Source organism: Mucilaginibacter gracilis, assembly GCF_003633615.1.
In the GTDB taxonomy this organism is placed as follows: domain Bacteria; phylum Bacteroidota; class Bacteroidia; order Sphingobacteriales; family Sphingobacteriaceae; genus Mucilaginibacter; species Mucilaginibacter gracilis.
This window is the reverse complement of the sequence record NZ_RBKU01000001.1, coordinates 6515123-6572793: the sequence shown is the minus strand read 5'-3', so window position 1 is coordinate 6572793 and position 57671 is coordinate 6515123. Positions and strand designations below refer to the sequence as shown.

Here is a 57671-nt window from a genome sequence, read left to right as displayed (position 1 = left end):
TTGTTCCCCCCAATTTTGTCTAACAGATCTTTAATGGTATCTATCAGTTTATCGTTATGCCAGGGCTTTACAATAAAATCTGCCGCGCCCTCTTTTAATGATCGTACTGCAAGGTCAATATCACCATAGGCCGTTATCATAATTACGCAGGCATCGGGCATCCACTCCTTTATTTTGCGTAGCCAGTATAAACCTTCGTTGCCGGTGTTAATGGCGCTGGTAAAGTTCATATCGAGCAATATTAAATCGGGCGGACTTTTTTTGAGCAGCCAATTTATATTTTCTGGATTTTTTTCGGTAGTAACTTCCTGTGCCTCAGTTTTCAATAAAAGCTTAACTGCGGTTAGCACATCGGTATCATCATCAACAATTAAAATACTTGCTTTTTTTAGTAACATGCCAAATATTGGTATTTGATAGGGTTGCCGGGTTGGGTAGTAAATATGTTATGCATTTAAATATATAAAATTTGTGCTAATGTACTGGTATCAGTCAAAAATCCTTCCAATAGGGTAAAATGCTGTTAATGTGGTTTTAAATACAATTTGGCAAAAATAAGTGTATCATAAGCGTACACCTGCTGTTGCAAAAGCGAACGCCGTTTTTAAAAAATATTTTGTATGTAGCTGATAAACAGCATTTTATTTTATGGCATGTGTTTTTGTATATTGGTACAAATTAAAATATATAAATACAAGGTGGATAGAGTTATACAGAAAAAGAAATGGAACAGCAAACGCATACTTACCATTGGTGGTATTGCAGGTTTGGTACTTTTAATTGGAGGCAGCTTTTATTTTACATCGGGCAAAAGCAAGTTGAATGTTGACACCGAACGCATTACCATAAGTAGCATTACCAAGGGCCCCTTCCAGGTAACTATCCCGGTTAACGGCATTGTTTTACCTATAACTACCATTTACCTGGATGCTGTTGAAGGTGGCCGCGTAGAGCAACTTTATGTTGAAGATGGCACCACCATGAAAAAAGGCGACCCCATACTTAAACTAAGCAATACCGACCTTGAATTGAGTTTGGCTACGCAAGAAACTTCGGTTTTTAACCTGCTAACTCAAATGCAAATATCGCGCAATGCGGCCCAGCAAAACACCATATCTAAACTAAACCAAATGGCCGATGTAGATAATGCTTACAACGAAGCCGAAAGGGTTTATAAGTTAGACAAGCACCTTTTTGAACAAAAAGCTATAGGCATGCAGGAGTTTAAACAGGCGCAAATTGCATACGACTACCAGCTTAAACGAAAAAAACTAACCTCACAGATATTAAAGCAAGATTCGGCCTCAACGCGCGAGGAGCTGGAGCAGGCAAAGCAATCGTTTGCGCGTACTCAAAATGCTTTGGCTGTAATGCGCAAAAAGGTGGGCGACCTGGTGGTACGCGCCCCGGTTGACGGGCAACTTACATCAATGGATGCCGAGGTTGGCCAAAATAAAAATAAGGGCGAACACCTGGGGCAACTGGATGTACTATCGGGCTATAAGGTTAGGGTTGATGTGGACGAGCATTACATATCGCAAATATATACCGGCCTAACAGGCACTTTTGCTTTGGGCGATAAAAACTATACTTTAAAAATTAAAAAAGTTTATACCCAGGTAACGGGCGGCAAGTTTCAGGTTGATATGCAATTTGTGGGACAGGTGCCAACGGGTATGCGCAAGGGGCAAACACTGCAAATATTACTTGCTTTAAGCGATGAGAGCCAACAGGTTTTGTTACCAAAAGGTGGTTTTTACCAGCAAACCGGTGGTAACTGGATATTTAAATTGGGAGAAGACGGTAAAACAGCTTACAAGGTTGATATACAGCTTGGCCGCCAAAATACCGACTACTACGAAGTATTGCAAGGCTTAAAACCGGGCGATAAGGTAGTAACATCAAGCTACGAAACGTATGGCGATATGCAGGAGTTGGTGCTGAAGAAGTAACAGCCTCACCCTGCCCTCTCCAAAGGAGAGGGTTCTTGATTAGCATATTTTTAAAATCCTCTCCTTTGGAGAGGATTTAGGTGAGGTAAAGAGATAAAAAACATAAAATAAACAAACCATAAAAAATCAAAAAACTTCCCCTGTGGGGGAGGATTTTAGGAGGGCTCATGATAAAAATTACAAACCTGGAAAAATTTTACCGCACCGAAGAGGTGGAAACCATTGCTTTAAACAAGCTATCGATTGATATTAAGGAAGGCGAATTTGTGGCTATTATGGGCCCTTCGGGCTGTGGCAAATCAACCTTGCTTAATATTTTGGGTTTGCTTGACGACCCTGATGGCGGCAGTTACATGTTTAATAACATTGAGGTAGCGCATTTTAATGAGCGTAAACGTGCCGATTTGCGTAAGCATAACATCGGTTTCGTTTTCCAGAGTTTTAACCTGATTGATGAGCTAACCGTTTTTGAAAACGTTGAGCTTCCGCTGATCTACACCAATGTTCCGGCGGCGGAACGTGTGGGCAGGGTTGAAAAAGTGTTGGATAAAATGCAGATCATGCATCGCCGCAACCACTATCCGCAACAGCTTTCGGGCGGCCAGCAGCAGCGTGTTGCTGTAGCGCGCGCCGTTGTTAACAACCCTAAACTGATACTGGCCGATGAGCCTACCGGTAACCTGGATAGCAGCAACGGTAACGAGGTAATGGAGCTGTTAACCGACCTGAACGAACAGGGTACAACCATTATTATGGTAACCCACTCCGAGCACGATGCCCGCTATAGCCACCGCATTATCCGCCTGCTGGATGGGCAAACGGTGATGGAAAATATTATGATATAAGTTACAAGCTATATGCCGAAAGCCTTTGAAAAGAGTAAGGCAATAAATAGTTAATTAAATATACGTCTTAAACCTTTTGCTGGCTTTAAAGCAGAAGAGGGTTAAGATGATAAACCCAAGATTGTATAATGTTTAGCAATTACCTTAAAACAACCTTTCGGAACCTTTGGAAGCACAGAGGTTACAGTTTTTTAAACATATTTGGCTTGAGCGTGGGGATAGCCTGCGCCTCGCTTATTTTTTTATGGATTGAAGACGAAGTAACTTACAACGACTATTTTACCAACCAAAGTACTATTTATAAGGTTAAGGACAAGCAAACTTATAACGGCAATACTTTTGTTTTTGATGCCACTCCGGGCCCACTTGCGCAGGGCATGAAACTGGAGATACCCGGCATAAAAACAACTGCCCGTAGCACTTGGACTAACGATGTTTTATTTGCACTAAAAGATAAAACTATATACCAGGCCGGCAATTACGTCGACCCCGGCTTTTTATCTATTTTTCATTTACAGTTTATAAAGGGTAATGCCGCAACAGCATTTTCGCAGTTAAATACATTGGTGATAACCGAGAAAATGGCCAACACCTTTTTTAACAGTACCGATGTTGTTGGCAAAACACTTAAAGTTGACAATAACAAGGATTACGTTATTACCGGTGTTATAAAGGATTTGCCTAAAAACGTCTCGTTTAAATTTCAATGGTTGGCCCCTTTCGCGGTTTTTGAAAATGAAAATACCTGGCTAAAACAATGGGGCAGCAATAGTGTAATAACCTATGCCGAAATTGAAGCCAATGCCGATATAGAACACATTAATAAACAGCTTTATAATTTTGTAGGTAATAAAGTAAAAGGTATAAGTGCAAAAATGATGCTTTACCCTATGAAACGCTGGAGGCTTTATGATAATTTTGATAAAAGCGGCAACGAAATAAAGGGCAAACTTAAATATGTAAACCTGTTTAGCTTAATTGCCTGGGTAGTTTTAATTATTGCCTGTATCAACTTCATGAACCTTTCTACCGCCCGGTCAGAGCAGCGCGCGCGAGAGGTAGGCGTGCGTAAGGTATTGGGAGCCGCCAGGTATAAACTAATCTGCCAGTTCATTGGCGAATCATTATTTATGTCGCTGGTTTCGGCACTATTTGCTTTATTTATTGTGTTTGTTGTTTTGCCATGGTTTAATACGCTGGTTCATAAACAACTATCGCTAAATATTTTTTACCCTGTACATTGGGGTGGTTTAATACTTATCGCCGTTATATGCGGCATTATTGCAGGCAGTTACCCAGCTTTCTATTTATCATCTTTTAACCCGGTATCGGTGTTAAAAGGGTTAAAGCTAAAAACCTCGGGCGGAGCGGTTTTTGTACGAAAAGGACTGGTTGTATTGCAATTTACCATTTCGGTTATATTAATTATCTGTACGGTAATTATTTACCTGCAAATCCAACATACCAAAAACAGAGATTTGGGTTATAACAAGCAGGGCCTTATTTATATGCAGATGCAAGGCAAAATGGCCGAAAATTTTGCCGCTATTAAAAACGACCTGCTGCAAACGGGTGTAGTAGAAAATGCAAGTATAAGTTCGCAAAGTGTTTTACAAATAGGCAGCAACACCGGCGATTTTGACTGGCCCGGTAAAGACCCGGGTAAGCAGTTACTGGTTACAGTAGATCAGGCAAGTCCGGAATTTATTTCCACAATGGGCGCGCATATTAAAGCCGGAAGAGATTTTTATGCCAATGCCAGTGTTGATAGTAATAACGTAATTGTTAACAGTGCTTTTGCCAAAACCATTAACGCCAAAAATATTATAGGTACAGTTATAACCCGCAGTAATGTTAAACTTACCATCATAGGAGTTATTACAGACTTTATTTACAATGATATTTATACCTCGGCAGCACCGCTAATTATATTTTGCTCACCAAAGTATACCAGTGTTTTAAATATACGCTTTAAGGCCGGTGCAGATATTAAAACAGCCCTGCCACAGGTTGAAAATGTAATCAAGAAAAACAACCCAGGCTACCCTACCAGCTTTAGGTTTGTTGATGCCGAGTTTGAACAGTTTTTTACTGAAGAAACTTTAATAGGCAACCTGGCCAGCATATTTGCAACATTGGCCATCATTATATCGTGCCTTGGCTTATTTGGCTTAGCCGCCTATACGGCAGAGAGACGGACGAAAGAAATTGGCATACGGAAAGTATTGGGTGCAACATCGCAAGGGTTAGCCGCACTTTTATCAAAAGACTTTATAGTGTTGGTTATACTGGCCTGTTTTGTTGCATTTCCTATTTCATGGTATACCATGCAGCTATGGTTAAGTAACTATGAGTATAGGGTTTCTATCAGCATTTGGGTATTTATTTTGGCGGGGCTGCTTGCTATAGTTATTGCTTTGGCAACGGTAAGTTTCCAGGCAGTAAAAACCTCAATAGCTAACCCCGCAAAAAGTTTACGCAGCGAATAGTTGGGTTAGGAGAATCATCAATCAAGAAAATTATAAAAATCATGATTAAAAACTATATTAAAACGGCTTGGCGCAGTTTGCTTAAAAACAAATTTTATAGCCTTATCAATATTGCCGGGCTAACCGTTGGGCTGGCTATCGGTATCATGATTTTGCTATGGGCGCAGGATGAATTGAGTTACGATAGCTTTCATAAGTTGGGGGCCAATATTTATAAGGTTGAAATTTGGGGAGGAACCGGTTCGAGCAGACAGATATGGACAGCCAGCGTGGCCCCGATTGGGCAACTTGCAAAACAACAATTGCCGGATGTTAAAGATGCCGTACGCACAACCGGGAACGACGATTTCTCGGTATACAAATACCAGGATAAATCCTTCAGCGATCAAAGAGTTATATATACCGATCAGTCTTTCTTTTCAGTATTTGATTTTCCGCTCATTCAAGGCAATTCCGCTAAACCTTTTGGCACCGATAACTCAATTATAATTACTAAACAAACGGCCCTAAAATACTTTGGTACAGAAAATGCCATAGGCAAAATTATAATTGCCGATAATAACAAAGAGAATTTTACGGTAAGTGGTGTGATTGGTGATTTTCCGAAAAACTCCAGCATCAGGTGTGATATGATGATGCCGATGAGCTATCATATTAAAAAGCTAAAGACAATTAACAGCGATTTTAATAACGATTTTATTAATTTTAGCTATAGCACTTATTTACTAACCAGGCCCGGCATTGATCTTAAAAAACTAAATGCCGACTTACTCAAAATACACTTGAGCCATAAGCCAGATGACACTGATGTGGAATACCTGTTGCTACCATTAGCAAAATTACGATTATACAATGCTGATGGCACCGCTAACGGTATACAAACGGTACGCATGTTTATCATTATCGCTTTATTGATATTAACAATAGCATGTATCAACTACGTAAACCTTTCCACAGCCAGGTCCATGTTACGCTCCAAAGAGATCAGCATGCGGAAAATTATCGGAGCAAACAGGAGCCATCTCTTTTTACAGTTCATAGTTGAAACGGGTTTGCTATTCGCGTTAGCCGCAATCTTAGCTTTAGGGCTTATTTTTTTACTGGTACCTGTATTCAATCAGCTATCAGGCAAATACCTGCAATTCAGTTTAAATAACTACAGTGTTTGGCTTATTATGCTGGCTACGGTATTGTGCACGCTGGCAGCATCAAGTATTTATCCAGCTTTGCTACTATCATCATTTGAGCCCCTTAAAGCGTTAAAAGGCAAAATATCTTTAGGTATTGGTGCTGTTTTGTTCCGCAAAATATTGGTGGTAACACAGTTTGTGTTCTCTATGGTACTCATTATCGGTACTATGGTAATTACAAGCCAGCTTAAATATATCCGATCAAAGGATTTAGGTTATGATAAAACTCATGTGTTTGGTTTAGAGATGCGTGATATTGGCCCACATTACGACGCCGTTAAAGCCGAATTATTAAAACAGCCCGGCATAATAGCGGTGACCCGTTCAAACCAAAACATTGTAGAAATAGGTGGATTGACCGGCGATACGGGCTGGGACGGAAAACAACCCGGACAAACCTTTATTGTTCATCCCATGGCGATAGATAAAGATTTTCTATCATTTTTCAAGATCGATTTGTTACGTGGCAAATCCTTTACCGGTGCAGTTAGCGATAGCACACATTATATTCTAAACCAAACCGCCGCAGATCAGTTGGGTATGAAAAACCCGATAGGTAAAAACTTTAGGATGGGGAAAGTTAATGGTACCATTATCGGTGTTGTTAAAGATTTTCACTTTGCATCCTTTAAACAAAAAATAGCACCTGCAATATTCTATTACAATACTCAAAATTTTGGAACACTTTACATCAAAACAACGGGTAACGATGCTCCAAAAGCAATAGCAGCGGCAAGCGAACAATTTAAGCAATATAACGGGCAATTCCCTTTTAGCTATTTGTTTTTGGATGATATATTCGACAGCCTTTACCGCGGCGAACAACGCGAAGGAACCCTGTTCAATTACTTTGCGGGTATAGCCATATTTATTTCGTGCCTTGGTTTGTTAGGTTTGGCGGCCTTTACTGCCCAGGTACGCACCCGCGAAATTGGTGTACGTAAAGTGCTGGGCGCAACCTCATCGCTAATCATCGCACTGTTAGCTAAAGACTTTATCAAGCTGGTTTTAATCGCTATTGTAATAGCTGTACCTGTGGCCTGGCTTGCTATGGATAAATGGCTGCAAGGGTTTGCTTACAGAATAAATATCAGTTTGTGGACCTTCGTTTTCTCTGGTATGGCAGTTGTAGTTATCGCTTTGTTAACCATCAGTTTCCAATCGGCAAAAGCTGCATTGGCTAACCCGGTAAATAGTTTAAAGAACGAGTAGCAGGGAGACAAAAGTTAAGAATCATCAATCAAGAAAGTTATAAAAATCATGATTAAAAACTATATCAAAACGGCATGGCGCAGTTTGTGGAAACACAAATCGTTTGCATTTATTAATATCGTTGGTATGGCCGTTGCTTTTGGAGCCGTTATATTACTGGCACTTACCGCTTTTTATGAATTATCGTTTGATGGCTTCCATCAAAACAAAAATCATATTTACCAGGTTTACCGCGAAGAACATATATCAACGGGTACCGAAAACTCATCCAGTTTGCCTATCCCGCTAACACCGGCGTTAAAGGCCGACTTTCCGGACATTGTTCACGTCTCGCGCTTTGGCGATAATGGCGGAAGCGTGATCCGCTATAAAGGCAAAGACTACAACTACAGCATTCGCACAGTTGACCAGGACTTTTTAAAGATGTTTACCTTCCCGGTAATAAGCGGTAATAGCAGTGAGCCCTTAAAAGCCCAAAACGATTTGGTATTGTCGGCAAATACTGCCAAAAGCATTTTTGGCAAAGAAGAGGCCGTTGGTAAAGTGGTTGAGTTAAATACCGGTAGCGAATGGAAACCATTTACCATTACGGCGGTAGCTGCCAACACCCCGCAAAACTCAAGTTTAAACTTTGATGCTTTAGCGCGCTTTGAACAGTTTCCGGGTTATAATCAAGACAAGGATAACTGGGATGTTAGCAACCATGTGGTGTACCTACAACTGCCCGAAAGTGTTGATGAGGTACATTTTGAGCAACGTTTAAAGTTATTTGTACATAAATACTACGGTGGTAACATCAAACAGCTTAAAATTGACGGTGCCCAACCTGATAACGAAGGCGAGTACATGCGCATGCGCCTGATACCTTTAACCCAAATCCACTTTAACAAAATTAGTGGTGAAGCAAGCGGCATTAACCGGTTTTATCCTATTCTGCTATTGCTCATCAGTGTGTTTATCTTATTCATAGCTACGGTAAACTTTATTAACCTTTCGCTGGGCAGGGCTTTTACACGTGCCAAAGAAATAGGTGTACGCAAAGTAATGGGTGCCAGGCTTGGGCAAATATTGATGCAATTTTGCTGCGAATCGCTCATGATCTGTATCTTCTCGCTCGCCGTGGGGGTGTTGCTGGTGGTGTGGTTAATGCCAGCCTATAAGCAAATATTCCGCCAACCGCTTTCGTTAGCTGTTTTAGATTGGGGCAAGGTAATATGTTATTTCGTTACGGGTTTTGTAAGCATCGTGTTGCTTTCGGGTGCTTATCCTGCCTGGTTAATGGCATCCTACAAAACGGCACAATCTGTAAAAGGCAAAATTAGTATGGGGCGTAATAACAAACTGCGTAACAGCTTAATGATTGTGCAATTTGTACTATCGTGCCTGCTTATTATTTGCACCACCATAGCCTGGCAGCAGCTTAACTTTTTACGCAGCAAGCCTTTGGGCTTTAATAAAAACCAGGTGATAAGCATCCCTATTGGCAACAACATCGATCGCGAAAAAGCGCTCTATTTAATGCGTAACCAACTAGCCAATAGCCCTAACGTTTTAAGCGTTACCGGTACCGATATGAATATGGGTAAGGGCCGTGATAACAGTGCCTCAACCTCAATAATGGGATTGGTATATAACGGCAAAACCTTGAAAAGCCACTGGCGACGCATAGACTATGATTACGTTAAAACCCTGGGCTTAACACTTACTTCGGGACGGGAGTTTTCAAAAGCTTATGGTACCGATACTACCGCCATTGTAATTAACCAAACTATGGCGCAGCAACTGGGTGCTAAAAACCCTGTTGGCATATCACTACCGGTTGACGGTAAACAACTCCGCGTTATTGGCGTGATTAAAGATTTTAACTTTCAACCCCTGCAAAAAAAGATTGAACCTTTAACCATGTTAATACAGCCGCAATGGCAATTAAGCTACATTTTTGTGCGGGTTAAACCCGATGATATGCCGGCTTCTATGGCGGCCATTACTAAAATTTGGAAACAGATAAACCCTAAAGCAGAGGCCGCCGCTTCGTTTTTAGATGAAAATGTTGACCGCCAGTATAAAAAGGAAGAAAGGCTTTCTAAAATATTTGTAAGTGGAGCTTTGTTAACCATCATTATATCGTGCATGGGTTTGTTTGCTATTGCTGTATTGGTAATAACCCAACGAACCAAAGAACTCGGCATCCGGAAGGTTTTGGGAGCAAGCATCCCTACTATTGTAGGTTTAATCTCTAAAGATTTTGTTACCCTTATTCTTATCTCGTCGGTTATAGCCTCACCAATTGCCTGGCTAGTGATGAATAACTGGCTGCAAGATTTTGCCTACCGCATTACCATTAGTTGGTGGGTGTTTGTATTTGCAGCGGCAACGGCGGTTTTTATAGCGATAGTTACAGTAAGTTTCCAATCGGTAAAGGCGGCATTGGCCAACCCGGTAAAGAGTTTAAGAAGCGAATAATTGAGTTGGTAGAAACAGAATTAAGAAACAAAAAAACGAGAAAATTATGATTAAGAACTATATCAAAATTGCCTGGCGCAATCTTATACGCAATAAATTTTCGTCGCTTATTAACATCGTTGGCCTCGCTGTGGGCATGGCGGTAGCTATACTTATCGGCTTATGGATATGGGATGAATTATCCTATAATAAATACTATAAAAACTACAACCGTATTGTGATGGTAATGCAGCACCAAACACTTAACGGCAACGTATTAACGCAAACCTCGGTGCCTATGCCGTTGGGCTATACGCTTAAAAAAGATTACCAAAGTGATTTTAAGTACGTTGTGCTTATAACACCTAATAACGAACATATTCTATCATACGGTGATAAAAAGCTAACGCAGTTGGGCAGCTATATGCAGCCAGAAGCACCCGAACTGTTTACCTTAAATATGCTTAGGGGCAACAGGCAGGGCTTAACAGATCAATCGTCTATTATGCTTTCGGACCGAACCGCAAAAGCCATTTTTGGCAACGCCAACCCAATGGGCAAAGTGTTAAAAATAGATAACAAATGGGTTGTTAAGGTTACCGGTGTTTACGAGGATATGCCTAAAAACACCACTTTTAACGATGTTGCTTTTATTGCTCCGTGGGACTTGTATTTAACTACCGCTCCATGGTTAAAAACCGCCCAAACCAAATGGGGAAATAACTCGTGGGCAGTTTTGTGTGTGTTAAACCCTAATGCTGATATTGACAAGGTAAGCACCAAAATAAAAGATATCAAATTAAAAAACCTTCAATCGATAAATGATAAAGTGGGTGCTTCGTTTAAATCGGCCTTGTTTTTATATCCTATAAGCAGGTGGCATTTGTTTTTTGAGTTTAAAAACGGCGTAAATACAGGCGGTGCCATTCAGTTTGTGTGGATGTTTGCCATTGTGGGTGTGTTTGTGTTGCTTTTAGCCTGTATCAATTTTATGAACATGAGTACGGCCAAGTCCGAAAAACGGGCGAAAGAAGTTGGCATTCGCAAAACCGTTGGTTCATTAAGGGGCCAGTTAATATGGCAGTTCTTTAGCGAATCGTTATTGGTTACCGTTTTCGGCCTCATCCTATCGCTGGTATTGGTTCAGGTTACCCTACCCTGGTTTAACCAGGTTGCCGATAAAGAAACGAGCATCCTATGGGGGAGCCCGGTTTTCTGGCTTCTTTGCATCGGCTTTAGCTTAGTAACGGGGCTCATAGCAGGTAGCTACCCGGCACTGTACCTTTCATCTTTTAATCCGGTTAAGGTATTAAAGGGTACATTTAAAGTTGGCCGCTTTGCAGCTTTGCCACGTAAGGTATTGGTGGTATTGCAATTTACGGTTTCAATTGCCTTAATTATTGGTACCATTATTGTTTTTAGGCAGGTGCAATACACCAAAAACCGCCCGGTGGGGTACAACCGTAACGGCCTTGTACAAATAAAAATGAAAACCCCGGTTATTCACGATCATTTTATGGCTGTGCGGAACGACCTGTTACAAACGGGTGCCATAAGTGAACTGGCCGAATCGGGCAGCCCGCTAACCAATGTATGGTCAAACTATAGCGGCTTTGAATGGCGCGGAAAGGACCCTAATACGCAAGACGATTTTGCCTGGATACCCATAAGTCCCGAATTTGGCAAGGCATCTGGCTGGAAAATAAAAGAGGGACGTAATTTTTCGAGAGTAATGCTAACCGATTCGGCGGCAATTATTTTAAACGAGTCTGCCGTAAATTTTATGGGGCTTAAACACCCCGTAGGTGAAATAGTAACATCCGGAAAAGACGCCTTACACGTTGTTGGAGTAATTAAAGATATGGTAATGGCATCGCCATACGAGCCCGTTAAACCAACTATTTTTGCCTTAGTTACCCAACCCGAGGGTGTAATGAACATTAGAGTTAACCCCAACGTGAGCATACACGAAGCACTTGAAAAAGCCGCGGCTGTATTTAAAAAATACGACCCGGACAGCCCCTTCGATTACAGCTTTACCGATAATGAGTACGCCAAAAAATTTGGCGACGAAGAGCGTATTGGCACCTTGTCGGCATTTTTTACTGCACTGGCAATTTTTATTAGTTGTATGGGCTTGTTTGGAATGGCATCTTTTATGGCCGAGCAGCGCACCAAAGAAATTGGGGTACGCAAAGTATTGGGCGCATCGGTATTTAACCTGTGGCGCTTACTATCCAAAGATTTTGTGATACTGGTTATCATCTCGTTGCTGATAGCCACGCCAATAGCCTATTACTTTATGCACGGCTGGCTTCAAAACTATAAATACCGGGCCGAAATGTCGTGGTGGATATTTGCTGTAACGGGTGTGGGCGCTATTATTATCACATTATGTACGGTAAGCTTTCAGAGTATTAAAGCTGCGTTAGCAAACCCCGTAAAGAGCTTACGAAGCGAATAGCCGGGAGAAAAAAAGAACCGTAATCCGCAATCAAGAAAGTTATAAAATCATGCTCAAAAACTACATCAAAACCGCATGGCGCAGTTTGGCCCGGCACAAAATTTTTGCACTTATCAATATTTCGGGTTTAGCTATTGGCATTAGCGCGGCATTGGTAATTTACCTTATTGTGTATTACGATTTTAGCTTCGATCATTTTGAAAAAGATAACGACAGGATATACCGTGTGGTAACCAATTTTAATATGTCGGGCGTCACATACCATAACCGGGGTGTAATTGCGCCAATGGCGGGGGCTGTAAGCAAAGAGGCTACGGGAGTAAGCGAGGTATCGGCCTTTCATCAATATAACGAGGTTAAGGTAAACATTACAGCAGATAACAACATTCGCCCCTTAATGCTTAAAAAGCAACGCAATGTTATTTTTGCCGATGCGGCTTATTTTAAATTGGTAACGGCATACCAATGGCTGGCCGGTTCGCCCGATGTGGCGTTGCATGAGCCGAATAAAGTGGTTATTACCTCAAAAAGTGCGCAACTGTATTTCCCCGGCGTAAAATATCATGACGTTATTGGCAAGCAAATAATTTACAATGATAGCGTACGCACAACGGTAACCGGCGTGGTTAACGAACTGCCACAGCACAGCGATTTTATTTTTCAGGATTTTATCTCGTTGGCCACTATACCCACAAGCGGGTTAAAAACCAACTTCAGTTATGACAACTGGACCATGACCAATGGCAGTTCGCAATTGTATATTAAACTGGTACCGGGCACAACCGTACCACAGGTAGAAAAACAGCTGGCATCATTATATAAAAAATACAGTCCGCCGCCCCGGGCAAATGGCAGTAAGTACAGCATAGTACATACGCTGCAACCTTTAAGCGATGTACACTTTAATGCCGATTATGGCGCCTATGACGAGCATACCGCGCACAAGCCTACCTTGTATTACCTTTTATTGGTGGCCGCATTTTTATTGGCCCTGGCCTGTATTAACTTTATTAACTTATCAACTGCGCAGGCATCGCAAAGGGCCAAAGAAATCGGCATTCGCAAAACTATGGGCAGCTCAAGGGCACAACTTATAGTGCAATTTTTGGGCGAAACCCTGTTGCTTACCTTAATAGCCGCCGCAGCATCCTTATTATTAATACCCGTACTGCTAAAAGCCTTCAGTGGTTTTATACCGGCCGGCGTTAGCTTTAATTTGTTACACCAGCCGCACCTTGTTGTGTTTTTATTGTTGCTTATAGTTTCGGTTAGTTTGTTATCCGGGTTTTATCCATCGTGGATATTGTCTAACTATAACCCGGCATTGGTTTTAAAAAACCAGGCTTATGCCAATACAGGCAAAACACGTAAAACGTGGATACGCAAAACCTTAACCGTATTCCAGTTTTTGGTTGCTCAACTATTTATTATGGGTACCATCATCGTATCCAAACAAATACATTACACGCTTAATAAAGATATGGGCTTTAAAAAAGATGCCATACTTTCGGTTTATACTCAATTCTACAGCAAGCAACCTAACCTGCGCTATGTGCTAATGGATAAGCTAAAAACCATTCCCGAAATTGAGATGCTGAGTTTAGCGGGCAGCACACCTGCAACAGACGGCACATCATCCGGACAGGTTAATTATAAAGACGGGAAAAAGGATATACAAACCGATGTGCACTTTAAATTTGGCGACGTTAATTATTTAAAACTTTACCATATCCCACTGCTTGCGGGTAGCAATGTACACCCCAGCGATACCGTTAAGGAAGCCATTATTAACGAAACCTACGCGCATATACTGGGCTTTAAAAATGTTAACGATGCTGTAGGCAAAACGTTGTTGTGGAGTGGCACTCAAAAGCTGCCTATTGTTGGCGTTATGGGCGATTTTAATCAGCAATCGTTACATCAGGCTATCAAACCCTTGTTATTTTCGGCGGCAGCCAGCAATAGTTATACCATACATATTGCCTTAAAACCGCAAAATGCCGATGGAACGGCCTGGAAAAACGCGTTGAGCAAAATACAAATGGAATTTAAAGCCGTTTACCCGGAAACCGATTTTGAATATGACTTTTATGATGAAAGCATAGCCAGATTTTACCAGAGCGATATGCATGTATCGAGCCTGTTGCAATGGGCCACGGGCTTGTCTGTCTTTATCAGTTGTCTGGGTTTATTAGGGCTCGTAATTTATACCACCAATTTACGCACTAAAGAGATCGGCATCCGCAAGGTGCTGGGCGCATCGGTGGCGCATATCGTATCCATCCTGTCGGCAGATTTTGTTAAGCTGGTAGTGGTGGCATTTATTATTGCATCGCCAATTGCATGGTGGGCAACCAGTAAATGGCTTCAAAACTTTGCCTACCACACCAATATTAACTGGTGGATATTTTTAATGAGCGGTATGTTAATGGTAGTAATTGCATTGCTCACCTTAAGCTTTCAAACCGTTAAGGCCGCGATAGCAAACCCTGTTAACAGTTTACGAAGCGAATAGCCGGGAGAAAGAAAGAACTATAATCCGCAATCAAGAAAGTTATAAAATTATGCTCAAAAACTACATTAAAATTGCCTGGCGAAACCTCAGTAAAAACAAGGTTATTTCGATTATCAATATCTTGGGATTAGCAGTGGGCATAGCTTTTACATTATTAATAGGCGCATATGTTTGGGGCGAACTTCGGGTAAATCACGAACTGAAAAACACCAACAATCAATACATCATACTCAGCATATGGAAAGATGCTAATATGGGTGGTGAAATTACCGGCATTGCGGAGCTACCTAAAGCTCTGGCGGATAACTATCCTAACCTGGTGCGTAATTATTATCATTCAGACCTGACGACTACTATTGTAAACAAGGGGGAAAAGCACTATCGTGAAAGCATACAGATTGGAGACAGCACCCTATTGAATATGTATGGCTTCACCCTGTTATATGGTGATAATCAAACAGCACTTCGCGATCCATTTTCGGTTGTGATAACGCAAAAAATGGCATTAAAATATTTTGGAAAGGATGACGTTACAGGCCAAACGTTAAGTTTTGAAAGCACGCACGGTGATAAGCACGAGTTTATAATTTCAGGTGTTTTGGCAAAGGTGCCAAAAAATTCTGTAACCAATCTAAACGCCAACAATAACTCAAATTTTTTCTTTTCTGCCGAAGCGGCTAAATATTTTAAACGTCAGTTAAGCGGCTGGGCTAATACCGGAACTGTCAACTATGTGGAATTACAAAAGGATGCCGATCCTAAAATGGTAGATAAGGCCATGCTTGATCTCATCAAAAAACTGGAACCTGATGACGTGATCCGATCAGGCCTAACACCCTACCTGGTAAGCCTGAAAACCTATAATCTTGTTGCCGAAGGTGGTTTAATAAAAAAAATGACTTGGGCACTTTCGTGCATTGCACTGTTCATTTTATTGATGGCTATCGTCAATTTCGTTAATATCTGTATTGGTCGTTCGGCGGGGCGCATGCGTGAAATAGGTATACGTAAACTATTGGGCGGTTTGCGCAAACAACTTATTTGGCAATTTTTAATCGAGTCTGTTTTAACAGTGATGCTTGCCACGCTTTTAGCGCTACTAATCTATATAACCGGCAGGCAATATTTTAGTGATGTTTTGGGTGCTGATATATTAAGTATCTTTAATTTTCCGGTATCCATCATTTTAATTCTTTTGGTATTTGTTTTAGTAATAGGTGTTATCGCCGGAATATACCCCGCACTCGTATTATCTTCATTGAGGTCGGTAGATTCGTTAAAAGGCAAATTGACTTCTGTAAAAGAAAGTGTATTGCTCCGTAAAACATTGGTGGTTTTTCAATTTACAACCGCCGCCGTTGTGTTTATTGGTGCAATTATAATTTCGCAGCAAATTAGTTTGTTTTTTAATGGAAACTTAGGTTATGATAAGGATTACATAGTATACGCGCAATTACCGCGTGATTGGACAACAAAAGGGGTTCAAAATATGCTGTATATACGTAACCAACTGGCGCAAATGCCACAAGTGCAAACTGTATCATTATCTTTCGAAATTCCAGACGGCCATAACGGTGGAAATTATTTGAGCTATAAACAAGGCGCAGATCCCAAACAGGCCATCAGCTCAGAAGGTATGGTTGCTGATAATCAGTTTGCTGCCGCATACCATATTCCATTAAAAGCCGGTACATTTTTTAAACCGATATACCATACAGCAGATAGTTCTCAAATAGTAATCAACGAAACGCAGGCAAAAGCGTTGGGTTGGAATAACGCAGAACAGGCTATAGGACAATATATCTTTATCCCGGCCTACAATGACAAAGTCCCGTTTACGGTTTGCGGCGTAACTGCCGACTTCCATTTTGGATCGATGCACCAAAAAATAATGCCCGAGATATTTATGAATGTTAATTATGCTCCCGTTTACCGGTACTTTAACATCAGGTTGAAACCCGGCAATATACAAAGTAGTATTTTGGCCCTGCAAACCAAATGGACATCGCTATTGCCCGGAACACCCTTTGAATATCATTTTATGGACGACGCACTTACAAGGCTTTATGCCAGCGAGCTACAACTAAAGAAAGCGGTTGGTATAGCAACTTTTTTAGCCGTTGTTATTGTGTTATTGGGGGTATTAGGGCTTGTATCATTGAGTGTGCAAAAGCGTACTAAAGAAATAGGAATTCGTAAAGTGCTGGGGTCTTCGGTTGCAGGCATAATCACCCTGTTTTTAAAGGATTTTTCAAATGTGGTAATCGTATCATTTTTTATAGCGTGCCCTATTGCTTACTATACAATGCAAACGTGGTTGAATGACTACGCCTACAAGATCAGCATATCAATTTACCCTTTTTTATTTTCTATTACCTTACTAACGTCTGTAACGGTATTGCTCATTGTTGTCCAAACCATTAGGGCCGCCATAGCAAACCCGGTTAACAGTTTACGAAGCGAATAAGCGAAACAAAGTATTTAACAAATTAATAAAGCATGATATGATAAGCAATTATATTAAAATAGCCATCCGCAATTTATTGCGGAACAAGGTGTATTCAATTATTAATATAGCAGGACTTGCCGTAAGTATTGCAGCCTGTTTACTGTTGTACATTATTATTAGTTACGAAATGGGTTATGATACCACACAACCCAATTATAACCGTATTGCACGGATAGTAACAACCGATAAGTTTTCGGACGGTATAAGCTATAGCCCTGGTATTCCGTTCCCGTTTACGGATGCTTTCCGCAATGACTTTCCGCAGATTAAATGCGGTGCCTTGTATTGCGCATTTGGCAGCCAGGTAAGTGTATTAAAAGGTGATGGTAAGGCCAACCAGAACTTTATGGAAAATGGTGTATTTTACATGGAACCGCAATTTTTTGAGGTATTTACATACAAATGGTTAGCCGGTTCGGCAAATGTTTTAGCCGAGCCCAACACAGCGGTATTAACAAAAAACATGGCCGATAAGTATTTTGGCAATTGGAAAACAGCAGTAGGCAAATTTTTGAAATTTGATAATTCCACAACAGTTAGAGTAGCCGGTATATTAGATGATCCGTCGGTACATTCCGATCTGCCGTTACAGATCATGGTTTCGCTGATAACCCGCAAAAATAATAACAAAGCACAATGGGCAGATTGGCATGGTTTGGATGGTAGCTACCAAATGTACTTATTACTACCCGCCGGTGTTGATGCCACGAGCGTAAACAAACAACTGGTTACGTTTAACAACAAGTATCTGCATACTAGTTTTCTTTCAACACGCACCAATTTTTTACAGCCCTTACAGGATGTGCATTTTAACACACTTTTTAGCAATTTTGGCGGGCATACCACCAGCCGTTCAAAGTTAACCATACTTGGTTTGATAGGCTTCCTCATCATTATTATGGCTATCATCAACTTTGTAAATTTATCTACCGCCAAAGCGGTTACCCGTTCGAAAGAAATTGGGGTACGCAAAGTTTTAGGCGGTAGCCGCAAACAATTGTTTTGGCAAATGATGGGCGAAACCGGCATTGTAGTACTCATATCAACCGCATTGGCTATCGGCATTGCCACGCTGGCTATACCTTATATTAAAAATGTAATATCGATACAGGAGTCGCTCAATATTTTCAGGCTTGATATTATGATGTTTGTTGTTGCCGGGTTTATTATCATTAATTTTTTAGCAGGCGTTTACCCTTCGCTTATTTTATCAGGATTTACGCCTGCGCTGGCGCTCAAAAATAAAATTACTTCGGCAACGGTAGGCGGTATATTGCTTAGGCGCGGTTTGGTGGTAACACAGTTCGCGGCATCGCAAATGCTTATTATTTGCACTATTATAGCAATTAGTCAGATGGATTTTATTAACAATGCCGACCTCGGTTTTAATAAAAATGGCGTATTGGTTTTAAACAGCAATAATGATAGTGCGCTATTGGCCCGCCAGCTCAATTTTAAACAAAAGTTATTACAGCTACCGGGTGTACAATCAGTTTCGTTTAGTAGTGATGTGCCATCTTCAGAAAATAACTGGCAATCAAATTTTGCTTACGACCATAGGCCCGACGAACAATTTAGCGCCTATTTAAAATTTACCGATGAAGATTATTTTAAAACATTTGGTATCAAATTTATAGCCGGCGGCCCTTACAGCGCATCGGACACGATGAAGGAAGTGGTTGTTAACGAAACCATGTTGAAAATGCTGAACGTGCACAACGCTCAGGATGCCATTGGCAAGCAAATACATTTGGGCGGGAAACGCCATCCCTGGAAAACCGTTGTGGGCGTTGTTAAGGATTTTACAAATAACTCGTTGCGTACTACCGTTAAACCACTTTTTATGGTTTCGCACCGTAAAGAGTATAATACAACATCTATCAGGTTTCAATCTTCAAACGTTAAGCAAACGCAAAGCGATATACAATCGTTATGGAACAAATACTTTCCCGAATATGCTGTAACTACATCGTTTTTTGCTGATAATATTAACGATTTTTACCAGCAGGAGAACCAACTCTCGCTAATGTATAAGATAGCTGCAGGCCTGGCTATTTTCATCTCGTGCCTGGGTTTGTACGGCTTGATTTCGTTTATGACAGTGCAAAAAACCAAAGAAGTTGGTATACGCAAGGTATTAGGTGCAGGCATAGGTAGCATAGTGTACTTGTTCTCCAAAGAATTTACCTTTCTTATTTGTATCGCCTTTGCCATATCGGCTCCTATAGCTTTTTATTTTATGCATAGTTGGTTGAGCGGTTTCGCTTTCAGAATCAATATCAGTATTAGCTATTTTATTATTGCAATTATATCATCAATAACTATAGCGTGGCTTACGGTAGGTTTCCAAGCATTTAAAGCGGCGATGGTTAAACCGATAAAAAGTTTAAGAAGCGAGTGAGGTAAAATGCAAGAATCGAGAGTCAAGAATAAAAACACTCTGTGCAATTTCCTGCCCGAAAGGATGGTAGTCCTTTTATATGCGCCTAATCACCAAAAATAACCAATAACTCAATAACCAATAACAAACCATGCTATCACTCAAAAATATATCAAAATATTACAATGTAGGCGGCACAAAAACCTACGTACTAAACAAAATAGACCTCGATATTGATGCAGGCGAATTTGTATCTATCATGGGGCCGTCGGGCTCGGGTAAGTCAACGCTGTTGAACGTAATAGGCTTGCTGGATCAGCCATCCGAAGGCTATCATTACTTTACCGGCGAGGCCGTGCATTTACTTAAAGAAAAACAACGTTCTGCCTTGTATAAGGCAAATATCGGTTTCGTTTTTCAGGCTTACCACTTGATTGACGAGTTAACGGTGTACGAAAACATTGAAACCCCTTTAATTTACCAGGACATTAAAAGCGGCGAACGTAAGGCGTTGGTGGCCGACATACTCGACCGTTTTAATATTGTTGGTAAAAAGGATTTGTTTCCGGCGCAACTTTCGGGAGGGCAGCAACAGTTGGTTGGCATTGCCCGCGCATTAATTGGCAAACCTAAATTATTATTGGCCGACGAGCCTACAGGCAACCTTAACTCTAAACAAGGAGAAGAAATTATGGAACTTTTCCGCAAGCTTAATAAGGAGGATGGGGTTACCATTATCCAGGTTACACACTCAGAAAAAAACGCCGAATTTGGGTCGCGCATTATTAATTTGCTGGATGGTAAAATTGACTCATCGCGCCAGTTATAACTAAAAACTATGATGAAGTACTTTAAATATATACTGCCTCTATTGCTAATTGCCATCAGCATTAAACCTGCGAGGGGCCAAAATGCCGACAGTGTTTTAACGCTTAAACAATGCCTTGATATTGCAATTAAAAACAACCTGCTGGTTAAGCAAAGCGAAATACAGGTAGAAACCAGCCGTATAAGCTACCAGCAGGCCCGCGAAAATTTATTGCCAAACCTTAACGGCGATATTACCCACAGCCTTAGCGATGGGCGCAGCCTTAACCCCTTTACCAATGGCTATTTAAACCAGCAAATAACATCGGGCAATTATAGCTTGAGCAGCAGTGTGGTGTTATCAAACGGGTTAACGTTACAAAACAGCATCCGCCAAACCTCGCTGGCATACCAGGCGGGTAAAATGGATTTTCAGCAGGCTAAAGATAACCTTACGCTTAATTTAATAACGGCATACTTGCAGGTTTTAAGTAATGAAGACCAACTTACGCAGGCTAATACACAGGCCGGGGTTTCTAAAAACCAGTTGGCGCGTTTGCAAATTTTAGATAAGGATGGCGCCGTTACACCATCGCAACTATACGACCTTAAGGGCCAGTACGCTACCGACCAGCTTAGCGTAGTAAATGCCAAAAATGCTGTTGATATTTCAAAGCTTACATTGCTACAGTTGATGAATGTACCCTACAACAAAAATGTACAATTGCAACGCCAGGCTTCGGATCAATTACCTTCGGTGTATGTTAACACTGCCGACGATATATACCAAAAGGCCCTGAGCGACCTGGCTTATGTTAAGGCAGCAACCCTGCGCCGCGAAAGTGCCGAGAAAGGTGTACAGGTAGCCAAAGGTGCCTTGTTGCCAACACTGTCGTTATCGGGGAGCCTGGGTACAAATTACTCAAGTGCTGCAACCCGCTCTTCGTTTGTCGATTCATCTGTTGTGCCTACCAATACCTTTATCAATACTCCCGGCGGTGGCAGGCAAAGTGTTTACACGGTACAGCAAAATTACAACACAGCCAATATTAACTGGGCCGATCAGTTTAAAAACAACTATGGCACATCCATCAGCCTGGGCCTCAGCATCCCGATATTAAACTACTTCCAAAATAAAAATAAAGTAGCCCTTGCCAAGCTCAATTTGCGCAACGCACAATACATTGAGCAAAACACCCGCATACAATTGCGCCAAAATGTAGACCAGGCTTATGCCAACATGACGGCAGCCTTTGAACGTTACCAACTCCTTACCGACCAGGTTGGCGCCTTCGGCGAATCTTTCCGGATAGCAGAGGTTCGTTTTAATTCGGGCGTGCTAACATCGGTGGATTTTTTGGTTGTAAAAGGAAATCTCGATCGCGCTAAAGTTAACCTTATCAGTGCGAGGTATGACTACCTGATACGATCAAAAATTTTGGATTACTACCAGGGGCGGTTGGCTTTATAAGTTTGATGTAAAATGTACAAGGTAAGATGTAAAAAAAAATATGCGAAGTACCCTTATTATTTTACCAGCAATGCATTCCACAAAATTTCGGCGGGGTGCAGGGCCTTTACGGATGCTCCGTCTTTTATTTGGTGTCGGCAGCTGGTGCCTGCCGCCGCTATTATGGTATTTATATCGGCGGCCCTAACATTGGGCAGTAATACCAGTTCGGCTATTTTCATTGATATGTCGTAATGCTCCTCCTCATAACCAAAAGAACCCGCCATACCACAGCAACCCGATGGTATTAACTCAACTTTGTAGTTTTGCGGTAACGACAATATAGTTTGGGTTGGAAATAAGGCGTTAAGCGCTTTTTGATAGCAATGGCCGTGTAGTTTTATCAACCGGGGTTCGGTAGTAAATTGTTGTTTGCTGATACGGTTGTTTATAAGCTCGCGCATTAAAAATTCTTCGAGCATAAAGCTGTTTTTTGCTAAAGCCTGGGCCTTGGGCTGCAATTCGGCAGGTGCCAAATCGGGGTATTCATCCCGAAAGGTTAGTATGGCCGATGGCTCGATACCAATTAACGGAACATCGCTACTAACAACAGCACTCAATAAATTAATATTTTGTTCGGCTATTTGCTTTGCCTTTCGCAACATCCCTTTTGAAAGATAGGTGCGCCCGCTTTCTAAATGATTGGGGATGTTAACCTCATACCCAAGCGCGGTTAACAACTTAATGGTGGTAATGCCAATTTCAACGTCGTTATAATTGGTAAACTCGTCGCAAAATAGGTTTACGGTGTGCGTTGGGCTGGTTTTTAATTTGCCCGCTTTTTGCCTTTGTTTATCCCAGTTTTTTTTCCAGCTACGTAAGGTTTGTTTACCAACCTGTGGTAACGAGCGCTTTTGAGCAAAACCTGCCAGTTTTTTAATAATACCGCCGGTAAAGCTTGCACCTATAACATGGTTATACAAACCGGGCCATATTGATGCCAGGCGTTGCATTTGGGTAAAATTACCAATCATGCGGGTGCGCAAAGGGATGCCGTTTGCATCATAATAATGCTGTAAAAACTCGGCCTTCATTTTGGCAACATCCACGCTTGAAGGACATTCGGATTTACAGCCCTTGCAACTGAGGCATAAATCCATCACTTCTTTTATCTCTTTATAATCGTAAGGGTTTTCCTTTTCCGAAGTAGTTAAAAACTGCCTTAAAATATTGGCCCGCGCACGTGTGGTATCCTTTTCTTGCAGCGTAGCCATGTACGACGGGCACATGGTGCCGCCGGTAACCTCTGTTTTACGGCAATCGCCGGAGCCCGAACATTTTTCGGTTAACCTAAGTATACCTTCCTGCTTTGTAAAATCAAATATGGTGGGGATTATTTTACCCTTATGTTTTGGCTCGTAACGCAGGTGAGTGTTCATGGCCGGGGTTTCAATAATTTTACCGGCATTAAATAAATGGTGCGGATCGAAACAGTTTTTAACCTGCTTGAGCAAATCATAAACCTCGTTACCCAGCATAAAAGGGATAAATTCGCCCCTTAAACGGCCATCGCCGTGCTCGCCGCTTAACGAGCCATTGTATTTTTTAACCAGTACGGCAGTTTCCTTCAGCACAGTTCTAAACAAGGCCTGGCCTTCGGTAGTTTTTAAATCTATCATGGGCTCAACATGTAACTCACCCGCACCGGCGTGGGCATAGTAGGATGCATGGAGTTGATGATCTTTTAAAAGCTGCTGCAAATCGGCAATATAAGCGGGTAAATCCTCCGGCGAAACGGCGCAGTCCTCAATTAGGTTTACAGGTTGTTTGTCGCCCGGCAAATTACGTATTAATCCCAGCCCGGCTTTACGCACATCCCAGGCCAGTTTGGCCTCGTTACCGCTCAATATCGGGTAGGCATAGCCTAAACCTGCGGCTTTTAGTTCGGCAACCAACGCTTCGGCTTGCTGGCGTACCGTTTCGGCATCATCTGCCATAAACTCGGCCATTAGCAGGGCTTCGGGTTCACCCTCAATAAAAAAGCGGTTATGCTGGTAGGTTGCGTGGCCCTTGGTAAAGTCCATAATGTACTTATCCACCAGTTCGGATGCCAGGGGCTTATGCTTGAGTATAATGAGGTTGGCCTGCAAAGCCTCTTGCAGCGAAGTAAAATGAATGCAAACCAGGTTATCAATTGCCGGGGGCAGGGGCAGCAGGTTTAATTTGGCTTCGGTTACAAAGGCTAAAGTACCCTCGGACCCTGCCAGTAATTTGCACAAATTAAAGGGTTGCGCGGTGCTTTCGCGAATTAAAAAATCGAGCGCGTAGCCAGTGTTTCTGCGGGAAAGTGATTTTTTAGGATAGTTATCATTAATAAGCCCAATGTTTTTTTCGTTGCTCATTAAGCCGTTCATGGTACGGTAAATGCTGCCTTCTAAAGTATCGGGGAGCATTTTTTGCTGTAATTCGGTTTGGGTTAGCGGCTTAAATTCAACGGCTTCGCCATTGCTTAAAAACACTTTGGCCTCCAGTAAATGCTGGCGGGTATCGCCCCATGATATAGAGTGAAGCCCGCAGGAATTATTGCCTATCATTCCGCCTACCATTGCCCGGCTTGAGGTTGAAGTTTCGGGGCCAAACATCAATTTGTAGGGCCGCAGCAGGGCATTCAAATCATCGCGAACGATGCCGGGTTGTACCCTTACCCATTTTTCGTCGGCATTAATTTCAATAACCTGTTTAAAATACTTAGATATATCAACCACAATACCGTTGCCCACAACCTGCCCTGCTAATGATGTGCCTGCGGCGCGCGGTATTAAGGTTATTTTGTGCTGATTGGCAAATGTGATAAGCAAGCTTAAATCGGCCTCGGTTTTAGGCACTGCAACGGCTGTAGGTTTTTCCTGATAAACAGACGCATCGGTTGAGTAAACTCGCTTTTGAGCATCGTGAAGCACAGAATCGTCAAAATAAAGCTCGCCGCTAAACTGTTTGCTTAAAGCAGTAAAATAATCTGTTAAACCAATCATGTCTCAAATTTAAGCAGCTTGCTGTAAAGGACTAATTTTTGAGGTGAAAATTGTTGAAATAAAAAGACTAAGGATAATTAACGAGTAAAATAAAAGATAATTGTAGTAAAAGTAAACATGCCTGTTTAGCGGTGCACGTTTACTTTTTTATTTAAATACCTGAGTTCGATTAATAAATGAGATAATATTTGTCAATCAAAGGAAATGTAAGTATATTTAAGTATCTGACATTCAAATATTTAAATACATTTCCAGATGATTGACTACGATAAAATTACTGATATTTTTTGTATTGTTGACGAGTTTTGCAAGGACTTTGATGCCACTACCCAGCCATTCCTGTTAGGTAAGCCATCTAAACGCCCTCCAACCATGTCTAAAAGCGAGATCATATCCATTTGTATGCTTTTTCATTTAAGTGGCTTCCGGTGTTTTAAACACTTCTATATCTTCTATCTGCAAAGGCACATGCAGCGTGAGTTTCCTAACACCGTATCCTACAACCGCTTTGTAGAACTTAGCCAAAGTGTGCTGATGCCCATGTCTATCTTTCTCAAAACCTGCTGCTTAGGCTTATGTACTGGCATTTCGTTCGTTGATTCTACACCGATAAGGGTATGCCATACCAAACGGATTAAAAGAAATAAGGTATTTAAAGGCATTGCCGAAGTAGGCAAATCAACCATGGGCTGGTTTTATGGCTTTAAGCTCCATATCGTCCTTAGCGACAAGGGTGAAATACTCAACTTCGCTATTACACAGGCCAACGTAGATGACCGGGAACCACTTAAAAACGAAGCTTTCCTGAAAGCTGTTTTTGGCAAACTGTTTGCCGACAAAGGCTATATATCAGAAAAACTGACCAAAATATTGTTTGTTGGTGATATACACCTCATAACCAATATCCGTAACAATATGAAAAACAGCCTGATGACCATGAACGACAAAATCATGCTCCGCAAGAGATCGGTCATAGAGACTGTTAATGATGAACTCAAAAACATCTGCCAGGTCGAACATTCAAGACACCGCTCTTTTACTAACTTTATCACTAATATCGTATCCGGATTGATCGCTTACTCATTTCTCCCTAAAAAACCTTCCATATCCTACCAACAAAATCGATCTAATCAAATTCTTGCTTTCTGATTAATCGAACTCAGGTTAAATGGTTTATACTGCAACAAGGCCTTGTGCTCAGGGCAATTTTAGTTAATCAATCCTCACTTTTTTCATCGCTTCCCTGCCGTAAAATACGGGGAAGTACATCATTTCGGCTTTAGCCGGATTAAGGTTATAATTACCACTGTACCGTGGCATTAGCTTAATGCTGAAACTGTATTTACCCTGTTTTAATTTGCGGCAAAATATGTTTACTTTATTTTTAAAGTATTCGCGGTGTACCTCGTTGCCCCAATAATTTTGCTCTTTACTGTAGTATGAGCAACCCGCAGGTATAGGTATTTCTATCATTACATAATCGGCATCGGCACGGGCGGTAACTTCGGCCTCAAGGGTAACCTGCTCCCCACCCTTTAGTTTAGTAACACTTTCCTGGTCTTTTTTAAACCAGGTATTCACTGTAAAATCTTTACTTATCTTATCGGGTTTGCGGTTCCAATATTGCTGGTAAGCGGTTATGTATACCGGCAGATTGCCTTTTTTAGCTATAGTTAATTTGGCATTGGCCGCCAAAGTTGTACTGTAAGGAAACTTGCTAACTGTTTCACTCTTTTCCCCGCCAAGGGTAATTTGTGATGCTTGCAGTTGCTTATCGCCGCTCAACAGATCGGGCAAAATAGTTTCCAGTATCAACGCCGATTCGTAGGTATTTCGCCAGCCATCGGCACCACGCTGCTCTAAAAAGTAGTTGCGTATTTTGGGTAGCATATCGGCATGGTGGCCGTCGGCTTTATAAATGTGGTAAGCCATTATACTCAGCTGTATAGCGTTATCAAAAAAGCGGTAGCAGTTTTCGCCCCAATACAGGTTACCAAACATGGTGCTGTGCTTATACTTAGCCAAAGTATCCAGTTCAACAGGTAAACCGGCCTGCTGTTTAACCAGCATCAAACGTATTTTTTCGTAAGCAGACAGCTTTACCCTTTTCGGGATAGACTTTTGATAATCGGCCAGTAGAGCCGCGTAATCTGCTTTCGCGCCAAGTTTAATAAGTAAACCAATGGCGTCAAGTTTATCGGTACTGCTGTAGGCGTTAACGCGGTAAACCAAATAATCTATCAGCTTTTGCTTATCTAACTCAACAGCGTAACCTTGCTGCCCGGCTTCCAGCAAAGCTTCAATAGCGTGCAGGCTTATCCATAATTCGTCGTCGCCATCTTTCCACCAGCCCCATGTGCCTTCGGCTTTGCGGCTTTCCTGCAGCTTTTTAATCAGCAGCAATATATTTTTATCCCATTTAAAGGGTTCGCCCAAATATTTTTTAACGCGTTTTTGTATCAGTAAGCCTTTCAGTTTCGATGCCAATTGTTCGTTACAAAGGTATTGGTAATTGCGCAGGCGTTCCGTTTCGTCAAGCAGTACCGGCAATGCCGATGCTTCGGCCCTGAAGGTTACCGTGCCCAATGCCGGGTCAAATTTCAGCGTAAGCGTGGTATCCTTTTCCATATCGGCAAAGGTGCCCTTGGTTTCTAAAACGCCCTGCTCAAATACCGGGATGCTGCGGCGTTCGCCGTCAAAATAACCATTGTCCTTTTTAATAGTGTATTCAAAATGCAAGCTATCAACATCGGGTGTTACTATTTTAAAGGTATCTATCAGCGAACTTTTAACGCTTACCGTGCCACTTTTAATTACCTGCCCGTTGTATTTAAAAACACGGTTAAGATTCACACTTTCGGTTGTATAGTTTACTACCTTGCCCAAAGGGTTTATCTCGTCGCCCTTAATGGCAAACTGGGGCGACACAAAATTAGCACTAAGCGATTTGAACGATTTAATTTGCCCTTCACTTATACCGGTTTGCCTGCCGGCGATGCCTATCACTGTGGTGCGCCACCGGGTAATATCATCCGGAAAGGTAACGGTAAACTTAGCTTTGCCCTGCTCGTTGGTTTTTAATTTGGGTTGCCAAAAGGCATAGTCCGAAAAGTTTTTGCGCAATGTTTGTTCCTGGGCAGGGGTGCCGCCATCGGTTGTTGTATTATTATTTGCCTTCTTTTTAGTTGTAATGATAACTACCCCATTGGCCGCCCTGGCACCATAAACGGCGGTAGCTGCGGCATCTTTTAACACACTGATATCGGCTATCAGCAACGGATCGAGGCCGCTCATGCCATTTTCAACCACTACGCCATCAATAATATACAAGGGGGCTTTGTCGGTAGAAATTGAATTTGTGCCACGAATGGTAATATCAAGTCCGGCAACCCTACCCATCAATGATGATGATATTTTTGAAATAGAACCCGTCATGTCTCTTTTCATTTGCGTTCCGTATCCTACCACTACAACCTCGCTCAATTGCTTGCTCGATTCTTTTAGTACCACATCCACATAAGTGCCAGATTTTATCGATATCTCCTGGCTTTCATACCCGATAAACATGATCAGCAGATGGCCGCTCTCGGGCACGGCTATTTTAAAGTAACCATTAATATCGGTATTAACAATTATGCTGGTGCCTTTTATTTTAACCGTAGCTCCGGGCACGGCTTCTTTGTTTTTATCAGTTACCCTACCCGTAACATAGTTTTTAAAGGTTGAACGATCTAAAAAAGTATCGTTAAAGGCTTCCTTTAATTTCAACATATCTTTATCACTGTTATCGCTATTATAAACAACGCCATCGCGGCTGTTTATAATGGCGGCAATCTTAGAGCTAACGGTATCTTTAGGCATGGCCTTGATGGCAATTTGATAATAATTAATACCATTAGCTTTAACCGCAACCTGTTCATGAATATAGTAGCTATCGCCCTTCAACAAAAACAGCAATCGGTATTTGCCCGGTTCCAGGTACCCCATATCGGTAGTGTTGCCTGGGTAAATACGCATGTAATCGGGATTGTTATAACGGTAAACTATAATGTTTTTAATAAGCGGATGCGTATCATTGGCCGCATTATTTGCGCCATAGCCTTCAACCTTGATTACCAGCTTACCATTACGGTACTTGCTAATATAGGATTGCGGAAACAGTGCGGTTGAATAACTGCGGTTGTCTAAAAACTGCTGCCACAGGGTATCCACTTCGTGGTGGGTAAGTGCGTACTGGTTGTACTTAGGCCCACTCATGTTGCTGGCAAGATTAATATTGAACGGATACCTGCCCGGTATTGACTTTTGCTTAATTAAACCCGGCAAAAACTCGAACGAATAACCGGGCTCCACTAAAAAACTCCGTGGTGTTTCGCCATGCACAGTAAAATCGGCATAGTTATAAGCCAGCGGGCCTGCTAAAATACCGGTACCATTACGCAAAGCATAATTGCCGCCGTGCCCCAGTAAAAAAACATCATTAGCCTGCGAAAGGGTTGCCATTTTCCAGTCATAGCTGTCAACAATGCGGGTCATGTATTTATTCAATTGTTCGGCTTCGTAACGGGTAAGGGTATCTGGCCGTTTAAAAAACGTTACCTTTTTATTAAGCATGGTATCGGCATTTAAACTCAATATCAATTTTTTGCCTTGAGGCACAACAGCGTCATTGTACACAATTTCTTGCTTTAAAATGCGCATTTTTATATTGTGCTTACCGGGGCTTACTTTAAAACTGTAACGCTGTAACTGCTCGGCCTGGTTAAAATAAACCGGGCGGCCATCAATATATAATAGGTAAATTGGTAATATTTCGCCCTTGCTCATTACAAAAGGCGCTATCTGGGTTAAGCTAGCTGGCGCAGTTTCTTCTACCTGGTAAACATCGTAGGGGTGGGTGAATTTAAAATAGGTAATACTATCCAAACCCATTTGTTTACTCCACCTATCCCAGTTTAGGTTAAAGTTACCATTCTCACCTTTGTATTCAACTTTGTAGCCGTTTTTTTGCTTCCTTGCGGGGTATAGTTTGCCAAAGTAGGGTATATCGGGCGTATAATAATTTTGAAACTTAGCTGTAGCCGAGTAAGCAGTAATATCGGCATCGGCAACGGGCTTGCCTTTGGCATTTTTCACGTCAACCTCCATTTCTACCTGTTGGCCGGGATAAACCGCTATTGGCTGTTTAACGGCAATATCAAGCAGCTTATCGCGATACAAAATAGTTACCTCGTCGTTTTGAGCTTCGGCACCCCAAATCCAATTCAAAAGCAAGAAAACATTGCCACTGTTATGATATGCCTTTTTGTAAAACAATTCAATGCCTTTGCCGCTATCCATAATTTTACCGCCGCTAAACACGGTGTACCAAAACGGGATATGCCGGGGGTTATTCACCTTAATGTAAACCGAATCGGCATTGCGGTAGGCCGATGAACTGATATCTGCTTTAAAATCTTTAAGCTTTACAATTTCTGATACGCTATCTGTTTTAATATCATACTCAGGGATGTGCGGGTTAATAACTATTTTAGTAGGCAGGTTAACAACAGTTTGACTAACATTATTATCATCCTCATCTACCGAGGTTATGGTAGCGCTCATCGGTAAATCTTTTCCTTTATCAAGGTAGCTTATTTTTAAGGTGTCCTGATCTAAACGGGTAACTATCTTATAATTTTGGTTGATGAATGATATGCGACTAGACCGACTTTGGCTCTCGTTATTGCTATTAAAAAACACACTTTCAACCCGGTATTTGATGTCTGCTTTAGCAAAAATTGAATCAGGAATTTCAAGCTTTGTTTCGCCAACGGGTTCAAGGTTTAGTTTGTGTTTCCATAAAGTATCGGGCACAAACAGGTGTTGGCTTTTATAATCATTCACGTTTTCGGTTACCAGCCTAACCTCCACACGGCCATCGGCAACGGGCAGGTCGTTCTCATCGGTAGCTTTAAAATACATAGCCACGGGGTTGCCCGGCGAATGCTCTTCCTTATCGGCTCGGGCAGTAAATTTGACTGATTTTAGTTCATAATCTTCGTACCTGAAAGTCCCGGTTATCAGTACTTCTGTCCTTTTGGCTGTAGTTTTTAAAGGATCGATCAAACTAAGGGTATAATTTTGATCGAGGGTTAATTTTAAGCTATCATTTAAAACAAACTCTCTCTCAAACGCACCATCGCGATAGCTGCTCACTGTGGCTATAGTTTTGTCGTTGGCTTTATTATAGTTTGTGTTTAATTTAATAAGTAATTGCTTTTGCTTAACCGGCTTTTTGTTGCTTTTGCCGAAAATGTAAGCCTTAAACTTAACAGTATCGCCAGGTTTATACATCGGCTTGTTAAAGGCTAAGTAACCGGCATAATGCTGCCACGAATTATAACTATAGCGCTGTGGATGCAGCCACCTGTTAACAGGTACCGCTACGTACTTTATTGGCGTATTGTAGAGTATCTTACGCCAAAATGGCTGGCGGTAATGGTAATGGTAATGGTATTGGTTGATTGGGTTTAATGTAAAGTAATTGGAAACTCCGGCATACCTAACCTTTAACGAGGCATCATCATCCTTACCTATATTAATATGCCTGAAATGATACATATGGGCGTCAGCATCGTAACTTACCTTTTTATTTTTAACCCATACTTCGGCATTGTTAAGCTCGTTACCCAGGGTATCTAAAACCACAAAACGAAGATCTGTATGATTATCCAACACTTTGATGAATGCCGAATGCTGTTCGATCAGCTTATATTCCAGTTTGTTTTCAGTAACGTAAACCTTGAGGTAATTGCCCGGCTTTAACACCGGCATTTTAAATCGGTTTGTTAATGCCGAATTAATTGGTCTACCTAATATTTTATCATCAAGCAAGTACTTTTTATCGCTGTAAAGCTGCTCAACATCGGCATCTTTTACCGGATAGATATAAGTATAATAACTGCTTACACTACTGTAGCTTAATGGTTTTTGCGCCATAGCTACATCCGCTACAAAGAGCAATAAAAACGGCAATAAAAAGTTTTTCATTGGTTAAATTTATGCAATGATTCAACTGCATAACTTATTCCATAAATTTTGAAAAAAATATCTTTTGGGTGATAAAGCCGATTCCATTATGAATATCAAGCGAGGTTTGAGTAGCCGATTCCGCGTGTTTTGGCGTGCCGGGTTGTATCGGTTAGCAGGAAATTTTACATTTGAAAATCAACATAGTACGCTCAAAACGTTCTGGCATCAACTGTTTGCTATTTTGTAACGAGGTGATTAAGGGCGGATCTTTTCCCTTTTTTTACTCGTTGGCATTGTTGCGAAGACAATTCTATAAATTCAGACAATCAAGTTCCCCCTTCAGGGGGCGGAGGGGGCTTCTACCTCAACCTATCTGCCGATTTTACCAGTTTCTCATCATTCTTAATCCCCCGTATGGCTCCTAATACACAAACAATGCTTATCGAAGTAAGCAAAGCCCCTATACCAAAATTTTCGGCACGCACATGTGCCATTTCAACATAAATTTGTACAGTTTGACTCATCCAGAAGCTAAAGCCAATTAAAACAAATATTAAACCATAGCAAAGTGCCATTTGTTGCTTGCGGTCTTTATAACGGAATAGTATAATAAGCGGGATTATGCCCATAACGATAGTTACAATAGTTAAGGCCAAAAACGACGTAGTGCGTTGCATCTGCCCCGCAACATCCTCGTAAATGCCGCTTACTTTAATAGTTTTAGGGGTTGCGCCTATATAAACATTATGGGCTATCGGGAATAAAAATAACGCAAACATGGCCAAACTTGCCAATAAAAGCCAAACACTTTGTAGTCTTTGTATCATGGTGGAGTAAATTGAAGTGCAAAGATAAATGGTTTCCATCATATTATTGCGCCTCATATTTAAGCTTTCATTAACTTTGCACGTGGCCCACACCCAACGATACTTTATAGAGCTTGCCTACAATGGTACCAATTACCACGGCTGGCAAACCCAGCCCAACGCAATAACCGTACAGCAGGTTTTAGATAAGGCACTGGCCACACTATTACGCACACCCATAGAAACCGTAGGCTGTGGCCGCACAGATACCGGCGTACACGCAACACAATTGTTTGCGCATTTAGATGTGGAGGAGTATATGGTTCATGGTGCATCTTTCGTAGATGATAGTTTAACCAACTCAGAACCATACACGATGAACCATGAACTATCAACCATGAACCATCAACCACCTTCCATCAAACTAAAGTCCCTCAACTCCTTACTTCCGTATGATGTTGCCGTAAAACGTATTATCCCCGTTCATGCCGGTGCCCATGCCCGGTTTGATGCCACGCTGCGCAGTTACGAGTATCATGTGCATTTTGAAAAAGATCCCTTTTTGCACAACCTCTCGTGGTTAATGAGAGATAGGCCAGATGTTACCTTAATGAACCAGGCGGCCAATATGATAATGGAATATACCGATTTTAGCTGTTTCAGTAAATCAAACACACAGGTAAAAACAAACAACTGCAAAATAAGCCGCGCCGAGTGGGTAACAGATGGCGATAAACTCATCTTCCATATCTCGGCAGATAGGTTTTTGCGCAACATGGTACGGGCCATAGTAGGTACCCTGATAATGGTAGGCAAAGGCGAAATAAAGCCCGAAGCAGTAAGGCAAATCATCGAAAGCAAAAATCGCTCAAACGCAGGTACATCGGTACCCGCATGCGGTTTATATTTAACACAAGTAGTATATCCGTATTTGCCCCCTAACCCCCTGAAGGGGGAACAAGAGGAGCCCAGACATAATGATTTACAAAAAAATTAATCAGTGAGCAATAACAGCAACGATAAAAACAGCACATCAAAGGCTCCCCCTTCAGGGGGCGGGGGGGGCGTAGTAGATTGGCACTTACTCAAGCGCATCATGCACTACGTAGTACCCTATAAAAAAACGTTTGTTATAGCAGGTTTTTTAACCGTTTTTTTAGCATTTATTGCGGTGGCGCAGCCCGTGCTGATGCAAAAAACGCTCGATAATTATATTCTGCAAAGCAACTATAACGGCTTGGTCATGATGGTTGGCTTGCTTATAGCACAACTGCTTATACAAACCGTGGCCCAGTATTACCAAACCTACAGCACCAACGCACTGGGGCAATCTGTAATTCGCGACTTGCGGATTGACATCTTTAATCACATCACCAGCCTGCGGCTCCGTTATTTCGATCAAACCCCTATCGGGATGCTCATCACCCGCACTGTGTCTGATCTGGAAACTATTGCCGATATTTTTTCCGAAGGTTTAATCTCCATCATTGGCGATCTGTTGCTCGTTATCGTTATCATCGGCATCATGCTCGCTCAGGATTGGAAACTGGCACTCATCACACTCATACCCATCCCGTTTGTATTGCTGGCAACCTATGTTTTTAAAGAAGCCATCAAATCATCTTTTCAGGAAGTGCGCACGCAGGTTGCCCAGCTTAACACTTTTTTGCAGGAGCATATTACCGGTGTAAGTATCATTCAGTACTTTGCGCGCGAAGATCAGGAAATGCGCAAGTTTGTGGCCGTTAACAAAAAATACCGCGATGCCAACATTCGCTCTAACTGGTATTACTCGATATTTTTCCCGGTTGTCGAAATTTTTGCTGCCATTTCCACCAGTTTACTGGTTTGGTATGGCGCCAAGCGCATCCTGGGCGATCAGGATCTGGTTTTTAATTCAGACGGTAGGCATGGCGTAACACCGGGTACGGTACTTGCGTTCATAGCATTTTTAAACTTACTGTTTAGGCCAATACGCCAACTGGCCGATAAATTTAATACCCTGCAAATGGGCATGGTTGGTGCCGACCGTATTTTTAAAGTGTTAGATACCAACGAGGTTGCCGTAAACACCGGCCAACTAAAACCAATACATATTAAGGGGCAAATAGAGTTCAGCAACGTTTGGTTTGCTTACAGCGAGGAAAATTGGGTGCTTAAAAACATATCCTTCCAAATTAAACCTGGCGAAACCCTGGCCCTGGTGGGCGCAACGGGTGCAGGCAAATCGTCAACCATCAATATCCTCAACCGTTTTTACGAAATTGGCAAAGGGAATGTAATGGTTGATGGTATAGATATTCGCGAATACGACGTTAACTTTTTGCGTATGCAAATTGCCACCGTTATTCAGGATGTTTTTCTGTTTTCGGATACCATTGCCAACAACATCAGCCTAAACAATCCCGAAATAAGCCGCGAACGCATAATTGCCGCCGCCAAAGACGTAGGTGCGCACGATTTTATAGAACGCCTGCCCGGCGGCTATGATTATAATGTGATGGAACGCGGTGCAACCCTATCGGCAGGGCAGGCCCAACTCATCTCATTTATCCGCGCCCTGGTTTACGATCCTAAAATACTGGTGCTTGACGAGGCCACCTCATCCGTAGATACCGAAACCGAAGAGTTGATACAAAAAGCAATTTACAAACTTATGGAGGGCCGCACGGCAATAGTAATAGCGCACCGCCTGTCAACCATACAAAACGCCGACAAAATTATCGTGCTCGATCATGGCGAAATTATGGAAACCGGCACACACCAGGAACTATTAAAAATACAGCATGGTTATTACCGAAAACTGTACGATTTGCAATTTAATTCGGCAGGTTTAAAGGTTGGGTAAATTTGGGGCAATAAAATAACAGGGGGCATATTTTTTATGCCTTATTTACAGGTTTTATACCGGCCACCCTTTCTGAGTTATCTTTAACAAAGGCGGCCCAGCCCGTTTTGGTTTTTTTGCCGCCGCCAATGCTCGATGTTCCTTTAACACTTATCTTTTGGAAAGCATGGCACACGGCTACCGCAAGGCCGTCGGTAGCATCTAAAAACTGGGGTGTTTCGGTAAATTTTAATATGGTTTGCAGCATGGCCGCCACCTGCTCTTTAGTGGCGTTGCCGTTACCGGTGATGGATTGTTTTATTTTGCGTGGCGCATACTCGCTTATAGGTAAGTTGCGCGATAGTGCCGCTGCCATAGCCACACCCTGCGCCCGGCCAAGTTTAAGCATTACCTGTATGTTTTTGCCGTAAAAGGGGGCTTCAAGGGCCATACAATCGGGTTTGTATTCGTCAATAAGGGCCAGTGTTTTTTCAAAAATACGCTGGAGTTTAAGGGCATGGTCGTCCAGGTGTTCCATTTTAACTACGCCAAGGCTTATCAGTTCAACCTTGGGGCCGGTTTCTTTAATTAACCCGTAACCCATTACTGCCGTACCAGGGTCTATCCCTAAAATAACCCGCTCTTTAGCATTTACCACCTCCATCACATAGCAAGTATAAGCAAAGCAATAATGCTATTAAAACAAATTTGCAAAAATTGAGCTTTATAAGGTGCGGTGTAAGCCGCATTTTGTAACATTGCAGCAAAAATTTACCTATTGACGAGTTTTAACAAAAAAGTACTATCATATAGTATTAAAGTGGGCATTATTGCACTGGCTTACGGTTTTATTTACCATACGGTAACCAACAACCATAAGCTTATACAATTTAAGCTTTTAATAGCTCACATTAATCAAAATCAGGTTTTAATTACCTTTACAGCCGTTATTTTATTAATGCTGGTTAATTGGTTTTTAGAGGCCCTTAAATGGAAATATTTAATAAGCAAATTACAGCACATTGGCGTTTTTGAGTCTGTAGAAGCTATATTTTGTGGTTTAACGTGGGCCATTTTTACACCATATCGTTTGGGCGAATTTGGCGGCCGCGTTATGTTTCTACCTCCGCGCAAGCGTGCTTATGGGGTATTTGTTATGGGCATTGGCCAGTTTGGGCAAGGTACCATTACCAACGTGGTAGGCGCATTTGCGCTAACCTGGTTTTTGTATACCTACATGCATTTAAACGCTTGGGTTATGTTTTTTATAGCTTTAGTGTTAACGGTATTTGCGCTGGTAATATTAACCTGTTATTTTAATATAAAGTGGTTTGTTACTTTACTTGATCGGGTTTCTTTTTTGAAAAAGTATGCCCGCTTTTTTGATATTATTGCCCGTTACAGCAACAAACAACTCATTATTACTTTTTTATTTTGCTTGGCCCGGTTCTCGGTATTTTCATTCCAATATTACCTGGTTATACATTTGCTGCTGCCGGCTTTGCCGGCGTTCCCCAGCATGATGATGGTGTTTAATAACTTCTTCATCCAATCGGCATTGCCAACGCTCGATTTTATAGATGTGGGCTTACGCGGTTTAACAGCCTCCACTTTTTTTGGTTACATCACTAACCAACAAATTGCGGTGCTTGCGTCGGTATCATCTATATGGTTTGTTAATTTAATTATTCCGGCTATTTTAGGTTCTGTATTCGTTTTAAAAATCAAATTCTTTGATAGAAATTCATAGTATCATATCGCTTATCTGTACAGGTATATACCTGGTTGTGTTAAGTTATCTTATTAAAGGGTGGTATCATTTAAAAACACCCCAATCATCGGGCAAACCCTTTACCACCAAGGTAACTGTTTTAATAGCGGCCCGTAACGAGGAAGAAAAAATTGGCTTAACCATTGATGATATTTTGGCTCAGGATTACCCCAAAGAGCTTTTTGAGATTATTATTGCCGACGATCACTCTACCGACCGTACTGCCGAAATTATTAGCAGCTACGCCCACCGCAATGTAAAACTGTTGCAGTTAAGGGACGAAGAGGCCTTAAACTCGTATAAAAAACGGGCCATTACCGAAGCCATTAAACTATCAACCGGCGATTTTTTGGTTGCCACCGATGCCGATTGCCGTATGGGTACACAATGGCTATCGTCGGTGGTTGATTATTACCAGGCTAACAATTTGGTGATGATATCATCGCCGGTTACCTACTTTAACGAGCAAAGCTTGTTTGAACGAATGCAAACGCTCGAGTTTTCGTATCTCATTGGTATTGGGGCCGCATTTATTGGTAACCACAAGGCCTCAACCTGTAACGGTGCCAATTTTGCTTATCGTAAAGATGTTTTTTACGAAGTTGGCGGTTTTAAAGGTATTGACGACCTGGCATCAGGAGATGACGAACTGCTGCTGCAAAAAGTTGCCGAAAAATACCCCAACCGCATAGGGTTTTTAAAAAAGCGCGAAGCCATAGTTTATACCGATGCCAAACACACCCTAAAAGAATTTTTACAGCAAAGGCGGCGCTGGGCATCAAAATCTGTTAAGTATAAAGATAAGCGGGTTGTTGCGCTGGCTATGGGCATTTGGCTGTTCAACCTGTCGTTATTGGTGAACGCGCTGCTTGGATTTTATGATGTTTACTTTTTTAAACTGCTGCTGGTGCAGTTTGTGTTTAAGTATTTGTTTGAGATAGCCTTTTTAATACCCATTAATGTGTTTTTTAAACGGGTAAAGCTGGTTTGGCTATTGAGTATTATATCGCCCATACACGTAGTATACTTTGTGTATGTGGGTATTATGGGCAATACCAAAAAGTACGATTGGAAGGGCCGTAACGTGCGTTAATTGTAAATTGGAGCCCTTCTGGTTTTGTGTTCATCTGCTTATAAAGCTACAATCCAAACCTCAGCAAAAGGGCATAAAAAAAGCGGTAAGCTTTTACGCTCACCGCTTTTTTACGATAATGATGTATGTTTAAGAAAGAACTGAAACATTAACCGCGTTCATTCCTTTTTTGCCACGTTCCACTTCATATTGAACTTCATCGTTTTCACGGATTTGGTCTTTTAAACCTGAAGAGTGAACAAACACTTCTTCGCCGCCATCAGTAGGGATAATGAATCCGAACCCTTTAGTTTCATTAAAAAACTTTACTTTACCTTGTTGCATTGTATTATTATTAAAAATTTAAGCAAAAGTAGGCATTTCATTTCAATAAACACTTACTTAAAAGACATGCTTTTTAAAAATTGACAATAAGAGGTGTGTAGCGCAGGTTAATGACAGTTTTTATACAACAGAGCATCGGCCAGGTTGCTGCCTATATTTTTGATAAAATGCCAGTCGGCACAGGCACCTTCGCTATCGCCTTGTTTAAATTTGGCGTTAGCCTGCTCAAGTATATTATGCACGTATTCATCATCAAAACCTAACTGATCTTTTATTGAGGTAATCAGCTTTTCCTTTGTGGTATCGACCTTGCCTAAGTATTTATTTTGGTAGTAGTTAGTAACTACATTAACAAGGCTTTGCCTTGCGCGATAGGCGTTAATAGCCTGGCGTATACTCTGCACATCAGTAGTGCGGCAGCGTTCGCTTTCGGGTTTAAATGTTACGGGTAAAACAATGTTTTCGGCAGGGTTGTGGCCGGGCGGTACCATCCATTTGCCGGATGTTAGTTTGATAACCCGAATGGCTTCGTCGTCCAAATCAACACCCGTGCCTTTGTAAATTTTAACATCACTAAGTTTGCCGCTTTCATCAACATTAAAGCTAACTTTTACCGTTCCCGAAATACAATTTTGTCTTGAATACTCAGGATAAATTAAGTTCTCCGACAAAAAATTAGTCAACGCGCCGCTACCGCCTTTAAATTGCACCTGTGCGTTAGCCTTACTAAAGGAAAACGCTAACACCAATATGGCTAATAACAATCGGTTCATTTTTTTAAAAGCTGTTTTACCTTGCTATATAAACAACCAACGTGCCCTTAAATTATATTGCTCGCCGGGAAACGGAGAATTAAATCGGGATCGGCAATGTTTTGCTGATAATGTTCTTTTTCTGACGGGCGGCATGCACCAGGGTAATCACCTTCAAGGCCTTCCATATCAAACATGAGCTGGAAGTGTAAATGCGGCGGCCAGTTACCGTTTTCGGCGGCATCGCCAAAGTGGCCAACCGGTTCGCCCAGTTTCATTGGCATACCCACGTGCAAACCCATTAACGATTCGTAACTCAAGTGGCCGTATAACGAATAAAGTTTTAGCCCGTCTAAATCATGTTCCAAAATAATGGTCGGGCCATAATCGCCCTTATTGTTGTTGTCTTTAAAGCTATGAACCTTGCCTGCAATTGGGTTGTAAACCGTTGTTTCGGCATCGCCCCAAATATCCACGCCTAAATGCAGGTTGCGCGTTTCGGCAGTGGTATTAAACAGCGCACTGCCCGAGTATAGCGTGCGGTGCTCAAAATAGCCGCCTATACCGTACTTGCACTTGTTTTCTTTAAGCTTTTTAAAAACCCATTCCGAGAAATGCTGCGTACTGCTAATTATACCAGGCGTTAACTCCGCATTTGCGCTGGTAAAATCAAGCGGCAATAAATTATGGCGGCTTGCATCAAAAAATACCACTTTGCCCACACTTTTGGGGTGCCGGGCAATATATTGTTCCAACTGCTGGTGCTTGTTCATACCATAAAATAGCTGTGCTTATTAACTGCCGGTTTGGCCTTCTTCTTTGTTAATCTTGTCAAATAGTTTATCCATACGTTCAACATAGTCGCTGGTATCGTCAATAAAAAATTCAAGCTGTGGTATTATCCGCACCTGGTCTTTAATACGTGCGCCCAGTTTATAACGTATTTCCGATGCATGCAGTTTTATAGTTTGCAGTGCAAGCTGAGTGTTGGTATTGTTAAAAAAACTTAAAAATATACGTGCCAGGGCTAAATCGGGTGTTACCCTTACTTTGGTTATGGTTACCAGTGTGTTGGGTAAAAAACTCATCCCCTCGCGCTGAAATATGGCTGCCAGATCTTCTTGTATTACTCCTGCAAATTTTTGTTGACGTTTTGATTCCATAATATATTATATTGAACAGAGAGGTGAATTACTAAAACCAAAGATATTGAAATAAAAAACACATACCACAATTTATACAGTATAGCTTCCAAAAGCCTCAATTTATATTGCCGCGTAAGCATCCTAAAAAAAACACAATGTGTATAATAGTATAAGCAAATTAGCAGGTTTTTGTTTATACTTGACAGTAGAAACTCAATACCAAATATTTTGATGCTACACTTATTTAAGGTAATGCGCTGGTTTAACTTTAATGGTTTTAAATTTATTTTGTTGCTGCTGTTATGTAACACCGTTGCCAAAGCGCAAATGGGTTATCAGCAATTTAGTATAGGCGTAGGTTACGGTACAACAATAGCTTCGGCGGGCGAAGAAACTAAAACAGCCAGCAACGCAACCAGCATTAGTTTTAATTACCATGTAACGCCCTTTACAGCTGTTAGCCTGGAAGGGCAAATAGGCAACCTAACCAGCGGCGATTATGTTCACGATAGTTACCAAAAGCAATTTATAAGCAACATTACAATGGTGGCCCTGCACGCCGATGTACAACTTGGCGAATTTATTGATTACTCCCAAAGCCCGTTTTTAAACGGAATAAAAAATGTGTATGCCGGGGTAGGAGCGGGCCTGCTGTACAGCAACATAACAGGTATTTATTTTACCACGTCCACAAACTACATTATACATAGCACCAACCTGATAATACCTTTTAGAACGGGTTACGAGTTTAAGATATTTAACAAATACGATGAACCAAAATTTAGAGTTGATGTTAATTACAGTTTAAATGCTGCATTTGGCTCCGGACTGGATGGGTACGACGACCCGTTCTCGACGGCGGTATCTAAATTTTATCATTATTTTTCGGTAGGGGTAAAGTACAGCTTTGGGCCTGTGCGCCAGTATCGCAAGCAAATATATTTTACACCGTTTTAAAACAGGCTGTCTTTTTCGTTTTTAAGTGCCCTTATCATTTCGTTATAAGCCATTCGGCGCGATGCAGCGTTTACCGTATTCACAATGCGCTTAACCCTGGTAGCTTCGGTTTTGGCACTCTCTATCCATTTAATAAAATAATCGCGGTGCGATTGTACCAGGCTGTTAAAAAACAGCAGTGCTTCCGGGTCGGCATCAAAACATTCCATCAGGTCATCCGGAATTTCTACTTTATAATCATGGTCAACTTCAAGGCTAACGTTTAGCATTGCGCCTTCGCGTTTATGTATCGCCTTACGTATATCCGCCTTGAGTGCCATAATAAAATTACCGTTGCCCATAGGCATCAGGGCAAGCCCGGCAAAGGCAAAACCATCAAGCATACCTTTAACGCGGAACGATTTTTTATTGCCCGGTTTTAACTCTTGGGCAATATCCGCAGGTACATCAATATACCGCCAGCCCGTTTTTTCGCCCTGGTCGGCAAATTTTAATATCATGGTGTTAAATTTTACCATAGTGCTAAAGTACTAAATACGGGTTATTTTTAAAAAAATGGAGCTTTAAGCCACATCAATATGTGTGAAAAGCCCTAAACCCTGCCAAAATCTCATTTTTAGTTTAATAATGTTAAATGATTGTTAAATCGTATAATTTAAATGATTTAACTGTAACGTATTTTTATTGGCGACGTCTTATCTATAAAAACAACAACAAATAACTTTTAAAACACAATATCATGAAAACTTTAAAAACAATCATCCTGGGTTTAGTAGCAGTAGTAACCTTTGGCGCAGCAAGTGCAAAAAACATCGATAATACTGCAAACGAAAAAACATCAATTAACTATGCCGTTAATGCTTACGTTAACGCAATAGCGCACGGCCAAAACGAAGCCCTAACCGAAGTACTGGATAACAACTTTAAGTTTACAATGCTACGCGGCAAAACTATGGTAAGCTGCAATAAAGCTGAGTTAATGGAATTTTTGAAAACAACCGAAAATGTTAAACAAGATTGCAAAAGCACTGTAATGGTTAACGAAAGCAATGCCGATATTACCGTTGTTAAGGTAAACATGCAATACAAAGGCTTTTTACGCACCAACTACGTAACCCTGGCTAACACTAACGATGGCTGGAAAATTACCAACGTTTACTCTGTGTTTAAATAATAATTTTTTTAATTATGTTAAAAGGAGCGATGGGCAACCACCGCTCTTTTTTTTATTTCAATCTTTCTTCAAAAAACAAAAAGGGTAAAAAGCATTGTACACCGCAGGTTTTCCATATTGCGCCGTTTTGGCAATATAGCATTACTTCTATGGGCCTGTCTTGCTTTTTTTCGTACTCGGCTAATACCTGTAAGCACGAACCGCAGGGTGTTATGGGGTTTAGTATTTCAAAATCATTGGTGTGGGCGGTTACGGCCATGCTCACTATTGGGTCGTGAGGGTGGTTTGCGCCCCAGTAAAACAGTGCAACACGCTCCGCACATAGGCCCGATGGGTAGGCCACGTTTTCCTGGTTACTGCCGTAAATTATTTTGCCGCTTAATAAACGCAGGGCCACACCTACCTTGAATTTTGAATACGGCGAGTGCGAATTATCAAGTGCCTTTACAGCTTCCATACACAAATCCCTGTCGGCGCTGTTTAATTGATCTATTGTTTGATAATCTTCAAATGCTATTTTAATTTCCTTATTTACCATAAGCTGTATTACGGCACCAGTTTACTTTTTTGCAGGGTGCTCTTTTTTATTTGTTATAACAATATAAATGCCCCGTTAAACCGAACAGGGGGATACAATGTAGGGATATTTACTGAATAAGCAAATTTTATTGAAATGATTTTTAATAACCTATAGCTAACCCATCTCAACATAATTTACACATTGTTGAATACTAATGTACGCACACCGCTATAACACCCTTATATTTGCAACATGGCCGAAAATGTAAATTACGATAATGATAGTATCCGCTCGTTAGATTGGAAGGAACACATCAGGCTTCGCCCCGGTATGTACATCGGTAAACTGGGCGATGGCTCCGCTTACGACGATGGTATATATGTGTTGCTTAAAGAAATTGTAGATAACTCGATAGATGAGTTTGTAATGGGCGCAGGCAGAAGCATTGAAATAACCATGAGCGACCAAAAAGTTGCCGTGCGCGATTATGGCCGCGGTATACCGCTGGGTAAGGTTATTGATTGCGTATCAAAAATAAACACCGGTGGTAAGTATGATAGTAAGGCATTCCAAAAATCGGTAGGCTTAAATGGTGTGGGTACCAAGGCGGTTAATGCCTTGTCAAACTCGTTCACGGTACAATCATACCGCGATGGGCGAACTAAAGTTGCCGAATTTGCCAAAGGCGAACTGATACGCGACGAACCAGAAAAAGAAACTACCCAGCGTAACGGAACGGCAATTAACTTTTTGCCCGATGATACTATTTTTAGGCACTACCGCTTTATACCGGAGTTTGTTGACGGTATGATATGGAATTATGTTTACCTCAACTCGGGTTTAACCATCAATTTTAACGGTACCAAATTTTTCTCCGAAAGGGGATTGTACGATTTGTTAACCAAAAAAACAGATGCCGAAAGCATCCGTTACCCCATTATACACCTTAAAGGCGAAGACATAGAACTGGCCATTACTCACGGCCAGGCTTATGGCGAAGAATATTATTCGTTTGTTAACGGCCAAAATACCACACAAGGGGGTACGCACCAGGCTGCTTTTCGCGAAGCGGTGGTAAAAACCATTCGTGAGTTTTATAAAAAGGAGTTTGATGCGTCGGACGTGCGATCGTCAATAGTGGCGGCGATTGCAATTAAAGTACAGGAGCCGGTGTTCGAATCGCAAACCAAAACCAAGTTGGGGTCGCAAAATATGGCGCCCGAGGGGCCAACCGTGCGTGGTTTTATTAACGACTTTGTAAAGAAAGAACTCGATAATTACCTGCACCAAAATTCGGGTGTAGCGGATGCATTGCTGAAACGTATTTTACAATCAGAACGCGAACGTAAAGATATTGCAGGTATCAAAAAGCTGGCTAATGAGCGCGCCAAAAAAGCGTCGCTGCACAATAAAAAATTACGCGATTGCAAAATACATTTCGACGATCAGCATGAGCGCAGGCAGGATACCACGCTCTTTATTACCGAAGGTGACTCGGCCAGTGGGTCAATCACTAAATCTCGCGATGTGATGACGCAGGCGGTTTTTAGTTTAAAAGGTAAGCCCCTAAACTGTTTTGGCCTAACCAAAAAAGTAGTTTACGAAAACGAAGAGTTTAACCTGTTGCAACACGCCCTCAATATTGAGGATGGTATTGACGGTATACGTTATAATAACATTGTAATTGCTACCGATGCCGATGTGGATGGTATGCACATCCGCTTATTGCTCATGACTTTCTTTTTGCAGTTCTTTCCGGATTTGGTGAAAGCCGGGCACGTATCAATTTTGCAAACGCCTTTGTTTAGGGTGCGCAATAAAAAGGAAACTATTTATTGCTACAGCGACGAAGAACGCCGCAACGCTATTGAAAAATTAGGCGTTAAACCAGAGATAACCCGCTTTAAAGGTTTGGGAGAGATATCGCCGGATGAATTTGGTTTGTTTATTGGTAAGGATATTCGCCTCGATCCGGTTTATTTAAAAGACGCTAACATTAAAGGTTTGCTGGAGTATTTTATGGGGAAAAACACGCCCGATAGGCAGGCACATATTGTAAACAACCTGCGTGTTGAAAAAGACGATGCAAGCATTAACCCAACCCTTACCGAGCTGGCGGTAGCATAACCACCAATTGTTTGGCTAACTTGGGCCAGATATTGAATGCCGTTGAAATGCATTAACACTGAATTTTGAATAGAGAACACCAAAATCTACTTCATCATTCAGTGTTTGCCGTTCAGTGTTCATTATTAAGCCGCCCTTAATTTAATGGTATTGCACTGCCTCCGGGAGCCTTTTGCACATCTCCGTGCATGCTGGGGTGAAAATAACCACTTTAGCTACTAAAGCTGTTTAAACATTTTATATTACATAATTTGTTAATTTAGCGTTTCCCGAAATTTAAGAATGAAATACTCGCATCAAACACGCATACTGGTTGCTATAGATTGTATAGTTTTTGGCTTTGACGGCGAAAAGCTAAAATTGCTGTTGATACAACGCGGTATGGAACCCGAAAAAAATAAATGGAGCCTAATGGGCGGCTTTGTTGAACCCGATAAAAGTTTGGAGGTAGCGGCCAATGTTATTTTAAAGGATTTAACGGGCCTGGAAGGTGTGTACCTGGAACAGTTACAGGCATTTGGCGGCATTAACCGCGACCCTATTGAGCGCACGGTGAGCCTTGCTTATTTTGCCTTGATTGACATCCATCAATACGAAAAACAATTGAGCCACGAGCACCACGCCGAATGGTTTGAAACCAGCAAAATACCACAGCTTATTTTTGACCATAACGAAATGGTTGAAATGGCTAAAAAGAAACTCCGTTACAAAGCCGCACTACACCCTATACTATTTGAACTACTTCCCGAAAAATTTACCATACCCCAACTGCAAAGTTTATACGAAGGTATTTACGACAGTGTTTTTGATAAGCGCAATTTTAGCCGCAAAATTCTTTCAACAGGCTTGCTTATTAAACAAGGCGATAAAGATAAGCTCAACTCCAAAAAAGGTGCTTTTTATTACATATTAGATAAAGGTAAATACAACGCTAATTTCCACGCTTTTTTAAACCTCATCCCCAATCCGGATCATTTACAGTTTGTGTAGTATAGGTAGGGAGTCCGTTTTAATTTCATCAATCCACCGCGTCATTGCTTAAATAATATTCTGCAAATCAATATCCTGCGAAAACTTCATCATTAAAACCAATAACTTAGTCGTCCAAAAAATTAAAAATACTTCAACAAAAATTTCATAATCTCAAAAGATAAGTGTTAATTAGACACGAAAACCAATTATGAAAAAAGATTCATTTGTTATTGGGGTAGATTACGGTAGTGATTCCGTACGCTCCGTTATTGTTGATACCAGCAATGGCCGTGAGTTGGCCTCATCAGTTTTTTATTACCCACGCTGGCAAAAGGGTTTGTTTTGTGATGCGCCTCAAAACCAGTTTAGGCAGCACCCGCTTGATTATACCGAAGGGCTGGAACAAACCATTAAAGATTGTATTAAAAAAGCAGGCGTAACTGTTGCAGCAAACATTAAAGCAATTTCGGTTGATACCACAGGTTCAACCCCGGTAGCGGTTGACGAAAGCGGAACGCCACTGGCACTGCTCCCCGGTTTTGAAAACAACCCCCACGCCATGTTTGTTTTATGGAAAGATCATACCTCCATCAAAGAAGCATCCGAAATTAACGAGCATGCTACCAAGTTTGATATCAATTATCTGCAATATGTAGGCGGCATTTACTCGTCGGAGTGGTTTTGGGCCAAGTTGCTACGCACCTTACGTACCGATGAAGCCGTTAGAAAAGCCTGCTATAGCTGGGTTGAGCATTGCGATTGGGTGCCATTTTTATTAACAGGTGGCAAACACATTGCCGATATGAAACGTGGCCGTTGCTCGGCAGGGCACAAAGCCATTTGGGCCGCCGAATTTGGAGGCTTACCGCCCGATGAATTTTTCTCGTCGTTAGATCCGCTTTTAAAAGGCTTCACCTCGCGTTTATTTAAAGATACTTTTACATCCGACCAAAGTGCAGGTACCCTTTGTAAAGAATGGGCCGATAGATTGGGCCTTTCAACCGATGTGGTTATTGGCGTTGGCGCTTTTGATGCCCATATGGGTGCCGTTGGCGGCCAGATAGAGCCTTACCATTTAAGCAAGGTTATGGGTACCTCAACCTGCGATATTTTAGTGGCCCCTAATGCCGATATGAGTGGCAAACTAGTTAAAGGCATCTGCGGCCAGGTTGATGGCTCGGTTATCCCCGGTATGGCCGGTTTAGAAGCCGGTCAATCAGCTTTTGGCGATACCTATGCATGGTTCCGTAATTTATTGGAGTGGCCTTTGCAAAATCTGCTGGCACAATCAACCTTAATAGATGCACAAACCGCCGCTGCCTTGCAAGACGAGATGGCCGGTAAAATAATACCCGAACTAAGCCGCCAGGCAGCACTGTTACCTATTGAAGAATACAGCGAATTGGCTATAGATTGGTTTAACGGCAGGCGCACACCCGATGCCAACCAGGAACTTAAAGGCGCTATAAGCGGTTTAGGCCTGGGCAGCAATGCACCACGTGTATTTAAGGCTTTGGCCGAGGCTACCTGTTTTGGTGCCAAAAAAATTGTTGATCGCTTTAACAGCGAGGGTGTTCCCGTAAAGGGCTTAATTGGTATTGGCGGCGTGGCAAAAAAATCGCCATACATTATGCAAATGATGGCCGATATTTTAAATATGCCCATCCGCATACATCAGTTTGAGCATACCTGCGCTTTGGGCGCAGCCATGTTTGCAGCTACAGCAGCGGGCATTTACCCAACCGTTGAAGAAGCTATGGCTGCCATGGGTGGCGGTTTTGATAAAGAGTACATTCCGCAAAAGCAATTGGAGGCTATTTACAATATCCGTTACAAGCAATACAACCAGTTAGGTGGCTTTGTAGAAACACAAACCAAATCCTATTAATTTAACGTTAACATTCAATCACTCAATCCTTCAGTCATTCAATTATTGAAATGAGCAAATATCAGCATATAAAAGAAGAAGCTTATCAGGCCAATATGGAGCTGCCAAAACTAAACCTGGTAATTTTTACGTTTGGCAACGTAAGCGCGGTAGACCGTGCCGAAGGCGTTTTTGCCATTAAACCAAGCGGCGTACCTTACGAAGATTTAACGCCCGATAACATGGTGATTGTTGATTTTGCCGGTGAAACCGTTGAAGGTAAACTAAGGCCGTCTTCGGATACTAAAACCCACGCCGTGCTTTATAGCAAGTGGGATACCATTGGTGGCATAGTACACACGCACTCAACCTACGCCACAGCCTGGGCGCAATCGCAACGCGATATTCCTATTTTTGGTACTACCCACGCCGATTATAACACCGTTGATATTCCCTGCGCACCACCCATGAGCGATTTAATGATTCAGGGTAACTATGAGTTTCAAACCGGCCACCAAATTATCAATTGCCTGCAAGAAAAAGGGTTAAATTACAAAGAGGTTGAAATGGTTTTAGTAGGCAACCATGCTCCATTTACCTGGGGCAAAACTGCGGCTAAAGCTGTGCATAACAGCGCAGTGTTAGAAGCTATAGCACACATGGCCTTACTTACCGAACAAATAAACCCATCGGCACCGCGCTTAAAGGCCGCGTTAATTAACAAGCATTACGAGCGTAAGCACGGCGCAGGTAGCTATTACGGGCAATAAATATCAGCATCAAATGCAAATCAAAAAATATCATCGCAAAGGGGGATCGGGTAGTAGTGCCCTCTTCGCTTCAGCTAAAAATCGTTTTCACTTTTTTAGTATAGGTGGCATATACAATGTGGGCAAAGCAATGCTTCTTTCGCTTCAACTTACTTTGTTTTTGCTCATGCTTCTTTTCGGCGCAGCATCGGCGCAAACAAAAAACTTTCATACCTGGGCCCAAACCCCGCCCATGGGTTGGAATAGTTGGGATTGCTTTGGGCCAACCGTGGTTGAAGACGAAGTAAAGGCCAACGCAGATTATATGGCCAAAAACCTCAAATCAGTTGGTTGGGAATATATTATTGTAGATATCCGCTGGTACGTTGGTAACGATAAAGCTCATGGCTATAACGAAACCGACCCCGATTATGTGTTAGACGAGTATGGCCGCTTTCAGCCTGCGGTTAATCGTTTCCCTTCTGCCGCTGGTGGCAAAGGTTTTAAACCTTTGGCAGATTATATTCACAGCAAAGGCTTAAAATTTGGTATCCACATTATGCGCGGCGTACCTGTGGAGGCCGTAAAACGTAATTTGCCAATTTTGGGTAGTAAAGCTACCGCAAAAGATATTTACAGTTTAGATGGCCAATGCAAATGGCTGCACGATATGTACACAGTTGTGGCAGGTAGAGATGGTGCACAGGAATATTACTACTCGCTTTTTAAGCTTTACGCAAGCTGGGGTTTAGATTTTGTTAAGGTTGACGACCTATCGCGCCCATACCATGCCGGTGAGGTGGAGATGATCCGCAAAGCGATTGACCTTACCGGACGGAAAATTGTACTCAGCACATCGCCCGGCGAAACTCCGTTAGCCAGTGCCGTTGATGTGCAAAACCACGCCAACATGTGGCGTACCGTTGATGATTTTTGGGACAACTGGAATATGCTGAAGGATCATTTTAGTGTTTTTGAACGCTGGAACCCATACCGCATACCCGGCGGCTGGCCCGATGGCGATATGCTGCCACTTGGTAAAATAGGTATCCGCGCCGAGCGCGGCAACCCCCGCATGACTGCCTTTACACACGATGAGCAATATACATTGATGACCCTCTGGACCATCTTCCGCTCGCCAATGATGTTTGGCGGCAACTTGCCCGATAATGACGAATTTACACTATCGCTGCTCAGCAATAAAGAGGTGATGCACGTATTAAATTACAGCACCAATAACAAAGAGCTTTTCCGTACAGATAACGGCATTGCCTGGATTGCCGACGACCCCAAAACAGGTGCCAAATACCTGGCCGTATTTAACCCTGCCGACGGTGCTGATGCCGTAAAGGTAAATGTAAAATTAGCCGATCTGGGTTTCAAAAAAACATGCAAAATAAAAGACTTATGGAACAAGCGCGATTTAGGCCAATTTACCGGTCAGTTTGCACCGGCCATAAATAAGCATGGTGCCGGTCTATACCGCATCACAGAAAAATAGAACAGAAAAAATAACAGTAAATAACATGATAAACTTAAAAGAATTAGAAGTTTGGTTTGTAACCGGCAGTCAGGATTTATATGGCGAAGCAACGTTAAAGCAAGTTGCCGAGCACTCGCAACAAATAGCAAAATCGTTAGATGGAGCTTCGCAAATACCGGTGCGTGTTGTATTTAAACCAACCGTAAAATCAACCGAAGAAATTTACGCCATTTGCCAGGAAGCCAACGTGGCTAAAAACTGTATCGGCATAGTAGCCTGGATGCACACCTTCTCACCTGCTAAAATGTGGATAAGAGGGTTAAAAATTTTACAAAAACCTTTGCTGCACCTGCATACGCAATTCAACAGCGATATTCCGTGGAGCAGTATTGATATGGACTTTATGAACCTTAACCAAAGCGCGCACGGCGATAGGGAGTTTGGTTTTATAATGAGCCGCATGCGCTTAAACCGCAAGGTTGTTGTTGGCCATTGGCAGGATACCGAAGTACTGAGCCAAATTGGCGGCTGGACACGCGTTGCCGCAGGCTGGAACGATTGGCAGGGTGCTAAATTTGTACGCTTTGGCGATAACATGCGCTACGTTGCCGTTACCGATGGCGACAAGGTTGAAGCTGAACTGCGTTTTGGCTACTCAGTAAACACATATGGTGTTGGCGATTTGGTGAAGGTTATCAACGCCATTTCCGATGCGGAAGTTGACAGGCTTACCGCCGAATACGAAGAACTGTATGCTGTTGTACCTTCGTTGCGTAAAGGTGGCGATCAGTATAGTTCTTTACGCGAGGCTGCTAAAATTGAATTGGGCATGAAAGCCTTTTTGGTTGATGGTAACTACAAAGGTTATACCGATACCTTTGAAGATTTACATGGCATGGCACAATTGCCTGGCATCGCATCGCAACGTTTAATGGGGCAGGGTTATGGTTTTGCCGGCGAAGGCGACTGGAAAACAGCAGCCCTGGTACGCGCCATGAAAGTGATGGGCACAGGTTTAGAAGGCGGTAACTCCTTTATGGAAGATTACACTTATCATTTTAACCCATCAAACCCAATGGTGTTAGGCTCGCACATGCTCGAAATTTGCGAATCTATATCATTAGGCAAACCTAACTGCGAAATACACCCCTTAGGTATTGGGGGCAAAGCCGATCCAGTGCGTTTGGTGTTTAACGTAGCCGGCGGCCCTGCTCTTAACGCTTCGCTGATAGATATGGGTAACCGTTTCCGCTTATTGGTTAATGAAGTTACAGCCGTAGCACCCGAGCACGATTTACCTAAGTTGCCCGTTGCCCGCGTATTATGGAAACCATTACCTGATATGAAAACAGGTTGCGCGGCATGGATACTGGCCGGAGGTGCTCACCACACCGCATACAGCCAAAACCTATCGTCAGAGCAATTGCAGGATTTTGCCGAAATGGCCAACATTGAGTACGTGCTGATAGGCAAGGATACCAACATACCGCAATTTAAAAATGAACTGCGCTGGAGCGAAGCCTATTACCAGATGAACAAACAATTTTAATAAACCAAGCCTTACCACATTAAAAAACCTCGCTTAAAAAACGAGGTTTTTTTTGTTGACGGAAACTAACAAATTGGCTGGTGCTGTTCTAATGTTAATAGGTTAACATTGAGTATCCTAATCCTAAAAACATTTGGCTGTGCCGTAGGTGTAACAGGTCGGCTTTTTTAAATTAATCTATCAGCTTATTGAAAAACTCCCCGGTAAAATCGGGCGCAGTATGTTTTACATTGGGCATGCCTTCAAACTCTTCGGCTAAATGGGTTGTGGTTAACACCACGCAGTCCATGTCGGCATTTAGGGCGGCTTCGGCACCTTTGGGCACATCTTCAAAAACCAGGCATTCGTTTGCGGGTATGCCTAAAGCGGTGGCTACTTTGGTGTAAGTTTCGGGGTGAGGTTTGCTCAGTACCACGTCGTCCGCACTAACAATGGCTTTAAAATAATGCCTGATGTTCAAATTATCCAACACAAAATTGATATTGAAAGGTATAGCCGCCGAGCCAATGGCCATTGGTATTCCTTTTTGGTAGGCCGCTTCTAAAAAATGGTGTAAGCCCGGTAAAAGTGCCAGTTCGTTAAAATATTCCTGCTGGTAGCGTTTTTCTTTTTCTAACGATAGGCTTACCATTTCGTCCATCGTAAACCTATCGGGGCCAAACATGCGTACCAGTACTTCGGGGTTTTTGCCATACATCTGTTGTTTTACTTGGTCCCAGGTAAAGTTGCCGCCTAACTCATTATTTAAAAGATGGCGCCATGCACGGGTATGGTATTCCATATCGTTTATCATGGTACCGTTAAGGTCAAATATAAATGCTTTATAGGTAGTTGTCATGCGGCAAAAGTACCCAAAATGAGCCGTAAAGCCCAAAATAATGTGATAAATGAGTTTTTATTTACGCTTTAGCTCTGCCAAATTTGGCCAGCATTTGGTTAATAAACAGCTTGCTTTCGGCGTAGCCGGTAGTCATAACACTACGTAACGAATAGCCATCGAGGTTACGTTTTAAATGATAATAGCCAAACAGTAGCCCGGCAATTGTTGCAAACGGAGCGGCAAAAGCGGCACCGTAAATGTTACGGAAAAGGTATAAGCCTATGGATGTTGCCAGCACGTTTACAACAACCATGATAATTACTTTGTAAAAATTGATTTGCGGTTTGTGGATAATATCGAGCGTTACGCCATTAAACCTATCAACAGGGTATAAAATGGCCATGCACATAAATATGCGGAAGATATTGGCAGCTTCGGTACCTTTATATTGATCGCCGGAGAGGAGCCAGATGGCGAAATCGGCAAAGAAAAACGCGCCTATGACCAACGGAATAAACAGCAGCGTTAACATACCGGCGTATTTTTTTGTTACGAAGGTTAAATGGTGCATGTTATCGGTATTATAAGCCGTTGCCATTGCCGACATGCCCGTGCCCACAAAGGTGCGCAGCAGTATCTCAACAATCTCCATTAACTTATTGGGTACCGCATACACCGCCAGCGCCGTAGGGCCAAGCACCGGGATAATAATAAACGTATTAACGCTGCCCAGCAGGTTTGAACTTAAGTTGGTTGCCAAACTATATTTACCAAATTGCGCCAACTGCACCATACACTCGCGCGTGCGCTTAAAAATGGTTTCCACATGCGAGTAACCGAACACGATACAGGCCACACTGGTTAAAATATTGGTTGCAAAGTTAACAATGAGCAGGTTTTCGAGCGTTGCCTTTTTTAGATAAGCGAGTATCAGTATGATAACTATCATTGATACATTGTTAACCAGCCGCAACCAGAGTATGGTAAGGTAATCTTCGTCGGCAACTAATATCCAGAAGGTGATGTTGAACGTTACCGAACTTAATACTGTTACGCCAAACCATTTTATAACCAGTAAAACTTCGGGATTTTTGATGAGGCTCATGAAGGGCATGGCGCAGGCATCCAGCGCCATCAGCGTAAGCGAAACACCTAAAGCCAAAAACCAAACGGAACCTAAAACTATTTCGGCACGCTCTTTTGGTGTACCTGCGTAAAATTTTATGGTGCCGGTTGATAAAAAGCCATTGCGCAAGGCATCGCAAAGGCCATTAATAGATAGAAAAAAAAACCATACCCCAACATCGGCCTTGGTCATGGTGCGCAATAGTACCGACATGGTTATAACGCTGAAAGCCGAAATAACCACATTGCCTATTAAAGCCAGTACATGTTTGTTGTTTAGGGCCGATAATTTAGGAATACGCATAAGGTGCTCAAGTTAAGCAGATATACGTAAATTACTAAAAATGGTTAAAAAAATTATCAACAATGATAGGCTGCGCCTTTAGGGTGTTACACCTGTTTGGTCGTTTACAGGGGTTTGTTCGGCATCGGGTACAAACTTCATGGAAAGGGAATTTACACAGTGCCTTGTATTTTTGGGTGTAAACCTCTCGCCTGCAAAAACGTGGCCCAGGTGCGCGTCGCAATTGGCACAAACAATTTCGGTACGGCGGCCATCAGCATCGGTAACGCGTTTTACGGCACCGGGTATCTCATCGTCAAAACTTGGCCATCCGCAATGCGAATCAAACTTATCGGCAGATAAATATAATGGTGAATTACACCTGCGGCAGATGTAAGTACCAGGCATTTTGTTGTTGGTATACTCGCCGGTATAAGGCCTTTCGGTACCTTTGTGTACAATTACGTATTCTTCTTCGGGTGTTAATTTATTGTAGTTCATTTTGCAATGATTGATGGATTGAATGATAGATTGACTGAATAACTTTTCTTGCAAAGTACATCAAATATTACACCGTAATTTACATAAATGTGATAGTTGCGAAATTTTTGATGTTATCATTACAAAAAAATAAGTGTGCATTGATTTGAAGGCAGAAAAACTTTGCTAATCGCCGCCGCAACCGCCACAACTTCCGCCGGAACCGCAAGACGAACTGGAATCGGTGCTGCTGAAACTTCCATCACTGTTATTAAATGTGGTTGTTAAGGGCACAAACGCCGAAACGAATACCGAGTCGCCCAACAAAAAGTATTTCCAGTCCCACTGGTTGTGTGCATCGCTTTGGTAAACAATGTTTTTGCTGTAATATTTGGGCAGGGCAACGGTGCCAATGGCTGTGCTTAAACGATGCAAATTCAATACGGCAAACGCAAGGCACATCGCTAAAACTATTGCTATTTGGGTAACCGGTTTATCCCTAACTATGCCTGTTGCAAGCCTAACAGCACCCAGCAAAAACATAATGGAGAATATTGAAAAATTGAGAATAAAAAGCTCGACAAACTTTTTTGAGCTGCTTACATAATTTGTAAATGCATCCATAGCGCGGCTGGTTTTATTAAATGCAGGCTTGTACTTCAGCAGGTTTACTATGGCAGGATAATCGGCATTGGGATTAATACTGATGGTTTGCAGTACGCAATATAGCACGGGCTCGTCGTGATGCGCGTCTTTAACACGGAATCTGCCATTTTCAAGAATAGTGATGTTCCCGGCTAAAATCAATTGATTTACTGCACCGTGAATAACGGGTACAATGTTGTTTTTTTGTAGATAAACGAGTTCGAGTGCCGACAGCTTAAAAATGAAAGCGTCTTTTGGCCATTGAGATACTATGGCATTAAGTTTTACGTAATTGTAAAAATTGACAATTATAAAACCACAAATAGCAATAAGCAAATAGCCTTCTATAAAATAGGGATTGCCAATAGTTATATATAAAGGGCTAAGAAAATAGTAAGCCATAATAAACGCCAGCATAACCAATAGTACGCCAACGCTGCAAATGTTAGCCATGCTTAAAGGCGACGTTTCCATACCAAGAGGTTGGTAAATATTTGCATAGCCCCAAATGTGTACGGGTTGCGGCCCGAAGTTTTCGAGATAAAGCTTTTTTGTTCTCTCGGTTGCAGTTTTGAACGTGGAAAAATCGTTGCGGTTATGTGTGGATGGGATATGCGCTATTTGCTTGCCTAATAGCGAGCAAAAATTATTATATGATTGCGTGAATATTAAGTGCTGGTGCCATACAATATCCACAACATCCGACGGGGAAACCATCCCATCCGAAACGGCGGCCAGATACATAAATTTTTTATATTCGGCAATGGCTTCGCAGGCGAAGTTTACGGTCCAGAAATTTTCGTTTTGGAGCCTGGTGATAAAACCATATTCGCTTACCGGGCCGTCGATATTAAAGTTAGCTACGTTGTTCCAAAGCGTGGTATCCACAAAAGGCAATGTTAGTTATACCATAAATATATATTTTTTTGTTGAGATGGCTATAATTGGTATTTCACATAAAACAAAAAAATCCCGGCTTCTCAACCAGGATTTTTCATATCTCAAAACGCATATCGCTATGCGCAATACTATTTAATCTTATTTAGCAAGCTTGGCTAATTCCTCAGCCATTGCTGCGCCAATTTCGGCTGGCGACTCAACAACGCGGATACCGCATTCGGCCATGATCTTCATTTTAGCGGCAGCAGTATCATCGGCACCGCCAACAATAGCACCTGCGTGGCCCATACGACGGCCAGCCGGAGCGGTTTGACCTGCTATGAAACCTACAACCGGTTTAGTACCATGTTCTTTTATCCAGCGGGCAGCTTCGGCTTCCATGCCTCCGCCAATTTCGCCTATCATTATGATACCGTGAGTTTCAGGGTCGTTCATTAATAATTCAACAGCTTCCTTAGTTGGTGTTCCGATGATCGGGTCGCCACCAATACCAATTGCGGTAGTGATACCTAAACCGGCTTTAACAACCTGGTCAACAGCTTCGTAAGTTAAAGTGCCCGATTTTGAAACTACACCAACATTGCCTTTGCGGAAGATAAAGCCTGGCATAATACCAATTTTAGCTTCGCCGGCAGTAATAATGCCTGGGCAGTTAGGGCCAATTAAACGGCAATCCCTATCGCTGATGTACTCTTTTACCTGTACCATATCCTTTGTAGGGATACCTTCGGTAATACAAACAATAACTTTAATGCCAGCTTCGGCAGCTTCCATAATAGCATCGGCGGCAAAGGCAGGCGGTACAAAAATGATAGATACATCGGCACCGGTTTCTTTAACAGCATCGGCAACAGTATTAAATACCGGACGATCTAAGTGCGACTGGCCACCTTTACCCGGCGTTACACCGCCAACCAATTGCGTTCCGTACTCAATCATTTGCGATGCGTGGTAGGTACCTTCGTTACCTGTAAAGCCTTGAACTATAACTTTAGAATCTT

The 57671-nt window shown here is 42.0% G+C and carries 40 protein-coding genes (2 of these 40 running past the window's edge); 24 read left to right on the top strand and 16 right to left on the bottom strand.

What is annotated here, in order from left to right; genetic code table 11:
* On the bottom strand, positions 1 to 398 hold the start of the coding sequence (locus BDD43_RS29275; RefSeq protein WP_121201759.1) for a sigma-54-dependent transcriptional regulator. Its footprint begins 961 nt before the window's first position; 398 of the gene's 1359 nt are visible here — the first part of the coding sequence; its start codon is at positions 396 to 398; its stop codon lies off the left edge, out of view.
* Positions 399 to 698: 300 nt separating this feature from the next.
* Between BDD43_RS29275 and BDD43_RS29270 the strand changes: the two genes are divergently transcribed.
* The 11 genes from BDD43_RS29270 to BDD43_RS29220 all read left to right on the top strand — a co-directional run bounded on the left by BDD43_RS29270 (position 699) and on the right by BDD43_RS29220 (position 22276).
* Positions 699 to 1952 carry an efflux RND transporter periplasmic adaptor subunit gene (locus BDD43_RS29270; protein WP_121202162.1) on the top strand — a complete coding sequence of 418 codons (1254 nt, stop codon included), beginning with the start codon at positions 699 to 701 and terminating at the stop codon, positions 1950 to 1952.
* A gap of 167 nt (positions 1953 to 2119) precedes the next feature.
* A complete protein-coding gene (locus tag BDD43_RS29265) occupies positions 2120 to 2797 on the top strand; it encodes an ABC transporter ATP-binding protein (protein ID WP_121201758.1) in 678 nt (225 codons plus the stop codon).
* A gap of 128 nt (positions 2798 to 2925) precedes the next feature.
* The gene (locus BDD43_RS29260) at positions 2926 to 5286 is read left to right on the top strand and encodes an ABC transporter permease (protein ID WP_121201757.1); all 2361 of its coding nucleotides are present in this window, start codon (positions 2926 to 2928) and stop codon (positions 5284 to 5286) included.
* Positions 5287 to 5327: 41 nt separating this feature from the next.
* On the top strand, positions 5328 to 7688 hold the full coding sequence (locus BDD43_RS29255) for an ABC transporter permease (protein ID WP_121201756.1): 2361 nt from the start codon (positions 5328 to 5330) through the stop codon (positions 7686 to 7688).
* Between the two features lie 48 nt (positions 7689 to 7736).
* Positions 7737 to 10151 carry an ABC transporter permease gene (locus BDD43_RS29250; protein WP_121201755.1) on the top strand — a complete coding sequence of 805 codons (2415 nt, stop codon included), beginning with the start codon at positions 7737 to 7739 and terminating at the stop codon, positions 10149 to 10151.
* Between the two features lie 46 nt (positions 10152 to 10197).
* Positions 10198 to 12594, top strand: coding sequence for an ABC transporter permease (locus BDD43_RS29245; protein ID WP_121201754.1), 2397 nt, complete (start codon positions 10198 to 10200; stop codon positions 12592 to 12594).
* A gap of 49 nt (positions 12595 to 12643) precedes the next feature.
* Positions 12644 to 15109: an ABC transporter permease gene (locus tag BDD43_RS29240; RefSeq protein WP_121201753.1), complete on the top strand. Its 2466-nt coding sequence runs from the start codon at positions 12644 to 12646 to the stop codon at positions 15107 to 15109.
* 49 nt (positions 15110 to 15158) lie between these two features.
* Positions 15159 to 17576: an ABC transporter permease gene (locus tag BDD43_RS29235; RefSeq protein WP_121201752.1), complete on the top strand. Its 2418-nt coding sequence runs from the start codon at positions 15159 to 15161 to the stop codon at positions 17574 to 17576.
* Between the two features lie 37 nt (positions 17577 to 17613).
* The gene (locus tag BDD43_RS29230; RefSeq protein WP_121201751.1) at positions 17614 to 20019 is read left to right on the top strand and encodes an ABC transporter permease; all 2406 of its coding nucleotides are present in this window, start codon (positions 17614 to 17616) and stop codon (positions 20017 to 20019) included.
* 130 nt (positions 20020 to 20149) lie between these two features.
* Positions 20150 to 20827 carry an ABC transporter ATP-binding protein gene (locus tag BDD43_RS29225; RefSeq protein WP_121201750.1) on the top strand — a complete coding sequence of 226 codons (678 nt, stop codon included), beginning with the start codon at positions 20150 to 20152 and terminating at the stop codon, positions 20825 to 20827.
* Positions 20828 to 20836: 9 nt separating this feature from the next.
* A complete protein-coding gene (locus tag BDD43_RS29220) occupies positions 20837 to 22276 on the top strand; it encodes a TolC family protein (protein WP_246001824.1) in 1440 nt (479 codons plus the stop codon).
* A 56-nt stretch (positions 22277 to 22332) separates the two neighbouring features.
* Here the strand turns inward: BDD43_RS29220 and BDD43_RS29215 are convergent, their stop codons facing one another.
* Positions 22333 to 25287: an FAD-binding and (Fe-S)-binding domain-containing protein gene (locus tag BDD43_RS29215; protein WP_121201748.1), complete on the bottom strand. Its 2955-nt coding sequence runs from the start codon at positions 25285 to 25287 to the stop codon at positions 22333 to 22335.
* Positions 25288 to 25542: 255 nt separating this feature from the next.
* On the opposite strand from BDD43_RS29215, the gene BDD43_RS29210 reads away from it, so the two are divergent.
* Positions 25543 to 26436 (top strand): IS982 family transposase, encoded by an 894-nt coding sequence (locus BDD43_RS29210; protein WP_121198299.1) that lies wholly within the window; start codon positions 25543 to 25545, stop codon positions 26434 to 26436.
* Between the two features lie 63 nt (positions 26437 to 26499).
* On the opposite strand, the gene BDD43_RS29205 is transcribed toward BDD43_RS29210, so the two are convergent.
* Entirely contained in the window at positions 26500 to 32319 is a 5820-nt protein-coding gene (locus tag BDD43_RS29205) for a carboxypeptidase-like regulatory domain-containing protein (RefSeq protein ID WP_121201747.1), read from the bottom strand.
* A gap of 341 nt (positions 32320 to 32660) precedes the next feature.
* Complete coding sequence (locus tag BDD43_RS29200) at positions 32661 to 33128, bottom strand: DUF4293 domain-containing protein (RefSeq protein ID WP_121201746.1); 468 nt, start codon at positions 33126 to 33128, stop codon at positions 32661 to 32663.
* 28 nt (positions 33129 to 33156) lie between these two features.
* Here BDD43_RS29200 and truA point away from each other — a divergent pair, with 28 nt between their 5' ends.
* Together truA and BDD43_RS29190 are read left to right on the top strand one after the other, a co-directional pair.
* On the top strand, positions 33157 to 34104 hold the full coding sequence (truA, locus tag BDD43_RS29195) for a tRNA pseudouridine(38-40) synthase TruA (protein ID WP_121201745.1): 948 nt from the start codon (positions 33157 to 33159) through the stop codon (positions 34102 to 34104).
* A 99-nt stretch (positions 34105 to 34203) separates the two neighbouring features.
* A complete protein-coding gene (locus BDD43_RS29190; RefSeq protein ID WP_121202161.1) occupies positions 34204 to 35955 on the top strand; it encodes an ABC transporter ATP-binding protein in 1752 nt (583 codons plus the stop codon).
* Between the two features lie 34 nt (positions 35956 to 35989).
* On the opposite strand, the gene ruvC is transcribed toward BDD43_RS29190, so the two are convergent.
* Positions 35990 to 36598, bottom strand: a complete 609-nt coding sequence (ruvC, locus tag BDD43_RS29185) for a crossover junction endodeoxyribonuclease RuvC (protein WP_121201744.1) — start codon at positions 36596 to 36598, stop codon at positions 35990 to 35992.
* Positions 36599 to 36712: 114 nt separating this feature from the next.
* Here ruvC and BDD43_RS29180 point away from each other — a divergent pair, with 114 nt between their 5' ends.
* Positions 36713 to 37684: a lysylphosphatidylglycerol synthase domain-containing protein gene (locus tag BDD43_RS29180; RefSeq protein WP_121201743.1), complete on the top strand. Its 972-nt coding sequence runs from the start codon at positions 36713 to 36715 to the stop codon at positions 37682 to 37684.
* Entirely contained in the window at positions 37668 to 38798 is a 1131-nt protein-coding gene (locus BDD43_RS29175; protein WP_121201742.1) for a glycosyltransferase family 2 protein, read from the top strand. Before BDD43_RS29180 ends, BDD43_RS29175 begins: the two co-directional genes overlap by 17 nt.
* A 129-nt stretch (positions 38799 to 38927) precedes the next feature.
* On the opposite strand, the gene BDD43_RS29170 is transcribed toward BDD43_RS29175, so the two are convergent.
* The 4 genes from BDD43_RS29170 to rbfA all read right to left on the bottom strand — a co-directional run bounded on the left by BDD43_RS29170 (position 38928) and on the right by rbfA (position 41037).
* Complete coding sequence (locus BDD43_RS29170; protein WP_121201741.1) at positions 38928 to 39122, bottom strand: cold-shock protein; 195 nt, start codon at positions 39120 to 39122, stop codon at positions 38928 to 38930.
* A gap of 107 nt (positions 39123 to 39229) precedes the next feature.
* Entirely contained in the window at positions 39230 to 39895 is a 666-nt protein-coding gene (locus tag BDD43_RS29165; RefSeq protein ID WP_121201740.1) for an energy transducer TonB family protein, read from the bottom strand.
* A 47-nt stretch (positions 39896 to 39942) separates the two neighbouring features.
* Positions 39943 to 40647, bottom strand: a complete 705-nt coding sequence (locus BDD43_RS29160) for a peptidoglycan DD-metalloendopeptidase family protein (RefSeq protein WP_121201739.1) — start codon at positions 40645 to 40647, stop codon at positions 39943 to 39945.
* 21 nt (positions 40648 to 40668) lie between these two features.
* Positions 40669 to 41037 (bottom strand): 30S ribosome-binding factor RbfA, encoded by a 369-nt coding sequence (rbfA, locus tag BDD43_RS29155; RefSeq protein WP_121201738.1) that lies wholly within the window; start codon positions 41035 to 41037, stop codon positions 40669 to 40671.
* Between the two features lie 213 nt (positions 41038 to 41250).
* Between rbfA and BDD43_RS29150 the strand changes: the two genes are divergently transcribed.
* Positions 41251 to 41976, top strand: coding sequence for a hypothetical protein (locus tag BDD43_RS29150; RefSeq protein WP_147425763.1), 726 nt, complete (start codon positions 41251 to 41253; stop codon positions 41974 to 41976).
* Here BDD43_RS29150 and BDD43_RS29145 read toward each other — a convergent pair.
* Positions 41973 to 42494 carry a YdeI/OmpD-associated family protein gene (locus BDD43_RS29145; protein ID WP_121201736.1) on the bottom strand — a complete coding sequence of 174 codons (522 nt, stop codon included), beginning with the start codon at positions 42492 to 42494 and terminating at the stop codon, positions 41973 to 41975. The two genes, BDD43_RS29150 and BDD43_RS29145, sit on opposite strands and share 4 nt — an antisense overlap.
* Before the next feature lie 221 nt (positions 42495 to 42715).
* On the opposite strand from BDD43_RS29145, the gene BDD43_RS29140 reads away from it, so the two are divergent.
* Positions 42716 to 43150 (top strand): nuclear transport factor 2 family protein, encoded by a 435-nt coding sequence (locus tag BDD43_RS29140; protein WP_121201735.1) that lies wholly within the window; start codon positions 42716 to 42718, stop codon positions 43148 to 43150.
* Between the two features lie 52 nt (positions 43151 to 43202).
* Here the strand turns inward: BDD43_RS29140 and BDD43_RS29135 are convergent, their stop codons facing one another.
* A complete protein-coding gene (locus BDD43_RS29135) occupies positions 43203 to 43688 on the bottom strand; it encodes a cytidine deaminase (protein ID WP_121201734.1) in 486 nt (161 codons plus the stop codon).
* Between the two features lie 234 nt (positions 43689 to 43922).
* Here BDD43_RS29135 and BDD43_RS29130 point away from each other — a divergent pair, with 234 nt between their 5' ends.
* The 6 genes from BDD43_RS29130 (at position 43923) to araA (ending at position 52417) form a co-directional block, all read left to right on the top strand.
* Positions 43923 to 45797 carry a DNA topoisomerase IV subunit B gene (locus tag BDD43_RS29130; RefSeq protein WP_121201733.1) on the top strand — a complete coding sequence of 625 codons (1875 nt, stop codon included), beginning with the start codon at positions 43923 to 43925 and terminating at the stop codon, positions 45795 to 45797.
* A gap of 282 nt (positions 45798 to 46079) precedes the next feature.
* A complete protein-coding gene (locus BDD43_RS29125; protein ID WP_121201732.1) occupies positions 46080 to 46787 on the top strand; it encodes an NUDIX hydrolase in 708 nt (235 codons plus the stop codon).
* Between the two features lie 190 nt (positions 46788 to 46977).
* Entirely contained in the window at positions 46978 to 48657 is a 1680-nt protein-coding gene (locus BDD43_RS29120; RefSeq protein WP_121201731.1) for a ribulokinase, read from the top strand.
* Between the two features lie 50 nt (positions 48658 to 48707).
* Entirely contained in the window at positions 48708 to 49406 is a 699-nt protein-coding gene (locus BDD43_RS29115; protein ID WP_121201730.1) for an L-ribulose-5-phosphate 4-epimerase, read from the top strand.
* A gap of 13 nt (positions 49407 to 49419) precedes the next feature.
* On the top strand, positions 49420 to 50886 hold the full coding sequence (locus BDD43_RS29110) for a glycoside hydrolase family 27 protein (RefSeq protein WP_246001823.1): 1467 nt from the start codon (positions 49420 to 49422) through the stop codon (positions 50884 to 50886).
* Positions 50887 to 50911: 25 nt separating this feature from the next.
* Positions 50912 to 52417, top strand: a complete 1506-nt coding sequence (araA, locus tag BDD43_RS29105) for an L-arabinose isomerase (RefSeq protein ID WP_121202159.1) — start codon at positions 50912 to 50914, stop codon at positions 52415 to 52417.
* Positions 52418 to 52589: 172 nt separating this feature from the next.
* Here araA and BDD43_RS29100 read toward each other — a convergent pair whose 3' ends face one another.
* From BDD43_RS29100 to sucD, 5 genes are all read right to left on the bottom strand, one after another.
* Positions 52590 to 53255 carry an HAD family hydrolase gene (locus BDD43_RS29100; RefSeq protein WP_121201729.1) on the bottom strand — a complete coding sequence of 222 codons (666 nt, stop codon included), beginning with the start codon at positions 53253 to 53255 and terminating at the stop codon, positions 52590 to 52592.
* Positions 53256 to 53316: 61 nt separating this feature from the next.
* Complete coding sequence (locus BDD43_RS29095) at positions 53317 to 54666, bottom strand: oligosaccharide flippase family protein (protein ID WP_121201728.1); 1350 nt, start codon at positions 54664 to 54666, stop codon at positions 53317 to 53319.
* A gap of 78 nt (positions 54667 to 54744) precedes the next feature.
* Positions 54745 to 55146 (bottom strand): methionine-R-sulfoxide reductase, encoded by a 402-nt coding sequence (locus tag BDD43_RS29090; protein WP_121201727.1) that lies wholly within the window; start codon positions 55144 to 55146, stop codon positions 54745 to 54747.
* 165 nt (positions 55147 to 55311) lie between these two features.
* The gene (locus BDD43_RS29085) at positions 55312 to 56658 is read right to left on the bottom strand and encodes a hypothetical protein (RefSeq protein WP_121201726.1); all 1347 of its coding nucleotides are present in this window, start codon (positions 56656 to 56658) and stop codon (positions 55312 to 55314) included.
* 150 nt (positions 56659 to 56808) lie between these two features.
* A protein-coding gene (sucD, locus tag BDD43_RS29080) for a succinate--CoA ligase subunit alpha (protein ID WP_121201725.1) crosses the window boundary here: on the bottom strand, positions 56809 to 57671 show its 3' portion. The gene runs 19 nt beyond the window's last position; 863 of the gene's 882 nt are visible here — the last part of the coding sequence; its start codon lies off the right edge, out of view; its stop codon occupies positions 56809 to 56811.

Excerpts from the sequence above, each read along its gene's own strand:
- BDD43_RS29265 (WP_121201758.1), top strand. The coding sequence starts at position 2,120 with ATGATAAAAATTACAAACCTGGAAAAATTTTACCGCACCGAAGAGGTG.
- BDD43_RS29260 (WP_121201757.1), top strand. The coding sequence starts at position 2,926 with ATGTTTAGCAATTACCTTAAAACAACCTTTCGGAACCTTTGGAAGCAC.
- BDD43_RS29255 (WP_121201756.1), top strand. The coding sequence starts at position 5,328 with ATGATTAAAAACTATATTAAAACGGCTTGGCGCAGTTTGCTTAAAAAC.
- BDD43_RS29250 (WP_121201755.1), top strand. The coding sequence starts at position 7,737 with ATGATTAAAAACTATATCAAAACGGCATGGCGCAGTTTGTGGAAACAC.
- BDD43_RS29245 (WP_121201754.1), top strand. The coding sequence starts at position 10,198 with ATGATTAAGAACTATATCAAAATTGCCTGGCGCAATCTTATACGCAAT.
- BDD43_RS29240 (WP_121201753.1), top strand. The coding sequence starts at position 12,644 with ATGCTCAAAAACTACATCAAAACCGCATGGCGCAGTTTGGCCCGGCAC.
- BDD43_RS29235 (WP_121201752.1), top strand. The coding sequence starts at position 15,159 with ATGCTCAAAAACTACATTAAAATTGCCTGGCGAAACCTCAGTAAAAAC.
- BDD43_RS29230 (WP_121201751.1), top strand. The coding sequence starts at position 17,614 with ATGATAAGCAATTATATTAAAATAGCCATCCGCAATTTATTGCGGAAC.
- BDD43_RS29225 (WP_121201750.1), top strand. The coding sequence starts at position 20,150 with ATGCTATCACTCAAAAATATATCAAAATATTACAATGTAGGCGGCACA.
- BDD43_RS29220 (WP_246001824.1), top strand. The coding sequence starts at position 20,837 with ATGATGAAGTACTTTAAATATATACTGCCTCTATTGCTAATTGCCATC.
- BDD43_RS29215 (WP_121201748.1), bottom strand. The coding sequence starts at position 25,287 with ATGATTGGTTTAACAGATTATTTTACTGCTTTAAGCAAACAGTTTAGC.
- BDD43_RS29210 (WP_121198299.1), top strand. The coding sequence starts at position 25,543 with ATGATTGACTACGATAAAATTACTGATATTTTTTGTATTGTTGACGAG.
- BDD43_RS29205 (WP_121201747.1), bottom strand. The coding sequence starts at position 32,319 with ATGAAAAACTTTTTATTGCCGTTTTTATTGCTCTTTGTAGCGGATGTA.
- BDD43_RS29200 (WP_121201746.1), bottom strand. The coding sequence starts at position 33,128 with ATGATACAAAGACTACAAAGTGTTTGGCTTTTATTGGCAAGTTTGGCC.
- truA (WP_121201745.1), top strand. The coding sequence starts at position 33,157 with ATGGTTTCCATCATATTATTGCGCCTCATATTTAAGCTTTCATTAACT.
- BDD43_RS29190 (WP_121202161.1), top strand. The coding sequence starts at position 34,204 with ATGCACTACGTAGTACCCTATAAAAAAACGTTTGTTATAGCAGGTTTT.
- ruvC (WP_121201744.1), bottom strand. The coding sequence starts at position 36,598 with ATGGAGGTGGTAAATGCTAAAGAGCGGGTTATTTTAGGGATAGACCCT.
- BDD43_RS29170 (WP_121201741.1), bottom strand. The coding sequence starts at position 39,122 with ATGCAACAAGGTAAAGTAAAGTTTTTTAATGAAACTAAAGGGTTCGGA.
- BDD43_RS29165 (WP_121201740.1), bottom strand. The coding sequence starts at position 39,895 with ATGAACCGATTGTTATTAGCCATATTGGTGTTAGCGTTTTCCTTTAGT.
- BDD43_RS29160 (WP_121201739.1), bottom strand. The coding sequence starts at position 40,647 with ATGAACAAGCACCAGCAGTTGGAACAATATATTGCCCGGCACCCCAAA.
- rbfA (WP_121201738.1), bottom strand. The coding sequence starts at position 41,037 with ATGGAATCAAAACGTCAACAAAAATTTGCAGGAGTAATACAAGAAGAT.
- BDD43_RS29150 (WP_147425763.1), top strand. The coding sequence starts at position 41,251 with ATGCTACACTTATTTAAGGTAATGCGCTGGTTTAACTTTAATGGTTTT.
- BDD43_RS29145 (WP_121201736.1), bottom strand. The coding sequence starts at position 42,494 with ATGGTAAAATTTAACACCATGATATTAAAATTTGCCGACCAGGGCGAA.
- BDD43_RS29140 (WP_121201735.1), top strand. The coding sequence starts at position 42,716 with ATGAAAACTTTAAAAACAATCATCCTGGGTTTAGTAGCAGTAGTAACC.
- BDD43_RS29135 (WP_121201734.1), bottom strand. The coding sequence starts at position 43,688 with ATGGTAAATAAGGAAATTAAAATAGCATTTGAAGATTATCAAACAATA.
- BDD43_RS29130 (WP_121201733.1), top strand. The coding sequence starts at position 43,923 with ATGGCCGAAAATGTAAATTACGATAATGATAGTATCCGCTCGTTAGAT.
- BDD43_RS29125 (WP_121201732.1), top strand. The coding sequence starts at position 46,080 with ATGAAATACTCGCATCAAACACGCATACTGGTTGCTATAGATTGTATA.
- BDD43_RS29120 (WP_121201731.1), top strand. The coding sequence starts at position 46,978 with ATGAAAAAAGATTCATTTGTTATTGGGGTAGATTACGGTAGTGATTCC.
- BDD43_RS29115 (WP_121201730.1), top strand. The coding sequence starts at position 48,708 with ATGAGCAAATATCAGCATATAAAAGAAGAAGCTTATCAGGCCAATATG.
- BDD43_RS29110 (WP_246001823.1), top strand. The coding sequence starts at position 49,420 with ATGCAAATCAAAAAATATCATCGCAAAGGGGGATCGGGTAGTAGTGCC.
- araA (WP_121202159.1), top strand. The coding sequence starts at position 50,912 with ATGATAAACTTAAAAGAATTAGAAGTTTGGTTTGTAACCGGCAGTCAG.
- BDD43_RS29100 (WP_121201729.1), bottom strand. The coding sequence starts at position 53,255 with ATGACAACTACCTATAAAGCATTTATATTTGACCTTAACGGTACCATG.
- BDD43_RS29095 (WP_121201728.1), bottom strand. The coding sequence starts at position 54,666 with ATGCGTATTCCTAAATTATCGGCCCTAAACAACAAACATGTACTGGCT.
- BDD43_RS29090 (WP_121201727.1), bottom strand. The coding sequence starts at position 55,146 with ATGAACTACAATAAATTAACACCCGAAGAAGAATACGTAATTGTACAC.